Origin of the sequence: Williamsia sterculiae, assembly GCF_900156495.1 — a bacterium.
GTDB classification, from domain to species: Bacteria; Actinomycetota; Actinomycetes; order Mycobacteriales; family Mycobacteriaceae; genus Williamsia_B; species Williamsia_B sterculiae.
Genome location: NZ_FTNT01000001.1, coordinates 400777 through 457676, shown reverse-complemented (window position 1 = coordinate 457676; position 56900 = coordinate 400777). Strand labels below are relative to the sequence as shown.

Sequence of the window (56900 nt, the reverse complement as noted above, 5' to 3'; positions counted from 1 at the left end):
TGGCCCGGAGCCGACGAACAGGATGCGGCCCGGGTGTGTCTTCTTCGTTCGGCTCATGCGTTCGCACTCTCCTGCCCCGAAAGGCTGTGTCGTCTCACCCCGGAGGGCGAGCTCGCCGCCTCGAGTCGGTCGTTCGGGGTACCACCCCGACGGTCGTCTCTGCGGCGTCGTTACCCTCTGACTGGCTGTCAGAGGACAAGGTCTGAAGTTGTCACCGGGTCCCGATGAGTTCTGCGGCACCGAGTTCCAGCAACTCCGCGGCGATCTCCTTGCCGAGTTCGACGGCTCGGTCGGTCGACCCCACCACCGAGGCACGAACCGTGTCCGATCCGTCCTCGGCCACCACGCAGGCGCGTAGCGACAGCTCGGTGAAGATGCGTCCGTCCTCGTCGATCGACTCGACCACCTCGGCGATGGCCCCGACCGGAGCGGTGCAACCGGCTTCGAGCGCGGCCAGCACCGAACGTTCGGCGTCGATCGCCGTCCTGGTGGAGGCGTCGTCCAACTCGGCGAGAATGCTCACCAGCCGGGCATCGTCGTCGCGACATTCGACCGCCAGTGCGCCCTGCGCGGGCGCCGGGAGCAGCACGACCGGATCGAATGCCTCGGAGACCTCCTCGGCGCGACCGATCCGTACCAGCCCGGCGCGGGCGACGACCACTGCGTCGAGTTCGCCGTCGGCGACTTTGCCCAACCGAGAATCTAGGTTGCCTCGAAGGGGGCGGATTTCCAAACCGAGACCCGATGCCCTAAGCTGCGCCGCGCGTCGCGGGGCCGAGGTGCCCACAGTGGAGCCCGGCGGCAGCTCGCCGAGCACCCTGTTACCCCGACTGACCAGCGCATCCCGCGGATCCTCGCGTGGGGGCACCGCGGCGATCACCAAGCCGGGATCGGGTGCGGTGGGGAGGTCCTTGTACGAGTGCACGGCGACGTCCACCTCACCGGCGTGCAGGGCGTTGCGGATGGCGGTGGTGAACACCCCGACGCCGATCTCGGCCACCGGCGCCTGCGACTTGTCGCCCGCGGTCTTGATGATCACCAGCTCGGCGGGATGTCCGGCGGCGATGAGTGCATCGCGGACGGTCCCCGCCTGGGTGGTCGCCAGCTGTGAACCCCTGGTTCCGATACGAATGGGGGTTTCCACGGGGATGGGGGTGTGGGCGTCGCGCCCTGCCGGACCACCGGCTGCGGGCGTCGTCACTGACACTGAACTGATGACTCCGAATCGCACGAGAGTGAACATGACCTGCATATTCACGGTACCGGGCAGGTCTTCGAATGCCCAATCGCGCGATCGCGACCGCTCCCTCGGTCAGTCGAAATTGGTCTCGGGAGCCGACACCGACTCCGCCGCACCGGGCTTCAGCTCGAACAGCTCGCGCAGCGCCTCGGCGTAGTGATCGCCGTTGGGCGTCGAGGCCAGCTGCTTCACCCGCACCGTGGGGGCGTGCAGCAGCTTGTCCACCACGCGTCGCACGGTCTTGGCGACCTCGTCGCGTTGCGGGTCGTCGAGATTCGGTAACCGCGTCTCCAACCGCATCATCTCGGCCTCGACCACCTCGGCGGCACGCCTGCGCAGGGCGGTGACGGTGGGGGTGACCTCGGCCTGCCGCTGACTGGTCAGGTAGTCGGCCAATTCGCCCGCGACGATGGCGCGGGCGGCAACCGTGTCGTCGGCGGCGGCCTGGGTACCCGCATCACCACGCAGCGACTCGATGTCGACGATGTGCACACCCGGCAGCCGGCCGGCGACGGGGTCCACGTTGCGGGGCAGACCGAGGTCGCAGATGACCAGCGGGGTCTCGGTGGTGCGCGCGGTCAGCGCCGAGTGCACGTCGGCGACCTGCACAACGGTGCCGACGGTGCCCGTACAGGTGATCAGCACGTCCGCCCCGGCGACGGCGGCGATCAGGTCATCGATGGGCACGGCGCGCACGTCCACCACCCCGGCGTCGGTGCCGTAGGTCTTCTCCACGTTGGCGTGCCGGTCGATGTCGGTGGCGAGCTGCACGGCCTTGGCGTAGGTGCGGTTGGCGACGGTGATGTCGCTCACGCCGTCGCGAACCAGATTCGCCACCGCCAGACCACCCATCGCCCCGGCGCCCAGCACCACGGCCGAGGTGATGTCCCGACCCAGGAGCAGTCGCGCACGGTCGAGGGCCACCGACACCACCGATGCACCCGCACGGTCGATACCGGTCTCGTTGTGGACGCGCTTACCGACGCGCAGCGCCTGCTGGGCCAACTCGTGCAGCACTCGACCGACCGACGAGTTCGCGTCGGCGCTGGTGTAGGCGTTGCGGATCTGGCCGAGGATCTGCTGCTCCCCCACGACCAGCGAGTCCAGACCCGCGGCGACCGAGAACAGGTGCTCGACGGCGGCCTCGGAATACCGGACATAGGCGTAACGGGTCATCTCGTTGAGCGTCATACCCGACGTGGTGCCGATGGCCGCACCGACCGCCTCCAGGGCCGGGTGGAAGGCGTCGACCACCGCGTAGATCTCCACCCGGTTACAGGTGGAGACGACCATCGCCTCGGAGATCTGCGGCGTCTGCAGCAGATCCTCGACGACCTTGACGCGCTCGTCCTCGGTGAGCGCCAGTCGTTCGAGCACCGAGACCGGGGCGCTGGTGTGGGAGACACCGAACAGGAAGACGCTCATGCGGTCACCGACCGGCGGTCGGCGGCGGCGTGCGCACGGCCCTGGGCCGCCTTGAACGCCAGAACCTGCAGCTCGAGCGCCAGGTCGACCGGACGCACGAACACGTCCGCAGGCGTGCGCAGCGTCACCGACGTGACGTTGAGGATCTGCTTCACCCCCGCGTCGACGAATGCGTCGCTGACGCGCTGTGCGTCGTGATCGAGGGTCGCGATGACGGCCACGTCGACGTCCAACTCCCTACATCGGTCGGTGATCTCGCTCATCGGATCGACCGTGAGGCCGGGTCCGCGCAGTCCGGAGGCGTCGTCCTGCGGTCCATCGAGGGCGGTGCCGATGAGTTCGGGCTCATCATCGAACAACGCCACCACGGTGAAGCCTCTTCCCATCCCGGTGTGCGCGAGGAGTGTGTTCCCCAACATCCGGGCACCGGCCAGGGCCACGTTGTGATTGTTCGCCGTGTGCAGTGCCATCGCGATCTTGGCGATCAACCTACCCACGTCGTAGCCGACGCCGCGGACGCCGTTGGCGCCGATGTAGGAGAGGTCCTTGCGCAGATTCGCGGAGTTGACCCCCGCCGCCACGGCCAGTTGTCCACTGGAGGTGATCATCACCCCAGAACTGCTCATCACCCGCAGAACGTGCAGGTAACCGGCCAGACGGGCGACGGCCGCGGGTGGGATCACCGGGGTCGTGGGCGCGGGGTCCGCGAACGCACCCCCGTCGTCGCCGGCATCCGCGCCCTCGACGACCAGGGTGTGCGATGTCCGTACCGACTTCGACAACCCACTGCTCCCGATGTGACCTTCAGACCTGGCCCGCGGAGGTCGCGGACCATGTGGGTTCTGAGGATATACCGCTTGTGAATGTGTTCACAAAAAAGGTGGGATCAGCCGTTGCGGGTCAGATCCGCGCGCAAACGGTCCACGTCGACGTCCCAGTAGCTGTGTTCGCGGCCGTCGAGCAGGACCACCGGCAGCCGGTCGCCGAACTCGGCCCGCAGTTCCGGATCGTCGGTGGCGGCCGCGTCCACGTCGGTCACCGTCAGTACCACGTCGAAATCCGCGCAGATCGGTCGCAGGGTCGCCAGCGCGCGTGTGCAGTTGCTGCATCCCGCCCGGGTCAACAGGGTGATCTCCATCCATCCAGTGTGCTCGCCCACACCTGCGCGCCCCGCATCTGTGGGGTCGCTTCGGGCCCACCGACGCAGTCGGTGCGGACGACTAAGCTGAGCGCAGACGTCGCGGGCCGGACGTCGAGGATGCGCGGCAGCGGAGGTGAGCGGTGACAGTCGGTTCGAACGATGGGGGTTCGAACGATGGGGACTCGATCGATGAGGGCCTGGCCGGGTCGGACGCGGACGGGTCGGGATCAGCCGATCCGGGTACGGCCGAGGTGCGCGATCCCGTCGCCGACGAGAACCTCGACGAGGTGCAGATCGACGACCTGGTCGACGATCTGCCGCCGCCCGCGGACGACCGCGAGTCGACCGGCACCGTCAGCAACTGGATCTCCTCACGCGCCCGCCGGGGTGCCGGCGCCGGGGCCATCGGACCGGTGGGCCGATTCCGACAGTCGGCCGCGGAGTTGCGTCACTCGCTGGCCGGTGAGGCGAGCGCACAGGCCGCGTGGGACAAGCTCGTCGAACGCGCCGGTGACGGTGACGACGAACCCGGGGAGCCCACCCACGTTCCTCCCGACCTCACTGCGGCGGCCTTCTTCGACGTCGACAACACGCTGGTACAGGGCGCCTCGATAGTGCACTTCGCGCGCGGGCTGGCCGCCAAGAACTACTTCTCCTACGGCGACATCATGGAGTTCGCCTGGGTGCAGGCGAAGTTCCGGCTGACCGGCCGGGAGAACGCCGACGACGTCGCGTCGGGCCGGGACAAGGCGCTGTCGTTCATCGCAGGCCGTTCGACCTCCGAGTTGGCCGAACTCGGCGAGGAGATCTACGACGAGTACATCGCCGACAAGATCTGGCCGGGCACCCGGGCGCTTGCACAGATGCATCTCGACGCCGGACAGCAGGTGTGGTTGGTGACGGCCACCCCGGTGGAACTCGCGCAGACCATCGCCGTGCGACTCGGCCTGACCGGCGCTTTGGGTACCGTCGCCGAGAGCGTGGACGGGGTGTTCACCGGACGGTTGGTCGGCGACATCCTGCACGGACTGGGCAAGGCGCACGCGGTGCGCACACTGGCGGTCCGCGAGGGCTTGAACCTGAAGCGATGTACCGCCTACTCCGACTCGCACAACGACGTTCCCATGCTGTCGCTGGTGGGCACCGCCGTCGCCATCAACCCCGACGCCGACCTGCGTGAGGTCGCCAAGGTGCGCGGCTGGGAGGTCCGGGACTACCGCACCGCCCGCAAGGCGGCCAAGATCGGCGTCCCGACCGCGGTGGTGCTGGGTGCCGCGGGCGGCAGCGCGGCCGTCGCACTCAGACACATCAAACGCTGAACGGCCTTCCCGCGACGGTTCTCGACTCCCGCGACGCGTGAATCCTGCCGCGGGTGCGCAGGGCTGTCGCGGGAGACCTGGGTCAGCCGAAGTAGATGCTGTCGCGCCGGGAGAGCATCCGGTAGAGCGTCTGCTGGATGTCCTCGCGCACCTGGTCGGTGAGGTCGAAGACCACCATCGGGTCCTCTGCGGCCTGTTCGTCGTAGCGGCTGGTCTCGATGGGTTTGCCGAAGTGGATGTGCCACTTGGACGGCAGCGGGACCAGGCCCAGCGGACCGAGCCACGGGAACGTCGGGGTGATCGGCAGGTACGGCAGGCCCAGCACCTTGGCCAGGGGTTTCAGGTCGCTGATCATCGGGTAGATCTCCTCCGACCCGACGATGGACACCGGGACGATGGGCACTCCGGCCCGCAGCGCGGTGGTCACGAACCCGCCCCGCCCGAATCGCTGCAGTTTGTAGCGATCGCGGTAGAGCTTGCCGACGCCCTTGAAACCCTCGGGCCACACCGCGGTCAACTCGCCGGACCGCAGCAACCGTTCCGCATCGGCCGTACAGGCCAGCGTGGAGCCCGTGCTGCGGGCCAACTCCCCGATGAACGGTGTCTCGAAAGCGAGGTCGGCGGCGAGCACCCGCAGATGCCGGTGCGCCGGATGGTGGTCGTGGACGGCGACGGTGGTCATCAACGCGTCCACCGGGACCGTGCCCGCGTGGTTGCCCACCAGCAGCGCACCCGCTTCGGCGGGGATGTTCTCCACCCCGGTGACCTCGACGCGGAACCACTTCTCGAACAACACCCGTAGCGTCGGCAGCCACACCGACTCGGTGAAGTGCTGATCGAAACCGAAGTCATCGATGTGGTAATCACCGGTCAACCGCTCCCGCAGGAACGCCGCGGCGCCGACCACCGAGTCGGCGATGGTCTCGCGCACCCCACCGAGGCTGAACAGCGGGCTGCCCGCGCTGTACCGCTCGGTCTGCGATTCGATCCGCAGCCGCACGTCCTCGCTGATCGGGTGAACCGCCGCCTCTTCGAAGTCGTCGGTGTTCGGGTGCCGCAGCTGCGGGTCGGGGATCGGGCGAGTGAGGGTCGGCGGCCGTGGGCGATTGCGTCCGGACCCACCACGGTGCGGTCCCGGGCTGGCACCGGTGGGGTCGGCGTGCTGCGAAGGGTGTCGACTCCGACCCTGGTCACGGCTCGCGGGATCGGCAGGTGTCGCGTACAACTGGATCACCTTCGCAGTCCGTGAATCGGACGCGCCATTCCCTTTCGCCACGCTCTTCGCCACTCTCTGATCTGGTAGTTCGTGTCCGCCGTCGCGGTCACCTCTGGAGTCTAATTCGGTTTCAGTGTGCCGTCGGCCACGCTCTCATCAAGCTGTGCCACCGCCCACCCTCACACCAAGCTGCGCCACCGCCCACCCTCACACCAACCCTCGGGTAGCTTCGTCGATGCGTTTCTCCAGCCGCACCCAGGTCTCCGGTGGCAGCACCGGATCCAGCGATCGACGGGCGATGAAGTCGTCGAGGGTGCCGATGCTGGAGTAACGCGGCGCGAACCCGAGTTCGCTGCGCATCCGCGCGGTGTCGAGAACCCGCCCATAGGTCAGGTACCGCGACTGGTCGCCGTACATGTTGGCCACCCGCAGGTTGCGGAACACCCCTGCCACCGGGGTGAGCAACGGTGACGGCACCGGCAACGGGATCCCACCGCACCGCCGGACCGCCTGGGTGAGGGTCACCACGCCGTCCCCCGCGATGTTGAAAGTGCCTGCTCGCCCCGCGAAGGTGGCGTGTTCCATCGCGGCGAGCGCGTCCTCCTCGTGCAGGAACTGCAGTCGCGGTTCGTAGCCGAGTGACATCGGGACCACCGGCGAGGACAGATAGGTGCTCATCCGGGTGGAGATCCGCGGGCCCAGCAGTGATGTCGGCCGCAGGATGGTCACCGTCATGTCGGTGCGCCGTCGCGCCATACCCCGCGCATACCCCTCGATGTCGAGCAGATCGCGGCCGTATCCCGACCGGGGCTCGTTCCGGGGCCGGTAGTCCTCGGAGAAGTGCGCGGGACTGTCGGCGCTCGCCCCGTAGACCATCCCGGTGGATCGCAACACGAATCGTCGCACCGACGGTGCGCGTTGGGCCGCGGCGCAGACCTGCATGCCACCGATGACGTCGAACTCCTTGATGGCAGGCGAATGCCCCACCGAATCCATCACCGACGTGGCGGCGTGCACCACGGTGTCGACCTGCGACTGTTCGATGATGCTGGCGACGACCGGCCTGCGGATGTCGGCGCGGACGAACTCTGCGCGACCCATCCGGCGCAGCATGTCCTTGGACGGCGGTCGGGAGTCGACGGCGAGCACCCGCCGGATCCGTGCGTCCTGGGCCAACCGGGTGACCAGATAACCGCCGAGAAAGGTGGAAGCGCCGGTGACGAGGACCACCTCGGGCGGCTCACCGGTGTTCGTCATGGCCCAACCCTAGTCATACGGGCAGATCGCCACATCGCGAGAACCGGACATATCGGCTGTGGACTCGCTGAGAAGGCGACACACTGCACGACACTCCGAAACCACGGGCGCAGACCGGCGCAACCGGCCCGGGACAGCGAGCTACAGACGACACGACGAGGCCCGTCACCGTAAACGCGGTGACGGGCCCGACGAGAATTCCGAGCGGCGACGTCAGGACGCCGCGCGCATCACTTGCCCAATTTTCTGCGCTGCACCCGGGTGCGACGCAGCAGCTTGCGGTGCTTCTTCTTCGACATGCGCTTACGGCGCTTCTTGATCACTGAACCCATCTGGGCACCTCACCTCTGAACCATCTGATCGCACCGTGGAGATATCGCACGGTCGCGGTTGCTCGTACCGGGATCACTCCCGGCGCTTCGCCGACGCGGCACCGGAGGACCGGTCGCGATCGGTGATGACGGTGCATGCGAGGGCGCACGCACGACGATGATCGAGCCTACCGGTAACCCACGCGACACACGAAATCGCCGACCAACCCGTGGTCGGTCGTCACCCACGCGACGCCGTCCTCGGCGTCGGGACCGCTATCCGGCGTCGAAGTACGACGTTTCCAGGTAGTCGTGTACGGCCTTGGCGTGGACGCGGAACGACCGTCCGACGCGCACCGCGGGGAGCTCACCGTTGTGCACCAGCCGGTAGACCGTCATCTTCGAGACTCGCATCAGCGAGGCCACCTCGGCGACGGTGAGGAACTGCGTACCTCCAGCGTCCGAGTTCCGGTCACCAGGCTTGTTTGCAGGCGCCATGAAATTCACATACCTCCGGTGCACGCGTCGCGGCCGCCGGCTTCCCCTCCGGCGGACACCAGACACGCACGTGCTCCAGGGAGCTTAGCGTGGCGGATGGGGTCAATGCGACGTGAGTGGGTCACGAATACCCGGCGTGTCCTGCGGTTTGTGCCGACTTCCTGCGGTATTACGCCCCGGCGGCGACCAAATCAGTCGGATGCGGACGAGATGTCGGTCTCGACGCCAGGTCCAGACTCGACCGATCCGGACCGGGCGCTGGCCCGGGCCGCGGCGTGTGCGGCCTCGTAGAACCCTGTCCGCAGATTGATCCGTTCGAGTTCGCGGACGGCCGCCGCGGTGGTCCCGCCGGGTGAGGTGACCGCCGCACGCAGGTCGGCAGGCGACACTCCCGAGTCGGTGAGCAGGATCCCGGCCCCTCGCACGGTCTGGGTGACCAGCTGAGTGGACATCTTGCGGCTCAACCCCAGCGACACCCCGGCGTCGATGAGCGCCTCGGCCACCAGGAAGGCGTACGCCGGACCGCTGCCGGACACCGCGGTGACCGCATCCATCTGCCGTTCCGGTACCACCACCACCTTGCCGACCGCCGAGAGCAGTTCGACGACCGTGGCGACGTGCTCGTCGTCGGCGTAGCGACCGGGCGAGACCGCCGACATCGCCTCGTTGACCAGCATCGGGGTGTTCGGCATCACGCGCACGACCGGTGACCCCGCGGGTAGAGCGCGCTCGTAGCGCTCGGTGGGTACCCCCGCGACCAGGCTCACGGTCAGCCGTTCGGTCTCCCCCTCGTCGACCACGCCGGCAATCGTGGCGGTCACCTCGTCCACGTCGGTTGGTTTGATCGCCAGCACCACCACGGCCGCGTGTTCGACGGCCCCGGGCAGGTCGGTCACCAGTACGCCGTATTCCTCCGCGATCTCGTCTGCGCGCTCCTTCGACCGCTCGGCGACCACGAGATCCCTCGTCGGCTTACCCGAGGAGATGAGCCCCGCGAGAAGGGCTTCGCCGATCTTGCCACCACCGATGATCGCGATCCTGTTTGCCATGGAGCACAGCTTCGCAGAAAGCCACCACCGACGCCCACGTAGGGCGGGCCCGACGAACCGGTGGCTAACCCTGCGGGATCAGGGCGAGCTGACGCGACTGCGCGACCACGGCACCGGTCGAGTCGATGACCACGTGGTCCTCCTCGAACCATCCCGACTGGATCTCCGAACTCGACGCCGACACCCGCAGCCAGCCCGGGGCGGGGTTGCGGCGTACGTAGGTGCTCAGCTGCACGGTCGGGGCCCAGCCGAACATCCCCCGGTTCATCACCACCGGCATCGAGATGTCGGCGCAGAGGATGGTGAACCCGGCATCGGGTTCCTCCCCCTTGGGTTTCAGCCACAGCAGTGTGCGCGGTTCGCCCTGCCCACCCTCCAGGAACGGCAGCGACGACCCGACGGCAGCGAAGTCGAGCAGGGCCGTCAGATGGTTGATCTGTGCCACCGGGGTGTCGGCCAGCGCCAACGCGTCCGCGGGCGGTTCCACCGGCAGCGCCAGCAGTGGATGGTCGGCGGAGTAGGTGCTCGCGGTGTCGTCGAGCCTGCCCAGGGTGACACTCGAATGGATGGTGGTGCGACCGTTCTGTTGTAGGTCCACCTCGACCACCGACACCTGCCTGCCACGTTTGCGCACCCACACCCGCACCTGCACCGCCCCCGGGTCGGGCGCGTGCAGGAAGTCGCTGGAGATGGCCACCGGAGACGGGGGGTCGACGGGACCGGCACCCGACGCCTCGGCGGTGTCGACGAACCCGGTCTGGGCGGCCAGCGCGGACAGCATCTGCGCGGATCCCCCGTGCACCTTGGGGCCGATGGTGAACACCGGGTCGATCTCGCCGTCGTAGACCGCCGTCGCATCGGCCGGTCGGTCGACCAGGGTCAGGGCGCGCAGCCCGGCCAGATATCCCGACTCACGAGACATGCAGTTCCCTCTCCAGATGTGTCCGGGCGAAGGCCAACGCCCGCTCCAGTATCCGACTGCGCTCCGGCTTGGTCCGCGCCGACCCGGTGCTCACCTCCAGCACCACCGCCCCGGCGAAGTCGCTCGCGGCCAGTCGTCTGCAGATCAGCTCACACGGCTGGTTGCCCTCACCCGGCACGAGATGCTCGTCGACGGAGGCACCGGTGCCGTCGGTGAGGTGCAGATGGTTCAGCCCGCTGCCCATCCGTTCGAACATCGCCACCGCGTCGGCACCCGCGGTCGCGGTGTGCGAGAGGTCGAGGGTGTAGTTGTCGTACCCGTCGTCGGTGGGGTCGATCGAGGTGCCGAACGCCGAATACCCGATACCCGGGGTGCCCCCGCGTTTCTCCATCCGCCGCACCGAGCTGGCCGTCTTGCCGAACAACCGGTCGGCGCGGACCGGGAACATGTTCTCCACCGCGACGGCGACGTCGGAATCGGCCTCCAGAGCGCCCACCACGTCACCGAAGGCGCGCACGTACCGCCGCTGCCAGCGGAACGGCGGGTGGACGACCACGGTGGCGGCCCCGAGATCCTCGGCCGCGCGCACCGACCTGGCCAACTTGGCGACCGGGTCGCGCCCCCACACCCGTTGCGAGATGAGCAGACACGGTGCGTGGATCGACAGCACCGGCATCTGATAGCGATCGGACAGGTACTGCACGTGCCGGACGTCCTGGCTGACCGGGTCACCCCACACCATCAGTTCCACGCCGTCGAAACCGAGTTCGGACGCGTATTGGAACGCGGCCTCGGTGTTCTGCGGATACACCGACGCGGTGGACAGGCCGATGGGGATCTCCCCACGCAGGGCGGGGAGGTCGGAGCGGGTCATCGCCTAGTCGCCCGAGGCGAGCAACACCAGCGGTCCGATGGTGACGATCAGTCCGACGCCCAGGGCCAGCAGTGTGCTCACCAGATCCTGTTTGCGGCGCACCACGTGCACCAGCGTGACCAGGCCGAAGATGACCACCACGGCCAGCACCAGGGCGAAGTACACGTTCCATCTCCACAGCTCGGTGAAGCCCCAGAACAGGCCCACACCGATCGCCAGTCCGACGATCACCTGCGCGATGAGCGCCAGCCACTGGACGGCCGGGGACCGTTCCCCGGTCGGCTGCGCACCCCTCGGGCCGGCCACATGCGCGGAGGCGTCTGCGTGCGGATCGCCGTGCCGGGTCGGATCGGACGCGCCGTCGTCGATCCTGTTCGGTTCGGTCGTGTCCACACCGGTCGTGCCCGCACCGACGTGTCCGGTGGGGGCGTGCGGGTCGAGACCCGTCGGCGAGTCCGCCTGCGCGTCGGGATCGTGCGTGTGGTTGTCGTCTGCGTCGGGGTCGTCATCCGTGTCGCGACGGGCGGCCGCGGTGCCCGCGGCCACCGCACCGACCCCGCCCGCGGCAGCCGCGGCGGGGAACACGGTGGTGGGGTCGGCGTCGTGCACGGATCCACGGTCGTCACCCTCGTCGACGTCCGGGGTGGGCCGTTGGTAGACCGACAGTCCCTGCACCGGCGCGTCCGCGTGCGGCGCGTCGAACGGGGCGGTCTCGGTGGGCGCGAGCGCGTCACCCCCACCGTGATCCGAACCGTCGTGTTCGGTTCTGTCGATGCCGGGTTCGGCGTGTTCGCGGGCCATCTGCCGCTTCACCGACCGTCGCGCCAGCCATCCGCGCAGCCCGCCGACCTTGCGCTCCTGCGGTACCGGGTCGGCGGCGACGTCGTCGAAGTTGCGGTAGCTGTCGAAGCTCTGCTCACCGCCGGCGGCCACGGCACCGGGATCGTCCACCCGCGGGATGACGCCGGTCTCGGCATCGGAGTCCGCACGACGGCGCATGCGCTCCGACACCCGGTCGGCGCTGAAGTCCCGCGTCCCCGGCGGGGTGTCCAGATTGCGTAGCGGGCGGTCGGGCCCGTCGGCCACCGGAAACCGGTCATCGGTCTCGGTCGGCGCAACCGGCTCGTCGGATCTCGGGAACACGGCGGTCGCCCGGGTGTCGACCGGCGCGGTGTCCTCGCGGGCATCGGGTATCGCATCGAGACGGGTCGATTCGGTGTCGGCCTGCCGCGTGGGGTCCGTCTCGTGATCGGCATGTTCCTCGCCGACCGCGGGCACGGCCCGCTCGACCTCGGCGGGAGTCTGCCCGGCGACGCGAGGCTGTGAGCTGCCCGGGGGTTCGGGGTCGAGTTCGCCGCGGTCCGACTCGGTCCCCGAGTCGGGGGCCGGATCGTCGGGCCGCACCCGGGGGATCTCGCCGGTCAGCTCGGCGACGGAGAACGAGCCGCTGCGACCGCGGCGACGACGGTGTGGCGATGCGGCCTCGGTGTCACCGTCGTCCGAGGCCGCGGCATCATCCTCGCGGGCGCGACGCAACAGTTCGGCGACGGAGATCGGCCGCGAATCGGGGTCGGGATCTCTGACCATGGTCTCGCCTCTCCATTCTTCTCGTCTCGCCATTCTTCACTTCAACGTCTCGGCGGCCGGCACCCCACTGATCCGCGGAGACCGCGCGCCGTCAGGTCCGCATGCCGCCGACCCGGACGTCACCGGTGTCGATGATGTCGCCGGCGTCGTTGAGCTCGCTGTCCAGCCGCCGCAGGATCACACCCTCACGCAGCGCCCACGGACAGATCTCCAAGGTGTCCACCGACAGCGCCCGCATCGCCGCCTCGGCGACCAGGGCGCCGGCCACCAGTTGCCCCGCGCGATCCTCGCTCACACCCTCGAGTTCAGCACGGTCGGCGGTCGTCATCCGGGATATGAAGGCGATCAATTGCCGCAGTCCCCCGCTGGTCAGCGTCCGACGCACCCGCGGACCCGCGCTCGACGGCGCCGCTCCGGTGAGCCGCGCGAGACTGCGGAAGGTCTTCGACGTGCCGACGGCGAGGTCCGGTTCGCCTGCGGCCAACAGCTCACGCGTCGGTGCGGCCAGCTCGGCGTCCAACCAGTCGCGCAGTACCGACACCCGGCGACGACCGGGCGGGTCCTCGGCCAACCACTCGCGGGTGAGCCGACCCGCGCCGAGCGGCACCGACAACGCGACGTCGGGTTCCTCGTCCACCCCGTTGGACATCTCCAGCGACCCACCGCCGATGTCCAGGGCCAGGATCCGGCCCGCGCTCCAGCCGTACCAGCGGCGCACCGCCAGCGAGGTCAACCGGGCCTCGTCGCGACCACTGAGCACCTGCACCGACACCCCGGTGCGGGAGCGCACCTCACCGAGCACCTCGTCACAGTTGGCGGCGTCCCGCACCGCCGACGTCGCGAAGGCCATCACCTGTTCGCAGCCCGAGGTGGTCGCGATGTCGGTGAACTCCGAGACCGCGCCGATCAGCTTGTCCGCTCCCCGCGCCGACAATTCCCCGGACTCGTCGATCTGCTCGGCGAGTCGCAGCGTCGACTTGGTGGAGCTCATCGGGGTGGGGTGACCACCGCGATGCGCATCCACCACCAGCAGGTGGACGGTGTTGCTGCCCACGTCGAGGACTCCCAATCGCACGACCCCAACTTAACGGGTGCGACCCCGGCCGCGAGGAGGCACTACCGTTGGACACCGTGCGCCACATCAAGCCCGCCCCCGAGGTGCCGCTCGATTTCACCCGCGAATGGGTGGAATTCGAGGACCCCGCCGACGCCGAACACTGGATCCGCGCCGACCTCACCTGGCTGCTCTCCCACTGGACCTGCGTCTTCGGCACCCCTGCCTGCCAGGGGATCGTGGAGGGTCGCCCCGACGACGGCTGCTGTACCCACGGGGCCTATCTGTCGGACGACGACGACCGCGAACGCCTGGCCCACGGCATGTCGATGCTCACCGCCGACGACTGGCAGTTCTTCTCGGAGGGCACCGGTAAGAAGCCGCTGGGTAAGCGCGGTTACCTCGAGGAGGACGAACTCGACGACGAACCCGCTCTGAAGACCCGTCGGTACAAGGGCGCATGCATCTTCCTCAACCGTCCCGGTTTCGCGGGCGGGGTCGGCTGCTCCCTGCACTCGATGGCTCTGCGCAAAGGGTTGGAGCCGCTGACGGTGAAACCGGACGTCTGCTGGCAGTTGCCGATGCGTCGAGAACAGGACTGGGTGGAGCGTCCCGACGGCACCCAGATCCTGCGGACCACGCTGACCGAATACGACCGGCGCGGCTGGGGTTCCGGTGGTCACGACCTGAAGTGGTACTGCTCGGGGTCGCCGGATGCCCACGTGGGCGCCCAGCAGGTGTTCCAGTCCTACCGACCGGAGCTCATCGAGCTCATCGGTGAACCCGCCTACACCGAACTGGCGAAGCTGTGCGAACGCCGCCGCGGTCTGGGCATCGTCGCGGTACACCCGGCGACCGAGCAGGCCACCGGACGCCGGATCGCGGACATCAAGTACGAACTGAAACCGGAGGAATGAGTCCGCGAGACGTCAGCGACGCTCAGGGCTCCAGTTTGTAACCCAGCCCACGCACGGTGACCAGGTGTTTCGGATTGCCGGGGTCGCTTTCGATCTTCGAGCGCAGCCGCTTGACGTGCACGTCGAGGGTCTTGGTGTCCCCGACGTAGTCGGCACCCCAGACCCGATCGATGAGCTGTCCGCGGGTCAGTACCCGGCCCGCATTGCGCAGCAGGTACTCCAGCAGGTCGAACTCCTTGAGCGGCAGGGTGATGGCCTGCCCGTTGGCCGTGACGGTGTGGCGTTCCACATCCATCGCCACCGGGCCGGCCTCGAGCAGGCCGTCGTCGAAGGCCTCGGCGTCGGTGGTGTCCACCCCGCGCCGCAACACCGCCCGGATCCTGGCGATCAACTCGCGGGCCGAGTAGGGCTTGGTGACGTAGTCGTCGGCACCCAATTCGAGCCCGACCACCTTGTCGATCTCGCTGTCGCGGGCCGTCACCATGATCACCGGCACCTGCGACCGTGACCGCAGGGCCTTGCACACCTCGGTGCCGGACACCCCTGGCAGCATCAGGTCGAGCAACACGATGTCGGCACCGGTGCGTTCGAACTCGGGAAGGGCCTCCGCACCGTCGGTCACGACCGTCGTCTCGAAGCCCTCCTTGCGCAGCAGGAATGCCAACGGATCGGCAAGCGACTCCTCGTCTTCCACGATGAGAACGTGTGTCACCGACTCACTTCCTTCTTTCTGTGAACGTGCGAACGGCCGTGCGAGCCGGGTGACTGCGCGGGTTGGCGAACCTGCTCGGGAGCGATCTGGTCATCGGGGTTGCGCAGAGCGGGAACCGCCCGGGGGATGCTGAGGGTGAAGGTCGATCCGGTACCCGGTTTGCTCCACAGCCGGATGCTGCCGTCGTGGTTGGCCGCCACGTGTTTGACGATGGCCAGGCCCAGCCCCGTGCCACCGGTGTCGCGAGACCGGGCCTTGTCCACGCGGAAGAACCGCTCGAACACTCGCTGTTGGTCGCGGGCGGCGATCCCGATACCCCTGTCGGTGACGGCGATGGCCACCAGTTCCCGGTCCCCCTCGCGGATGACGCGCCTGCTGACCGAGACGATCGTGTCCGCCGACGAATAGGCGATCGCATTGGCCACCAGATTGTCCAACGCCATCAGCAGCAGACTACGGTCGCCGGTGACACACAACCCGGACGGCTCGTCGCCACGCAGGTCGATCCCCGCCGCCTCGGCCGACACCTGACCGTGCTGCAGCGCGTCGTCGACCAGGCTGTCGACGTCCACCACCTCCATCTCGGCCAGTTTCTCCGCCCCCTGTAGCCGAGACAGCGCGATCAGCTCGGACACCATCCGGCTCATCCGGCCCACCTCGACGAGCACCCGCTCACCGAAGTAGTCCACCGACTCCTGATCGTCGGCGGACTGCAGCAGCGCCTCGGTGAGCAGTCCGATCGCGCCGACGGGGGTCTTCAGCTCGTGGGAGACGTTGGCGACGAAGTCGCGACGGGTGGCCTCGAGGCGGACGTTGTCGGTGTCGTCGGAACCGTAGAGGACCGCGTAGCGCTCCACATTGTCCTGATTCCCGATGCCGAGGTCGTCGCTGCCGACCAGCCGGGTCACACACCGCACCGCCGCCGCGGGACGACTGGTGGCGCGGGCGGTGGAGATGAAGCCACCGGTGGTGTGCGGTGGGGTGAACTCGAATTCGTGAGTGTGCGCCTCGGAGTGTTTGTCGGTCGCTTCCGGCCGACTGAAGATGGGCTGCACCGCGGCCCAGATCGCCTCATCGACGATGTGGTCGCGGATCATGCCCAGCTCCAACGCACGCTCGTTGAAGAGCACCACGTCCTGCAGGTGGTCCACGACGACGATCGCGGTCTCGCCCTGCGACACGATCAATCCCAGCAGCGCGGCCTTCGACATCCGCCCGTCGGCGGTCTCGGTCCCGGATTCGACGAGAACCGCGGCGTCGGAGCGCACCGCCGCGGACACGTCGCTCATCGCGATCTCCCCGGGCGCACGCCGCGGGGTGGCCAGACGTCGCCCGACGAGAACACCGATCCCCCCGGCCACCACGGTCAGCAGCACGACGCCGACAGCGATGAACAACCCGGTCACGCCACGAGCTTACGACCGGGGAAACTCCACACCCCTGCAGAATGCTGGGTGGGTCACGAAAGAGACAAGTCGAGGTGCAAGTGTTCCGCGCGCGTTCACCCCGATGTAAGCCGAGGTGGCGCGGCACAGGTCACACTGTGCGGCCGCTGCGTCCTCGACCACCGGCGGAGCTCATCTCACCCCGAGAGCGGCACGGTGAGGTCCGCGTACTCGGGATTCTCGGCCACGAAATGCTGAACGTAGGAACAGAGGGGGACCACCTTCTTACCGGTGGAAGCGATGTCGTCGAGCACATACCGAACCAGCTGAGCCGCGTAACCGCGGCCGCTGAATCGGTCCCCGATCACCGTGTGGGTGATCAACACCTGCTCGGGTTCGCTGACGTAATCGAGGTATCCGACGTACACGTCGCCGACCGTCGCCTCGTAGCGTTCCTGCGAGGTGGAGTGGGTGACGACCACGACGTCGGGATCGGATGCCGACATGTCCCTCAGGATAGTCCTCCGAGGGCGGTCGGTCAGCCGACTACTTCTGGCCCTGCGCCGCGACGGCCGCCGCACCTGCCGCGGCCGCCTCAGGGTCCAGGTACGTACCCCCGGGGTTGATCGGCTTCAGGTTCTCGTCGAGGTCGTACCGCAACGGGTTACCGGTGGGGATGTTCAGCGCGGCGATGTCCTCGTCGGAGATGCCGTCGAGATGTTTGACCAGAGCCCGCAACGAGTTGCCGTGCGCGGCCACCAGTACCGTCCTGCCCGCCTGGATCTCCGGGGCGATGGTCTCGGTGAAGTACGGGATCATCCGCGCGACCACGTCTTTCAGGCATTCGGTGAGCGGCACCTGCTCCAGGTCGGCGTACCGGGGGTCGCCCACCTGGCTGTACCGCGCGTCGGGATCGATCGGCGGCGGCGGCGTGTCGTAGCTGCGGCGCCACAGCATGAACTGTTCGTCGCCGAACTCCTCCTTGATCTCCGCCTTGTTCAGGCCCTGCAACTTTCCGTAGTGCCGCTCGTTCAGTCGCCAGTCGCGGACCACCGGGATCCACAACCGGTCGGCCCGGTCCAGGGCGATCTGCGCGGTGACGATGGCCCGGCGCAACAGCGAGGTGTACAGAACGTCTGGGAGCAGGTCGTGTTCCACCAGCAGTTCGCCTGCGTGCTCCGCCTCACCGATCCCCTTGTCGGTGAGTGCCACGTCGACCCAACCGGTGAACTGGTTGGAGGCGTTCCACTCGCTCTCGCCGTGCCGCATCAAGATCAGGGTGCCGTTGGTCATGGGAAGGAGTTTCCCACACCGGTGGCGCCGGGACCCCGCGTCGGCGACACACCGCGTGACGGTGTCGACCGTTCATCTGGTGTCGACGACGGCGGCGTACGTTGGCGCCCATGACCCCTGCGGACGACCCCGGTGACCGGCCGGACGGCGACCAACACGAGAACCTGGACATCAGCCCGATGTTCGTCCGCCCCGGTGGGGTGACCGAGATCCCCAAATTCTCCCTGCCGGACAAGCAGACCCTGCCGGATACGGCGTATCAGGTCGTACACGACGAGGCCATGCTCGACGGCAATGCGCGGCTGAACCTGGCGACCTTCGTCAGCACCTGGATGGACGACCACGCGCGGCGGATCTATCTGGAATCGGCCGACAAGAACATGATCGACAAGGACGAATACCCGGCCACCGCGGCGATCGAGGAACGGTGCTGGCGGATCCTCGCCGACCTGTGGCACGCACCCGACCCGAAGTCGGCCGTCGGGACCTCCACCATCGGGTCGTCGGAGGCCTGCATGCTGGGCGGGCTGGCCCTGAAGCGCGCCTGGCAGCACCGACGGCGGGCAGCGGGACAGTCCACCGAACGGCCGAACGTGGTGATGTCGTCGGCGGTGCAGGTCTGCTGGGAGAAGTTCTGCAACTACTTCGAGGTGGAGGCCCGGTATGTCCCCATCTCCGAGGATCATCCGGTCCTCGACGGTCACCGCCTCGCCGAGTACGTGGACGAGAACACGATCGGCGTGATCGCCATCCTGGGGGTCACCTACACGGGGATGTATGAGCCGGTGACGCAGATCTCGGCGGCACTCGACGACATCGAACGCGACACCGGTCTCGATGTGGCGATCCACGTGGACGGAGCGTCCGGGGCGATGGTCGCGCCGTTCGCCCAGCCCGACCTGGTCTGGGACTTCACCCTGCCCCGGGTGCACTCCATCAACACCTCGGGGCACAAATACGGTCTGGTCTACCCCGGTGTCGGCTGGGTGGTGTGGCGTGACAAGGCCGCACTGCCCGACGACCTGGTCTTCACGGTCAGCTACCTCGGTGGAGACATGCCCACCTTCGCGCTGAACTTCTCACGCCCTGGCGCACAGGTGCTGATGCAGTACTACCTGTTCCTGCGCCTGGGTCGCGAGGGTTTCACCGCGGTGCAGCGGGCGTCGCTGGACGTGGCGCAGTACCTGGCGGACGGTATCGCGGAACTGCCGGCATTCGAGTTGTTCAACCACCCGACCGACATCCCCGTGTTCGCCTGGAAGCTGCGGGCCGGCTACACCGACAACTGGGACCTCTACCACCTGTCGGACATGTTGCGGGAGAGCGGTTGGCTGGTGCCTGCGTATCCGATGCCCGACGACCTCACCGACGTCACCGTGCAACGCATCGTGGTCCGCAACGGGCTGAGCATGGACCTCGCAGGCGTACTGCTCGGCCACATCCGGGACGCCGTCGACCACCTCGATCAGTTGACCGGCCCCATCCCCGACTCCCGACGGGGCGAGTCCTTCCACCACTGACCCGCCCACGTCTGTCCCGCGACCCCGTCGAGCGGGCCGTCATCCACGGCGGGCGGGCGCTGGCCCTAGACCGACAGCGCCCGGAGATCCTTGCGCAGGATCTTGCCCGCGGTCGACTTCGGGATGGCGTCGATGAACTCCACCTGACGCACCTTCTTGTAGGGCGCGACCTGCCCGGCGACGAAATCGATGACCTCGGCCTCGGTGAGCTCGGCCCCGTGTTGCACCACCACGAACGCCTTGGGGATCTCCTCACCCTCGTCGTCGTTCACGCCGATCACCGCGGTGTCGGCGATTTTCGGGTGGGTGAGCAGCAGCGCCTCGAGTTCGGCGGGCGGTACCTGATAGCCCTTGTACTTGATCAGTTCCTTGAGCCGATCGACGATGAACACCCGACCGGCGGCGTCGACCCGCGCCATGTCACCGGTGTGCAGGAACCCGTCGGCGTCGATCGTCGACGCGGTCGCCTCCTCGTTGCCGAGGTAACCGGGCATCACGTTCGGTCCCTGCACCCACAGCTCCCCCGGTTCACTGAGGCCCTCGGCCGGGATATCGATCTCGTCGCCGCTGCCGGGATCGACGATCTTGTTGACCGAGTTGGGCACCGGCCATCCGCAGGAACTCAACGGGGCCTGCTCACCGAATGCGGCGAGTCCACCGTCCGCGGGCATGCAATGACTCACCGGACTGAGCTCGCTCATCCCGTAACCCTGGATCATCTGCAGATTCAACCGAGCGGCAACCGCGTTGCCCAGCTCCGAGTCCAGCGGGGCGGCACCGGACATGATCGTGTGCAACGACGAGAGATCGTACTCGTCGATCAGCGGGTGCTTGGCCAGCGCCACCGCGACCGGCGGGGCGATGAAACCGTAAGTGACGCCGTACTTCTGGATGCTGCCGAGGAATTCGGCCAGGTCGAAACGCGGCATGATGACCAGCGACGCCCGCGCGTGCAGCGCCGCGTTGAGCAGCACGGTCATCCCGTAGATGTGGAAGAACGGCAGGATCGCGATGATCTTGTCGTCGGCAACCATCCCCTGCAGCGGACGGATCTGCGCCACATTGGCCACCAGGTTGCGATGGGTCAGCATCACGCCCTTGGGGTTGCCGGTGGTGCCGGAGCTGTACGGCAACACGGCCAGATGAGTGGTCGGATCGAACTCCACGTCGGGTGCGGGATCACCGCTCTCCAGGAGGTCGGCGGCGTTCGGGTGACCGGTGGCCGCCTGGCCCTCACCGTCGAGCACCACCACGTCGGCATCCGGCAGACCCACCTCACGGGCCGCCTCCAGCGCCTGCGGTAACAGCGGCGTCACCGTGATGAGCATCTTGGCGTGCGAGTCGGTGAGCTGTTTGACGATGTCCTTGGCGGTGAACAGCGCGTTGATCGTGGTCGCCGTGGCACCGGCCCGCAGGATGGCGTGGAACGCCACGGCGAAGACCGACGAGTTGGGCGCCAACAGACCCACCACGTCACCGACACCGACACCGCGGGCGGCCAACGCGCCGGCACCCGCTTCGATGCGAGAGATCAACTCTCGGTAGGTGACCTGCACGTCACCCAGGACGTCGATGAGCGCGACCCGATCCAGATCGGCGGCGTCGATGTCACCGAACAGCGACTCGAAGACGCTCACGTTCGGGATCTCGACGTCGGGAAAAGGACTGGCAAAACTCATGACAACCTCCATTGCAACGGTTTTGCCCAGCCTAACAAGCACCGCACCCGCACTAGTCCGATTCGTCGTTATCGGCGGGTCCCGTGCCCGGGATGCCGGGATCCGGGGTCGCGATGTCCTGCAGTCGCTGGTCGGGACGCGAGAGCGGTTCTCCCGGAGCGGGCAGCGACTCCTTGTCGATGAGATGCTCGAAGGCCAGCAGGTTGTTCAGCGACTCGCGCCGCGACACCCGCCATGCCCATTCGCGTCGGATCGAGGTGGCGAAACCCAGTTCCAGCAACGTGTTGAAGTCACCGTCGGCCGCCTCCAGCACCTGGCCGAGAATGCGATCGAGTTCGTCGGGGGTGACCGACTCCGCGGAGATCCGTCCGACGAGGTAGATGTCGCCGATGTTGTCGATCGTGTACGCCACGCCGTAGAGCCTGCGGTTGCGCTTGAGCAGGTAGCGGAACACGTTCTCGGTGTTCTCGTCGGGATGACGGCAGACGAACGCCTCCACCCGCACACCGGGTTTGCCGACGGTCAGCAGCACCGTGGTCTTCAGTTTCCGTTCGCCGGGCAACTCCACGACGACGTGTTCGGTGTCGGCGCCACCGGAGGCCCGGACGCTGAACTCCACACCGCGTTCACGCAACACGGACTGGATCCGGTCGGACTGTTCGACGATGGCCGGAGGGCGTCCGTCCGGCCCACTCCGGCTGTGCCCGTTGATGATCGGCTCACCACTGGTCATCCGCGTCTCCTCCTCGTAGGGGTGTTCAGGCCCGGACCTCGCTGCGTCGCCTGCGCAGCCGCCGGGTACGGCGACCGGAACCGGATCGATCAGGGTCGACGGTTCCGCGGAAGCCCTGGATGGCCTTGGCGTAGCTGTCGAGCAGGTCCTCGGCGGTCTGCTCCCAGGAGAACTGCTGCGCATGCGCCGCCGCGGCGCGGCCCATCGCGGCACGCCGGTCGGGGTCGGCGATGAGTCCACCGATGGCCGCGGTCCAGTTCCCGATGTCGTGCCCGGGGACCAGGAGACCGCTGCGGCCGTCGTCCACGGCCACCCCGAGTCCGCCGACGTCGGCGGCGACCACTGGCACCCCCGCGGCCTGCGCCTCGACGGCCACCAGGCCGAAGCTCTCCGAATAACTGGGCACCGCAACCAGATCCGAGGCGCGATAGATGTTCACCAGATCGGCGGGCGGGCGCGGCGGCAAAAAGGTCACCGCGTGATCGATGCCCAACTCGGCCGCGAGATCCATCAGCGCGACCGGCCGATCCATACCCGACCCCGACGGACCGCCGACGATCAGCACCTTCACCTTCGGGTTCGCCGCGATGAGCGGTGCCGCTGCGCGCAACAGGACATCGGGCGCCTTGAGGGGTTGGATCCGCCCGACGAAGGTCACCACCACGTCGTCGGACGCCAGACCCAGCGTCGCGCGTACGCGGCCCCCGGGACCCGGCGAGTAGGTGTCCAGATCGGCTCCGGGGGTGACGATGTCCACCCGGTCGCGGTCGGCGTGATGAATCGACACGAGCTGATCAGCCTCGGTGCGGGTGTTCACCACCAGCCGGTCCGCCTCGTCCACCACCTGCTGTTCACCGATCTGCCGCAGCAACGGTTCGGGGGTGTCCCCGGCGGCCACCGACTGGTTCTTCACCGCGGCCAGGGTGTGAGCGGTGTGCACCAGCGGCACTCCCCAGCGGTCGCGGGCCAACCACCCCACCTGCCCGGACAACCAGTAGTGCGAGTGCACCACGTCGTAATACCCGCGTGGTTGGGTGGCCTCGGCCCGCAACACTCCCGCCGCGAACGCGCACAACTGGGTGGGCAGATCCCGCTTGTCGAGCCCCTCGAACGGTCCGGCGACCACGTTTCGCACCAGCACCCCCGGCACCGTCTCCACCACCGGGGCGTCCGACGACGACGTGGCCCTGGTGAAGATCTCCACCTCGATGCCGCGCGCGGCCATCCGCTGCGCGGTCTGCCAGACGTAGACGTTCATCCCACCGGCGTCCCCCGTCCCCGGCTGCGCCAGTGGTGAGGTGTGCACCGAGATCAGTGCCACCCGCGACGGCAGCGGACGGTCGACCGCGCGGCTCATGCCGGGACCACCGCCTCGGCGGCGTAGGCCTCGAATTCGCCCGCGAAACGGTCGGGGTCGGTCAGGAACGGCGCATGTCCCTCACCCGACCAGTAGTGGGCGGTCACCGTGGGCAGGAGCGACTCGGCGTGTCTGCCCGCTGCGACGTCGACGACGGTGTCGTCCTCACCGTGCACGATCAGCACGGGCACCGGCAGCGACGACAACACCGCGTCGTGGTCGACGGTGCGGGCGAAGACCCCCGCGCGGACCGCGGGCGGGGTGGCCAGCGACGTGCCGAAGAGCAGCTGTCGGGTGGCGCCGAGACCCTCCGCGTGCGCGGGGACGAGGGCGGTGCCGAAGGAACCGAGGGCGCGCACCGCGGTGCGCGGGTCGTCGGAGAGCGCGTCGGGCAGTGCCGCTCTCATGGCCGAACCGATGGTGCCGCCACGCAGACCGCGACCCAGCGAGGTGATTGCGCCGATGAGGACCAGTCCGGCGATGCCGTCGGTGCCGTGGACCGCGAGATGGTCACAGGCGACGAGCCCGCCGTAGGACCAGCCGGCGAGGATCGCACCCGCCGGACCCGCCTCGGCGTCGAGTACGGCGCGGACGTCACTCGCGAAGGCGGCCTCGTCGAATCCCTCCCCACGGGCCGTGTCCCCCGGGGGCGCCGACGACGCGCCGTGCCCGCGCATGTCCATGGCGATGACGGTGCGGTCGGCGGCCAGCCGGTCGAGCAGCGCGTCACCCCAGCACCGCTGCGATTGCGCCCATCCGTGGATGAGCAGCAGCGCGGGTCGATCGGCCGGACCGGAACTCACCCGATAGGCGATGCCCACACCGGTCGGCCCGGTGACCGAACCCAGACGGAATGCACCCATGCACCCCACCCTATCCGCGCCGGTCCGGGCAACCGTCCCGACGTCTCTCGCGCCTCAGGTGAGGCGGTCACCGGGGATCCCGATCGCCGGCTGTATCTCAGCGGTGAACACACCGGCCGCCACGGCCGGGTCGCCGCCGATCAGCTCGGCGGTCTCGGCGGGGTCGAGCGCGAAGAAGCCGACCCCGCACACGTCGGAGTCACCGGCCACCCGGAGCGCCATACACAGTCGCCCCTCGGCGCGCAGCCGGAAATCACGACGACTGTGCTCCCACGCGTGGTGCGGTGAATCCGAACACTCCCAGGCGGGACCGCGTCGCAGCACGACCATCGTGTACGCCTGCGCGGTCTCCAGTTTCTCCCGCATCCAGTCGTCGTCGAACTCCGTCATGACCCGCTCCCGTCGCCGATCGTCTGATGTCATCCTCCTCGCCGGACGACGGCCGAGGCGCGGGTCGCGGAAATCCGTGCGGACGACCGAAAGCGTCCAATCGGACAAATCAGCGGAACCACGCGAATCGGGATAATCTCTGCGCAGCGGAAGGGTGCCGGCGCTGCCGGCCCTCGCGAGTCCTGGGGGGGACATCATGATGAAGCATGCGATCAAGCCGATCTCGGTGATCGTCACCGCGCTGGTCGGGGCGGTGGCCCTGGTGGTGATGTCCGTGACGACCGGCGGTGTGGCGTTGGCCGCCAGCACGCTGTTGGTCCTGGGCGGCAACAGCAATCCCAACGGAGTCCGGATGGAGGACGAACTCAACGGACTCATCTCCACCAGACCGGGAACGCCTTATGCCGGTTACACCTTCACCGTGGTGCCGTGGCCCGCGCAGTTCCCGTTCACCACGGGTTCCGACGGCACCACCGCCGAGGCCTCGCAGCAACAGGGCGTCGCCAATCTCGACGCCGCCATCCGGAAGACGGCGGCCCAGTTGGGTCCCGGCGAGAAGATCGTCGTGGTCGGCTACTCGACCAGTGCCGACGTGGTCATCCGCGAACTCCGTACGGTGGTCGCCGATCCCGGCGGCGTGGCGTCACCGGACCAGTTGAGCTTCATCGTGTTCGGCAACCCTGATCGTCCCAACGGCGGAATCTTCGCCCGCTTCCCGGGTTTCAGCATCCCAGCGCCGGTGGGTGTGGTGTTCGACGGTGCCAATCCATCCGACACCAAGGGCTATCAGCTGCTCGACATCAGTTGGGAGTACGACGGTTTCTCCGACTTCCCCACCTATCCGACACACGTGCTGTCGGTCGTCAACGCGGTGATGGGGATGTTCCTACTGCATTCGAGCTATTTCGACGCTGACCTGAGCAATGCCATCCCCGACCGCACCTACACCAGCGACGGTGTCACCTACGTGACCCTGCACAGTCGGCTGCCCCTGCTCATCCCGTTCGCAGGCATCGTGCCCTCCCAAGTTCTCGATGCGATCGAACCCGCCCTGCGAGTTCTCGTCGATCTCGGGTACGACCGCACCACCCCGTCGGGCGTGGCGACGCCCGCCGGGACGGGCTCGCTCGATCCCTTCACGGTGGCCGCGAAGTTCTCCTCGGCGCTGCTGGCCGGCCTCGGAGGACTGGTGGGAATCACCTCCCCGACCACCAGCAGCACCCCGCTCACCACCGCGACCCTGGCCGCTTCGGCGACCGCGGTCGACACCGAGTCGACGCCCACGGAATCGACACCGTCGCCCGCGCCCGAGGCAACGGATCCGGCGCCCTCGACCACCGGATCGGTGGCCACAGCGACTCCGGCAACCACCACATCCGCAGCGGCAGCCGACACATCGACGTCGACTCCGACTCCGTCGGGTGAGACCGACGCCCCGGCTGATTCCGCACCCGTCGGAGATGCTGCGTCCACGGCGGTCCAGAGCACGCCACCTGTGGTGTCCGCGCCCTCGACAGCGACCCCCGCTGGTGGGGGTCCGACCACCGATTCCGCAACCGCTCCGTCCACTGATATGAGCACTGCCACCGAGACCGGTGATACCGCCACCGTCGCGGCGTCGGCGGACGACGAGACCACCGGCGGAAAGCACGCCGCCGCGGACGGTGGCAGCGGAACGGTCGGCGTCGCCAGCACGTCGATCCCGAAGCACGCCGCGGACCCATCGCAGACCGCGGCGTGAGGGAGAGCTCGATGTCCTCAAGCGATGGCGCGATGGGCGGGGTACATGATTTGTCGAGATCGGTGATGCCACAACGGTGATGCTGTTCCAGCATTCCACCTCTGCGCCTTCACCCTCCGACCAGCGATGCCATCTCGACCTGCGGCCGGCTGCCGGCGATCAGGACCGGGAAGTCGCGCACCTGCTGTCGGCAGGCGCGCGACTGGTCGGCGACGATGCGGACCTGCCCTGGGTGGTGTTGGCCGATCCCGACGGAGACCGGTTCTGCGTCTTGCCCGTCGATGATGACGATCACACACCACAGCAATAGCACGAGCGAACGCGCATGTGAGACGAGAACTCAGGCGGGTGGTCGCTTCGAGCGATGTTCACGGCTCCGAACTCGCCACGCCACGACTTCGGCTCGGGAAGCAGTATCGTGAAGCGATGGCCGGAACACAACGCACAGAAGCGGTATCCCTCTCAGATCTCACAGATGGGGACACGATCGTCCTCGACGACGGGACGAACCTACGGGTGGGCGATTACATCACCTGGGAGCCAGACGGCGCTCATCTCGAAGGAATCACCAACGACGGTGCGGTGGGCACCTTCATCCTCCCCAAGGACAAGGACGTTCAACGCATCATCGACCGCGAGTGAGTCCGGTGATCCGACAGTCGCTGTGACTCGGGGGGCGGTGATCGGTGCCGGTGCGGCGTGCAGCGCACACCAACACCCACCCACACCACAGCGAATATCCCGATCATCGCGAACCCTGCATACTCCAGATTGATTCCCGCGACGCAGCGACTGAACCTGTCATCGAGTCCCCACACCGTACGTAGCAGGGACACCACTATGATGCCGCCGATCGTGAATGCCGACAGAACCGACATCGCCGTTATCGCGATGTTCAGATCTCCACGGCGCGTCGAGTCGGCGGACGCCGACGCGTAGAGACGCATCATCGCCATACCGTTCACCGTGTCACCCAACGTCATGCCGGCGGCGAAACACACCGGCAGGGCCAAGACCGTCACCACCGCGATCCCGGATGTGGCGGCGCTGGTGGCCGCCAGGACGAGTAGACCCACCAGACTGGCCGTATCGAACCCGAGCCCGAACATCAAGCCCAGAGCGAACAGGTGGCAGGGATGCTTCATCCGGCGTAGCGGAACGGTCAACATTCGCCCGACCGCGGTCGGCGCGACAGCTCCGTCTCGGTGACACGAGCGTTTGCGCACCAGGGTCAGCAGAGAAACAGCGTTGACGGTACCGACGAGGATGAGGAAGCCGCCCGCGACCGCGGATCCGACACTTCCCAACGCCCCGGATATGTTGTTGTCGCCGTTGAATGTGGCACTCATACCTCGTGCACCGAAGACAACGACCAGGGATGCGATGAACACGATTGTGGAGTGCCCGAGACTGAATGCCAGTCCGACGCTCACAGGCCGCCGTCCATCAGCAACGAACTTGCGGGTGGCATTGTCGATCGCGCTTATGTGATCTGCGTCGGCCTGGTGTTTCAGGCCCGCCAGGTAGGCCAGGGCAACGGTGCCCAGCGTGAGCCCGTTCGACTGGCCGGACAGTACCGGAACGGCCACCAGACCGAACCCGACGACGTGCAGGGCCACCACCACACCCAGCGTGGTGCCCACCCGTACGGCACATGACGCTTCGGCACGCCGCGTGGAGGTGGCATACGCCGAGAAGTCCGGACATCGCATCACCCTGCCTCCCGCGAACGTGCGGTGCCACCCGAGGCGGACCCCTGCATTGCAGGAGCGATCGTCATACGTCGCTCAGATCGACCTCGGTGACCCGCCCGCCGACAATCTCCACGCGGGCTAGTGCGACCGTGTCGTACGGGTGCCAGAGCTGGTACTTCCCAGCGGGAAGGCTGGGGAACAGCGCGATCTGGCGGTCGCGACCATGGTAGGCACGCGGGTGTACGCCGGTGTGCACATCATGGGAGTTGGGGGGCTTGTCGGAGTGGCCATGTCCCAATGTGATGTCGATCTCACTGGTCGCGAACCGGTCGGGTACGACTGCCAACAGGGCGCCGACATCGTCACCGATGTCGAGGACCGCACTTCCGGACCCCGCGGCATGGTATGCACCGAGCGACGCGCCGTGGTGGCGATGCTGATGTGGCAGCGAGGGTGACATGTCACCCCGCGAACGGCTTGGGCACGGCGGAGGTGCCACTGATCGGAGTCCCGAGATAGGGAAAGTGCGGCAGGAATGCCGGATTGGTATAGATGTCCAGATCGGCGAGGACTGCGACCGCCACATCGGGGACGTAACCCTTGTCGAAAGACGGCAGTATGGCACCAGCGATCGCGCGTAGTTCGATGCTGGTGACGTCGTCGATCACGCGACGCCCGTTGGGGAATCCACCCATGTCGCCACCCAGGATGCCGAACGGGTTGGGATGCGGTGTCGGGGGCACAGCCATGTTGAGCCTCATGAGGTCGGCAAGCGGTCCACCGGTGACGTTCTGGAAGTTGGGGACTATCCCGGGCTCGAAGCCGGTCAGGAACGTGGCCGTGAGATCGGTACGCGCCTTGCGGTAGCGGGCGAGATTGGTGAACACCCCCGGGTACATCGTCGGCAGCAGTGTGCCCAACTCCGGATGGGCGACGCGATCGACGAATCGACCGTCGTTCGCGGGCGCGCTGGCGTTCCATTCGTCTTTTCGCGTGATCGGGATCAGCAGCTCGTTGAACAGCGGATTGGCAAGACGGGAGACCTGCATGAACGGACCAGATGTGAGGCGTCTGCCAGGCTGGTTGCGATCGAGGATCGTGCTGGTCTGCCGACTGGCAGAGGCGTACACGCCGATCACCGAACTCGGTGAACGCCAGTCGCGCGGCGCGGTATGGTCCGGCGTCAGCTGACTCTTGGGAATCTGAAGGGCCAATGTGTGCACATTGAGGCCTTGGAACGAGTCCACTGACAGCCCTGGGGACAGCGGGCCGGAATGCAGGATCTGCAAGGGACGAATGGACAGACCATCGAAGATGGCGCCGAGATCGATGTAGAACCCCTCGGCTCGTTGCCCTGCGAATACCCTTATGCCCGAATCGAGGTCGTGCACCGCCGGAGACGCCAGCGCCGCCTGGTAGTTCGGTGTGGACCGTAGGCCCACGTTGCACGGCGGCGTCGCCAGCCCACTGCCCAGGACGTGGGAGCCCGATGCGTCCTTGCGAGTCAACGTATAGCTCTGTCGACGGTTGAAGTGAGGATCGTCGAGGGATCGGATCGGGCCGGTGTTGTAGAGGAAAGTGCTGGGATCTTGGATGTGCTCGGTGAAGCGGAACTGGTAGCTGATCGCGGGCTCGCTCGATCCCGGATGCGTGACATGGATTTCGTAAAGCACCGCGTCACCGAACGCGTAGAAGTTCGGTCCGCCCTCCGGCGTCTGAAACGGGATGAAGTTTGCCAACAACGTCACCGTGTCCGGTCGGTCGGGGCTGACAAAGGCGTAAACGTCGGTGTTGTCTGCTACCGGGTCCTTCGACGACTCGGGTGCCTCGCGATGTGACGACATGAGATTCCTCTGCAGGGTGGGGTGATGGTCAGACGACGTCGTCAGCGGAGACCGCGCGGGCGAACGTGGCGGCAAGTCTCTTGTCGACCACCACCACTTCACGTTCGCCCGCCAACACCGCGAACTCTCCCGTGCCGGCATCTCGCAGTACGGCCACGATGGGCTCGCCACCGTTCAGCCGACCGTCCGTCCCGGTCGGGGCCTGCCGCGTCACCGGGTCGCGATCGTCGCGGAACGACGAGGATGCGCCCACGGCCACGGCCCCGGCCGACAACGCACCGATGCCCGTTCCGTACAGAAATTGACGGCGCGTCGGCAACGAGTCGGAACCGGAATGCCCCGGATCATCCGCACGGGTGTTCGATCGCGATCCAGTAAGTCGTGCGAAAAGCATCATCATCTGAAGTCCCATCCAAAGTGACCGAGCCGGCGCGGTACACACTGACCGCTGACATCCACCTGTCGACTCAACTTGGATGACCCAAGAAGTGACGATAGCGAACGCGGGCCGCTCACATGAGGAGAACGGGCTGTTATCGCGCGAAATGGTGACGGCACAGTGGTGCGCGACGTCGTTGTCGCACTTGTCGCGCGTGCGTGCCGGAGCATGACCATCGGCACCGCCGCATCGTGTGAACGCCCACGAAAGTCAGGCCGCGGGTACTGAGGCTCGGCCCGCTCACACCGGATATGGGTTGCGGTACGCACCTGCCGGCGCACAGAAAGAAGCTCGCACCCGCAACGCCGCGAGCGATTCATCGAACGGCTCGACGACTACGTGCAAGACCCCCAGCCCGGGACTCTGGCGGCTGCGATCAGCCAGGTCGCGACCACACCCACGGTTGATCCCATAGGCCAAATGCTGCACTGGCTGTTGGCATTCGACGCCGCCGGAATGGCGCTCAGTCGGGCCTTTGCACTGCTGAGCACCCATCCCGACCAACTGCGGCAGGCTCTGGCGGACGTCGGCTCCGGCACCCTCGCCTCCCCCGAGTCGGTGCTGCACGACGTCACCACCGACACACGCTGGCCCGCCTTCGCCGCGGCCGTGCACGACCGCACCCCCATCCGCTCGACCATGTCGATCCGGCTCTACACCAGCGACCTCGAACTCGGAACATCGAACCTGCACTTCCGACACCACCAAAGCGTTCGTCGACCGCGACAGCCAGGATCAGGGCGTCGTCCTGGCCACCCACGCAGCCATCGCACTGAACACCACCCGTCGCGGCGAACAATTCCGAGCCAGAGGTAGGCCGCGCTACAGCTGACTGCTCGAACCACCGCCGAACTTCGACGTCGCCCGATTTGTGCGGTTTGACTGTAGGCTGCATCTCTTTTGGCGTAGATGGCTATTTCTTTACTGCACGTTTACTCTTCTGGCGGTAGCTTCGTTCCCATGAATCTGCCCGCAGCGCTCCCCCGGATCGACGCTCGAGCCGTCCTCCGCTACGACGTACCCGCCTCGCTCGTCGTGTTCCTCGTCGCCCTACCTCTGTCCCTCGGCATCGCCATCGCCTCCGGCGCACCGGTGATGGCGGGCCTGATCGCCGCGGTGGTCGGCGGCATAGTCGTCGGTTTCGTCGGTGGCAGCCCGCTCCAGGTGAGCGGTCCTGCCGCCGGGCTGACGGTGATCGTCGCCGACCTGGTGGCCAACTTCGGGTGGAAGGTCACCTGTCTCATCACCGTCGGCGCGGGCATCCTGCAGATCCTCTTCGGCCTCAGCCGGATCGCGCAGACCGCGCTGGCCATCGCTCCGGTGGTGGTGCACGCGATGCTCGCGGGTATCGGCATCACCATCGCGCTGCAGCAGATCCACGTCTTGCTCGGTGGTACCTCGGCCAGCAACGCCTGGTCGAACATCGTCAACCTGCCCGGCCAGATCGCCGATCTGAATCCGCCCGACCTCATCGTCGGTGGCATCGTGATCGCGCTGTTGCTGAGCTGGCCGATGATGCCCGCCGCCATGCGCAAGGTCCCGGGCCCGTTGGTGGCCATCGTCGCGGCCACTGCCGTCGCCCTCGTCTTCGGCCTGGACGCCGAGAAGATCGCACTGAACGGCAACTTCTTCGACGCGCTGGCTCTTCCCGACCTGCCCGACGGCAGGTGGGGTGCGGTCGCCCTCGGCGTCCTCACCGTCGCGCTGATCGCCAGCGTGGAGTCACTGCTCTCGGCGGTCGCGGTGGACAAGATGCACACCGGTCCGCGGACGAACTTCAACCGGGAGCTGATCGGTCAGGGTACGGCCAACATGACCTCCGGGCTGATCGGCGGTCTCCCGGTCACCGGTGTCATCGTCCGCAGTACCGCCAACGTCGCCGCGGGTGCCCGCACGCGCTGGTCGGCGATCCTGCACGGCGTGTGGGTACTGCTGTTCGCGGTGGTGTTGACCGGTCTGGTGCAGCAGATCCCCAAGGCTGCGCTGGCCGGTCTACTGGTGGTCATCGGTACCCAGCTGGTCAAGCTGGCCCACATGCGGCTGGCGCACCGCACCGGCGACCTCTGGGTGTATGCGATCACCGTGGTCAGCGTGGTGTTCCTCAACCTGCTCGAAGGGGTCGGCATCGGGCTGGCCGTCGCCATCGGGCTGGTCGTCTGGCGGGTGGTGCGCGCCGAGATCACTTCCGAGCCCATCGGGACCGAGGCAACCCACCAGTGGATGGTGCACGTCAAGGGTTCGCTGAGCTTCCTGTCGCTGCCCCGACTGACCAAGGCGCTCAACGCTGTTCCGTCGGGGGCGCGGGTCACCCTGGATCTCGACCTCGATTTCCTCGACCATGCGGCGGGCGAGATGATCGCCGACTGGCGCCGCGCCCACGAGGCCGGCGGCGGCACCGTGGCCGTCGACGAACACGGCAAACCGACGCTGACCGACACCGACACGGCACCCCCGCAGCGTCATCACGCCAGCAACAAGGTCGTCGGGATGCTGCCGTGGAAACGCACCCGGCACCGTTCTGAGGACACCACCACCCCGGCGAGTCTGCGGTCGGTCATGGGCGGCATCGACGAGTACCACCGCAGCCATGCCGACCGGTTCCGTGAGCACACCGCCGAGCTGGCGGGTGGACAGAACCCCGACGCGTTGTTCCTGACCTGCGCCGACAGCCGCATCGTGCCGAACGTGATCACCGCGAGCGGTCCCGGTGACCTGTTCACCATCCGCAACGTCGGCAACCTGGTGCCCGCCGAGTCGTCGGGCGACACCTCGGTCGCCGCCGGTCTGCAGTTCGCCATCGACGAACTGGGGGTCAGCTCGATCGTCGTCTGCGGTCACTCCGGCTGCGGTGCGATGAACGCCCTGCTCGACGACTCCGCGCCCGGCGACACCCCCGTCGACCACTGGTTGGCCAACGCATTGCCGAGTCTGACCGCGTTCCGCAACGGCCACCCGGCCGGACGCAGCGCCGACGAGGCCGGTCTGTCGCCCACCGATCAACTCGCGGTGGTCAACGTGGCCAAGCAGCTCGAGACCCTGCAGCGCCACCCGCTGGTCGGGCGGGCCATCGCCGGCGGGCGGCTGCGGGTGGTCGGGATGTTCTTCGACATCGCGACCGCGCGGGTGATCGAGGTGACCACGACCGGCGTCGCGGTCAGCGCCGATCCGGTACGGTAATGACAACCATAGTCATTACACGCGCTCCGAGGTGATCCATGAAGGTCCGTAGCTCGATCCGCTCACTGAAGAACCAGGCCGGCTCGCAGGTGGTGAAGCGCAAGGGGCGGATCTACGTCATCAACAAGGACAACCCCCGATTCAAGGCCCGGCAGGGTTGAGCGGCCAGAACCCGGACCCGAGCCGAACCGTGAGAACAGACACGCCGTCGCGAACGAAAGGATCGTCATGCCCGTACACGCAGTGATCGTGAAAGCCGCGACCACGCTCGCCACCGGGGTCGCCGGTGCCGCGGGGTACGACCTGCTCAAGCGCTCGGCGTCCCGGATCCAGTTGCGTGAGGCCGCGGTGACCACCACGGCCTGGGGACTGCGCGGCAGCCGCCGCGCGGAAGCCGCCGCGGAGTCCGCCCGTCTGCAGGTGGCCGACGTGGTGGCCGAGGCCAGGTCCCGGATCGGCGAGGAGGCCACCCCGCCGACCGCGGGTCGACCACACGACCACGAGCACTGATCGCGTGTCGGGTCCAGCCTCGGACACCGGCACCCGACCGCTGACCCACGCGACCTTCGCCGACGACGCCGACATCCGGTTCTGTTCGGACGCCGCGGGTCGGCTGCGGCTGGTCGTCGACTGGGTCCGCAACGACCCCGTGCGGGCGATCGCCGCCGAGGACGCGCTCGCCGACGTCCCCGGGGTGCGCACGGTCCACGCCTACCCGCGCACCGGTTCGGTGGTGGTGTGGTTCTCCCCCGTTGGCACCGACCGCGCGCAGCTCGTCGCGGGGCTGACCCGGGCCGCGGCCACCGCCCGCGAGGACGTCCCGGCGCGCAGGCCGAATTCGGCCGACGTGTCCGGCCGCGACGTGTTGCGGATGACGGTGGGCGGCGGGGCGCTGGTGTTGCTCGGCGTCCGACGATACGGCCTGCGCCGACCGCCGCCGCTCGGTCCGACCAGCCGGTTGTTCGCCGCTGGCGTCACCATCTTCACCGGATATCCGTTCCTGCGGGGCGCGCTGCGCACGCTACGTGGCGACCGGGCCGCGGGTACCGACGCCCTCGTCTCGGCGGCCACGGTCGCCAGCCTGTTGCTCCGCGAGAACGTGGTCGCGCTGACCGTGCTCTGGTTGCTCAACATCGGCGAATACCTGCAGGACCTCACCCTGCGTCGCACCCGACGGGCGATCTCCGACCTGCTGCACGGCGCCCAGGACACGGCCTGGACGCGACTCCCCGACGGCACCGAGGTCCGGGTTCCCACCACCACGCTGACCGTCGGGATGGACGTGGTGGTGCACGAGCACGTCGCGGTCGCCGTCGACGGGGTGATCGCGGAGGGTGCGGCGGTGGTCGACCAGTCGGCCATCACCGGCGAGAACCTCCCGGTCAGCCTCCGCGCCGGTGATCCCGTCTACGCCGGATCGGTGGTGATGGCCGGGAGTCTGGTCGTGACCGCCACCGCGGTGGGACCGGCCACCGCCATCGGCCGCATCATCAGCCGGGTCGAAGAGGCGCAGCAGGACCGCGCCCCGATGCAGACCGTGGGCGAGAACTTCTCCCGCCGCTTCGTGCCCGCGTCCTTCCTGCTGTCGGCGGCGGTGCTCGTGACCACCCGCGACATCCGCCGTGCGATGACGATGTTGCTGGTCGCCTGCCCGTGCGCGGTGGGCCTGGCCACCCCGACCGCGATCAGCGCGGCCATCGGCAACGGCGCCCGCCGCGGCATCCTCGTCAAGGGGGGCTCACACCTCGAGGCCGCGGGCCGGATCGACGCCGTGGTCTTCGACAAGACCGGCACCCTGACCCAGGGGCGTCCGGTGGTCACCAACGTGATGTCCTTCGCCGACGACTGGGAGCCGGAGACGGTGCTCGCCTATGCGGCGAGTTCGGAGATCCATTCCCGGCACCCACTGGCCGCCGCGGTCATCCGGTCCACCGAGGAGCGTCGCATCGAGATCCCGCCGCACGAGGAGTGCGAGGTGCTGGTGGGCCGGGGCATGCGGATCCGCGCCGACGGCCGAATCCTGCTCCTGGGCAGCCCCACCCTGTTGCGTTCGGAGGGGGTCGACGTCAGCGTCGACGCCCAGCACTGGGTGGAGGAACTGCGCAACCGCGCGGAGACGCCGTTGTTGTTGGCCGTCGACGGCCGTCTGGTGGGACTGATCAGCCTGCGCGACGAGGCACGCCCCGAGGCGACGGCGGTGATCGCGGCACTGCGCGCCCAGGGCGTGCGGCGCATCGTGATGCTCACCGGCGATCACCCGGCGACGGCCGCGGCCGTCGCCGACGAACTCGGTATCGACGAATGGCGCGCCGAGGTGATGCCCGACGACAAACTGGCCGTGGTGCGCGACCTGCAGGAGCACGGGTACACCGTCGCCGTGGTCGGCGACGGTGTCAACGACGCACCCGCGCTGGCCGCCGCGGACGTGGGGATCGCGATGGGCCTCGCGGGCACCGACGTGGCCGTCGAGACCGCCGACATAGCGCTGGCGGGTGACGATCTGAACCGACTGCAGGACATCGGCGAACTCGGCCGGGCGACCGTCGCCGTGGTCAAGCAGAACTACGGGATGTCCATCGCGGTGAACGCGGTGGGCCTGGCCATCGGTGCCGGCGGCGCGTTGTCGCCGGTACTCGCCGCGATCCTGCACAACGCGTCGTCTGTCGCGGTGGTGGCCAACAGCTCTCGACTGATCCGGCACCGGCTCTGACCGCCCGGACCCGGCCGGATCCCCGCCGGCGCACGGCCGAGCGGGGAGCCCTGTGAGGGGATCGACCCACCCACGAATCGCCGACCCGGGGTGCGCTGCGCTAAGCTCTTTCCGATAACGGTTGTCGTTTGCATTCGAGAGTGGGGTTCCATGTCACACCGGTTGGGCCGTGGTCGTCTGGTCGCCGTCACCTCCGTCGCCGCGGTCGCGGCCATCGGTCTCGCGGCCTGTGGCAGCGACGACAGCGGTGGCAGTGGTGCCGCGGGTGGCTCGAAGCCGACCCTGGTCACCTCGACCGACGTGTGGGGTTCGGTCGCGAAGACCGTCGCGGGCGACAATGCCACCGTGACGGCGCTGTTCACGTCTCCCGACGGTGACCCGCACGAGTTCACGCCGAGTGCCAAGGACACCGCCACCATCGCCGATGCCGACGTGGTGTTGCTCAACGGCGGTCACTACGACCAGTACATGGAGGACGCCCCCAAGGGGTCGGCGAACGTCATCGACGCGTTCGATCTGCTCGGTGCGAACGGCCGTCCCGGCCAGGTCAACGAGCATGTCTTCTACGACCTCGAGCTGGTCGGCGGGGTTGCCCAGAAGGTCGCCGACGCGCTGTCGCAGAAGGATTCGGCGCACGCGGCGGCCTACAAGGCCAACGCGGCGGCCTTCGAGACGAAGATCGACGGTCTGCGCACGGCCGTCGCGAAGATCAAGGCGGCGCACGACGGGGCCAAGGTCGCCCAGACCGAGCCGCTGGCGTACTACCTGCTCGACGAGGCCGGATTGAAGGACGCCACCCCCTCCGGATTCGAGGACGCCGTCGAGGGTGACCAGACACCGTCCGCCGCCGACATCGCCGCCACCGAGGACCTCATCGGCCGCAAGCAGGTCCGTGCGTTGCTCTACAACGCACAGGCTGTCGACGACACCACCGAGCAGTTGTTGTCCCGCGCCGATACGGTGAAGCTGCCGGTGGTCCAGTTGACCGAGACCCTGCCGCGGGGTGTCACCGACTACATCGCCTGGCAACAGACCAACATCGACGCGATCGGTAAGGCGGTGGCCAGCTGACCATGTCGTCCGGATCCGTCGTCGACCCCGACACCGCCCAGGAACAGACCCCACTGCCCGCCATCGCCATCTCCGACGCGCGGCTGTCCTTCGGTGCGCGTGTGCTCTGGGAGCACTTCGACCTCGACGTGAGCCCCGGTGAGTTCGTGGCAATACTCGGACCGAACGGATCGGGTAAGTCATCGCTGCTCAAGGCGCTTCTCGGCGAACACCGGGTGTCGGCCGGGTCCATCACCATCGACGGGATCCCGCCGCGGCGCGGCAGCGATCGGGTCGGATACATCCCCCAGCAGCAGATGCACGGTCTCGACACCCCGCTGCGGGGACGGGATCTGGTCGGCCTGGGTGTCGACGGGCACCGTTGGGGATGGGGTCTGCGCGATCGTGGACTCCGCTCGGCGGCGGTGCGCGACGCTCTGGCCCAGGTGGACGCCGAGCACTACGCCGACCAACCGGTCGGGCTGCTCTCCGGTGGCGAACAGCAACGCCTTCGCGTGGCGCAGGCGTTGGCCGGAGACCCCGGCGTCCTGTTATGCGACGAACCGCTGCTCAGCCTCGATCCGGCCGCGCAGTCGCGGATCGCGTCCCTGATCGACCGACGACGTCGCGAACACGGCACCGCGGTGTTGTTCGTGACCCACGAGATCAACCCGATCCTGCAATTCGTCGACCGAGTGGTCTATCTCGTCGACGGCCGGTTCCGTATCGGCACCCCCGACGAGGTGATGACCAGCGAGACGCTCAGCGAGTTGTACGGCACCGGAGTGGACGTGGTGCGGGTGCACGGACGGATCCTGGTCGTGGGCGCCGACGCCGTGGTCGGGGACGTCGCGAGCACCCACCATCATCACGACCGGGTGGTCCGATGAGCGCCTCGCTGTCCTCGTTCTTCGACTTCGCCACCACCGATTCGTTGCTGCAGCGTGACTTCGTGCAGTCCGCGTTGCTGGCCTGCGGGTTGCTGGGACTGCTCGGCGGGGTGCTGGGACCCATGGTCGTCAGTCGGCAGATGTCGTTCGCGGTGCACGGCTCGAGCGAGCTGTCGTTCACCGGTGCCGCGGCCGCCCTGCTCCTCGGGGTGAGCGTCAACGTCGGCGGCATCGTCGGGTCCGTGGTCGCGGCGTTGATCTTCGGCCTGCTGGGTAACCGTCTGCGTGAACGGGATTCGGTGATCGGGGTGGTGATGGCCTTCGGCTTGGGCCTGGCCACGCTGTTCATCGCCCTGTACGGACGCACCGGCACCGGTTTCGCGCTGCTCACCGGACAGGTGGTCAGCATCCAGTCGAGCGGGTTGACCATGGTCGTCGTCACCACGGTGGTCGTGCTGGTGGGTATGGCCATCATCTATCGTCCGCTGTTGTTCGCCTCCACCGACCCGGTGGTCGCAGAAGCGCGCGGTGTCCCGATGCGGTTGTTGTCGGTGGTGTTCGCGGTGTTGCTCGGTGCCGCCGTGGCCCAGGGCGTGCAGATCATCGGCGCGCTCCTGGTCATCTCACTCATGATCACCCCGGCCGCCGCGGCATCCCGGGTCAGCGCCAACCCGACTGTGGTGCTGATCCTGTCGGTGGTGTTCGCCGAGCTCGCCGCGCTCGGCGGGGTGGTCTTGTCGCTGGCCCCCGGCCTGCCGGTGTCGGTGTTCATCACCACCATCGCGTTCGTGATCTACGTGGTGTGTCGGGTGCTCGGCCACCGTCGCATCCGGGGCCGAGGTCGGTCGTCCACCGAGCCCGAGCCGCAGGTCGTCGCGGCGCACTGAGCGGTCACTCCTCGGGTCCGCCCGGATTGCAGTTCGCCGCGAACATCTGTTGCGGGGTGACCACCGGTCGGTCGGGCTCCAGGTTCCAGCTGGTCTTGTCCGGGGCGAACACCCGCGCGTACTGCCAGTGACAGTCGAACTGGGCCCGCATCCCAGCGGTGTAGGCGTCGGTGTGCTGCGCCCGCGCGTCGGCGACCACCTCCGACCAGGCGGCGTCGGCATCGGTGGTCGGCGCCCGACGTCCCGACGGGGTGGGGAACACCTGCAGACTGGGTCCCACCGAGGTCTGCACCCAGGCGACGTGGTCGACGAACGGCGGCAGGGCCGGTGGCGGCGACGAGACCGCGGGCGACGGCGACGGTGAGGTCGCCGACGAGGATGGTGTCGACTCCGCGGCTTGGTCGCCGGAGGAGGAGCAGCCGGCGACCACCATCGACATCGACATCGCGATCGCGAGACCGACCGCTCCGACGGAACGCATGCCGCCGATCAGGCCGGTTCGGTGCGCGGACCGATCGGCAGCGAGCCTTCGGAGTAACCGACGAACTTCGACCAGGCTTCGCGCCGATCCCCGTGCGGATCGCGTTCCACATACGAACGGCGATCGAAGACTCGCACCGCACGTTCGGGCACCCGATAGGCGGGCCAGTCCGGACCCGCCCCCGCCCCGCGGGCGAAACGCACCCAGCGACCCGCGACATCCGCGACGACCCGGTTGCTGGATCTGCGATCCAGCCCCGCGGTGAGCAACCGTCCGAACGCCCCGCGGTAGACGTCGAACACCGCGAACAGCTCGCTACCGTGAGTGGCCCCGAATCCGGTCCACGCGAAGGCGTGTGGTGCGTAGTCGAAGCGGTAGACGTAAGTGGGCGCGACGGCACTGTGACCGTCGGCGAACTGCATGGACTGCGCCCAGAACACCAGGTCGCCACTGAAGTCGATACAGGCTTCTCGCGACGGGTAGCCGTCGTAGGTGGCCAGGATGTCGGGTTTGGCGGCGTCGTCGGTCACCGAGAACATCCGCTCGATCCGCTGCTCGTTGGTGGGCAGGATGTCCCACGCCTTGGCGAACAGCGTGCCCTCGTCCCGATTGGTGCCGATGATCAGCGGGACCGGCAGGGTCGCGCCCTCGCGCGCCGCGGTCAGCGGATCGATCGGCAGGTAGTCGCCGTCCACCACCGGACCGAAGGGTTGGATACCCGGCGTGCGACGGCCGATGTTCTCCGACAGCGCCGTACTCGCCGCCCCGATCTGGCGAACGGTCGCCGTGCGCAGAGCCTCACCCGCGTCGGAACCCCCGGTCTCCGCGAGCAACAGCTCGACGTACTCGTAGGCGAACGCCTTCGCCTGAGCGCGGGCCAGCGTCAGCGCTGGGGCGGAGCTCTCCGCGATGGCCTGATGGAAGAGCCCGGCCGCAGCCGGGGTGGCCAACAGGGTGGTCACCGCGTTGCCGCCTGCGCTCTCGCCGAAGACGGTGACGTTGTCGGGATCCCCGCCGAAAGCCGCGATGTTCGCGCGCACCCACTCGAGGGCCGCGACCTGGTCACGCAGACCCAGGTTGCTGTCCAACGGGCGGCCCTCGGTGGCGTGATCGGTGGTGTCGAGGTAGCCCAGAGCCCCGAGCCGATAGTTGATGGACACGTAGACCACTCCCCGGCGGGCCAGACGGTGGCCCCAGTACAGCGGCGTCGCCGAGCTGCCCAGGATGTAGGCGCCCCCGTGGATGAACACCATGACCGGTCGCGGGGCCACGCTCGGGGTGTCGGGGGCGACAACGTTCAGCGTGAGACAGTCCTCGCTGGTGGGCTGGTACCTGCCTGGCGCCACCATCGTGTACTGCTTGCGCTGCGGCGCCGCGTTGCGGAAGTCGTCGGCGGCACGGATACCGGTCCACGGCCGCACCGGTTGTGGGGCGCGGAAGCGGAGGTCACCGACCGGCGGCGCCGCATACGGAATCCCTCGCCAGGTGAGCAGGTCGCCACGACGGACACCCTCGATCACACCATCGGACAGTTTCACCCGGGTCTGCACAGACTGCATCCGTCGAATCTAGCGCGCGGTGTCCGGTGGTCGCCGCACCGGTAAACTGGGACGGATGCAGTCGAGGTCGACGCCCTCGCGGCAGATCTGGTCGGTCACCGCCGTGCTGGCGGCATTCCTGCTGGTCGCCGGGTGCACCAGCACCGAGCCCACCCACCGTCCGACCGGGCCTGCGGTCACCACATCGGGCACCGGGCTGTTGCTCGACGGCAAGCCCTGGTGGCCGACGGGTTTCGACGCCTACCAACTCGGCACCGATTGGTCGGTGAACGCCGGGTGCGGCGCCGCGGTCGACCTCGACGCCTACTTCGGGGCGTTGCCGCCGCACTCACTGACCCGATTCGACGCGTTCGCAACCTTCGCCGTGGACAAGAGGACGGGGCTGCTGTCCTTCGGTCCTCTCGATGCGGTGTTCGCGGCGGCGGCGCGGCACCGGCAGATGGTGCTGCCGGTGCTGGCCGCAGGCGACGGGGCCTGCGAGAACACCGGTTTCCGGCAACGGGACTGGTATGCCGACGGTTGGCGAGACCGACCTGCCGCGGCGAACCTGACCTTCGCGGACTGGATCACCACCGCGGTCACCCGGTGGCGCGATCGAGGGGTGGTCGCCGGATGGGAGTTGGTCGGCGAACCCGAACCCGCGATCTGCGGCGACACCGGCTGCACGGCGGAGAACCGTCGTTGTCCCGGCGACGCCGCCGAGGGGTTGCGAACATTCTATGACCGCGCAGGCGCGGTGGTACGCGAGCTCGACCCCCACCGGTTGATCTTCTCCGGGCTCACCGGCGGCGGTCAGTGCGGCACCCAGGGCGAGGAGTACCGTGCCGTGGCCGCGGCGACGAATGTCGACGTGCTCGACTACCACGACTACAGCGGCGGCACCGCCGCGCTCCCCGGGGATGTGTGGAATGGGTTGGGTCGGCGCATCACGCAAGCGCGCGGAGTGGGTAAGCCCTTGATGGTGGCCGAGATCGGCTCGAACGCCGGGTCGTGCCGCACCACTGCCGAGCGTGCGGACGACACCCGGACCAAGGTCCGTGGCCAACGACGTGCCGGGACCGCCGGTGCCCTGTTGTGGGCCTTCGTTCCGGACGCCCGCCCGAACGCGTGCTCGTTCGACGTCGGTTTCGGCGACCCGCTGTGGACGGTGATCGCCGACAGCGGCGGACCCTCCTGACCGGTTCATCGCATCCGGTACACGCGCCAATTCGGCAGATCTGCACCCACATTGGGTACGTCGAGCACCCGAACGGCCAGCTCGGCGCCGGTCGCGTACATGGTCGGGTACCGCAGGTTGATGGCGTCGGACGCGCCCCGCCCGGTGGGTGGCACCGTCAGCAGATACCGCACGCCGAACCTCACCGGATCGTTGAGCACCTCGGTGAAATCGCGGTCCGACGGCAGCACGAACTGTCTGGGTCTCGTGGAGCGTGCCACCACCGCGAACCCGAACACGGTGTCGGTCAACACTGTTCCGTCGGACAGGTCGAGACCGTCGAGATATTCGGCCAGTCGACGTTCGGTGCTGAACGACCTGTCCACCCTCAGTTCGTCGAGATGCTGCGGATCGGTCGATGACGGTTCCGGACGCAGCACCGCGGCCAGTGCGAATTCCTGCGGAGCGTATTTCGGTGAGCGCATCCCCCACACGGTCACCGGTATCGCGGCCGCCAGCACCACCACCGAGAGCACCGCGGTGGCAACCTGATGATGCCGACGCGGTGCGCGCATCGGCCGAGGCTGCGCTCCCAGCCTGCCGATCCGCCGGGCCGGCAGATGTCCATGACCGGGTACGGCCAGCATCGCGATCACCGCGGTCAAGGGTATGACGACGATGTAGAACCGCAGGAATCCGAACGTCGAACCGCGTGCGTACGACAACACCTGGAACGCCAGCACCGCGCCGCACACCGCGAGCGGCGGCAACACGGGGATCACCCGCCCGCGGCGCCATCGCTGGGCGACGATGGTGGCCATGAGCACCGGCAACAACGGTGCCAGCAACAACATCTCGACCACGGAGAACCCCAGGGCGACTCCCGGCGTCGACGATCCACTGCCACCGGACTGGCTGATGATCGCGGCGTTGCCGTACTCGGAGGTGAACTGCGCGAACGCATCGCCGGTGATCAACCAGCTGGTGACGGCCCACACCACGAAGGCGACCGTCCCCGGGGATGCCGTCAACGTGACGTCGAGAAGTGCCCGGGCCAGCCGCCTGGTGTGGGGGCCGCGCCACCAGGTGACCGACCCCACCAGGAGCGCCGCGGCCGCGATCGCCGCGACCGAGTCGTATCGGGTGAGGTAGGCCAACCCCAATGCGACCGCCGCACACACCAGATCGTGGACGTCATCGGTGTCGACCCACCGGATCAGTCGGCGTACCGCCCAGGTGAGAAAGAACAGGAACGGCGCCTCGCTCATCCCGTTGGCCCCGTAGAACAGGATCATCGGGTCGACCGCGTACAGGACGGTGACCACGGCGGCCAGCCAACCCCAGACCCGGCGATCTCGTGCCACCCCCGCCAGTTGCACCACCGACCCGGCCATGAACGCCGATGACATCACCGCCGCCGACACCGCGTCGGCGGTCACGGCGGGCCAGTACGGTGTCAGCGCCGTCAGCGGTAGTTGGATCAGCGCGGTCAACGGGGTGAAGACGAATCCGATCGCGGCCGCGTGCGGGTCACGACTGAACAGCACACTCTGTGCGGCGGCCACCCGTGACAACGAGTCGCCGACGAAGAACTGCTGATGCACGGACAGGTACAGCCCCGCGACGAGGTAGACCGCCCAGGCGGCCACGAAGACGATCGGCATCGGCGATCGCAGCCGGGTCATGGCGATTCCGCTTCCCCATTCGCGGTCGCGGAAACCGCCGGCTCATCCTTCGGGACCGCGAGGCCGTGAAATGTCTTCTCCCAGTATGACGGATTGCGCACCATCTGATACATGCCCTTGAGTGCCGCGACACTCATCATCACCCAGTACGCCGGCACCACCAGAGCGGGCAAGAACAGATCGCTGCGGTCGTCTTCGCGTAAGGCGATCAGGTTCATGTAGACCGTGGCGGAGTTCCCGAACACGAGAGACAGCAACGCGAAATAGTAGACCGGAGGCGGGAACATGTCGGCGATCAACGGGATCTGGCCGGCGAACCAGATGACCATGATCAGCCAGAACACCATGTTCATACACGCGATCAGCGGGGTGCCCGCCAACAATGTGGTGAAACGGAACATCCCCATCGGCCCCAGCGCTCGGCTCAACCGCACGGGCCTGCGCATGTGCACCAACCAGGTCTGCATGTAGCCCTTGTACCAACGCGACCGTTGCCGGACCCAGTTGATCGGATCGATGTTGGCCTCCTCCATGGTGACCGAATCGATCACCGCGGTCCGGAAACCGTTCTCCGCGATACGAACCCCGAGATCGGCGTCCTCGGTGACGTTGAACGGATCCCACGCCCCGATCTCGTCGAGCACCGACCGCCGCAGATGGTTGGACGTGCCACCGAGCGGGATGGGCGACCGGCTGACCATCAGACCGGGCAGCAGGTAGCCGAACCAGATGGCGTAGTCGGCGGTGAACCACGCGGTGAGCACGTTGTCGGTGCCGTTGTGGAAGCTCAGTTTGCTCTGCACACAGGCCACGTCGTCGCCGAGATCGGCGAAGGCGGCCGCGGATCGGCGCAACTGCAGAGGATCCGGCAGATCTTCCGCGTCGTAGATGGTGACGATCTCACCCGTGGCGAAGTGCAACCCGTAGTTGCATGCCTTCGGTTTGGTCCGCGGATCGGCCGCGGGCACCAACACCACGGTGACCAGACCACCTGCGTCCATCCCGCTGGCCGCGGTGATCGTCGCGTCGTCGTCGGCCTCGAGCAGTAACAGCACCTGTAGCCGCTCCGGCGGATACTCCAGCGACTCCATCGCCGCGATCAGGTCGCCCACCACCTCGGGTTCGTTGTAAGCGGGGACGAGCACCGTGTAGGTGGGCAACTCCTCGTCGGGGATGGCGCGTGCTCGGTCGTCGGTCACCCTGAGTGGTCCTTCGGCGAGCCCCCGACGAAAGATCACCAATCGATCCAGCATCGTGGCCGCGTAAGCCGCCGTAGCGAGCGCGACCAAGGTGACGGTCGTGCCCACCGGTGCGAACACCGCGGCCACGACCACCACCGACACCGACACCGCGATGACGACCTTGTGCCAGCGCACAAAGGCCACCGACGCCGACGCCAGCGGCTCGCGCTGCCGCAGACCGTCGACGGCGTCCGCGAGCGCGGCCTCCCGAAACCCGGGATCGGCCAGCCGGCCGGCGACCTGACGGGTGGTGCGCGGGTGCGGGACGGTCATCCGGTCGTGCCCCGGCCGCTCACGGCCAGTTGTCGGTCGATGAGCTGATTGGCCGTCTCCACCAGCAACTGCCGGTCCTTGTAAACCGGCTGATCGTCCTGCACCACCGCGTTGCCGCGGATCAAGACGGTCAGCAGTGAGTTGACGTTGCCCATGATCGTCAGCGCTGGGGTTGGGAACACCGCACCGGGCGAATGGTCGTCGACAGCCAACAGCGAGACGAACTGGGTCCGCCGGCCGTCGGTCCACCACCAACTGAGGCGGTTGTAGGTCAACAAGCGCTCGTCGTCGACGATCGACAGCAACCATCCGTTGAGGCCGTGGTGCAGAGCGATGTCCTGTGTCGGGCTGAACCGGTCCTTGACCAGGTTGTAGACCACGACCACCGGATACACGTCCAGCGACACGGGCACCGAGGTGACGATCGTGTCGGCGACGATCTTGCGCGGTCGCGCCGACTTGTCGAACCGCGCGTCGCCCTCCTGCTGCATCAACTCCTGTCTGGTCAGCCGCGCGCCGGGGCCATACAACCGGGTGACCCACCGGTACACCGTCTGATCGGTCTGGCGCAGCCCGGCCGGGATCGCCAACGGCTCCCCCACCGCGAGACCGTTTACGGCGACCTCCGGACCTCGGTCGAAGTACGGCACGGGGACGAAATGCAGTCCGGCGGCCAACACCGCCAACATCGTTCCCGACCGCACCACGTTGACCGCGACGAGTGGCAGCACACGACGTCCCAGCGGATTCCATGTCCTGGTCTCGCGTCGCCGGTTGAGATACATGACCGCACCGACCACCACTGACGCGACCAGGGACGGGATCAGCTGGTAGGTCATCCGGGTACCGGCCGGGTCGACGACCAGCAGCACACCGATCGTCACACCGCCGATCGCGGCGCACAGCAGCGATCCCAGCATCGCGAGGCGTCGGGTGCGGCCCACCGCGATCGCGGTGGCGACCACAGCGATGGCCAGGGTCACCACCGCACTCGCCAGGGTGGATGTCCCCATGCTGAGCACCACCATGCGGTACGGCAACGGGAAGATCGCCAACGCCAGCACCCACACCCAGCGGTAGCGGGCGGTCGGACGGAGACCGAACACCAGGATCGAACACCCCAGGACGAACAGCCACACGGACAGCAGATCCATGTGCAGTGTCAGATATACCGCGGCGTACCGAGGGTTGAGCATCAGCTGGAAGAAGACCGCGAGCACCACCACCACCGTTCCCACGATGACGTCGGTCTGACTGTCATGGATCGGTAGCTCGTTCCCACGGCGCCAGGTCACGCCCACCGCGGCGATCACGATCAACACCAGGACCACCGGCAGATAGGTGATCAGGGTGCGTGCCCGGAACTCGTCCACCACCGCCGAGAAGGTCGACCAGTAGGCCACCACGGTCAACGCGGCGATCAGCCCGACCCGGATTCCCACCCGCAACCCGGGGTGGACGGAGCGGTCCTGGGCCACGGATGGCCGAGTGGGTTCCGCGGGTGCCGCGGTACTGCTCACGGCCGGTCCGGTCGAGCACGGCGACCACGTCGTCGTGACCACAGCAGTCCACCGACCACCATTCCGACCAACACCACCACCCCGACCACCAGCCCGGCGATCTGCGCCGCGGACCATGAGCCGTCGGCAGCTCCGGACGATTGATCGGTCGTGGCGCTGACGAACACCGGGTCGCGGTCACCGGTCTGGATCATCGCGTTGCCGGTCATCGCCGACCAACGCGTGGGATCGGCCTCCAGCCAGTTCAACGCTGCGTCGAGACCTGCGGGGTCACCGGTCGACGAACCCACCAGCAACGTCCGCCCACCGGTACGCAACACCTGCAGCGAGCCGTATCGCTGGGCGGGCGACAGGGTCAGCGTCGTCGGTCCGGTGCCGCCGTCGAGAACTTTCAGGTTGCCACCGGTCTGGGATCGCACCGGTAGCGGTACATCACCGAGACCGTCGCCGTCGGCGGCGATCACGATGGCCGAGTCCGACGACGACATGGCCTGATCGAACGGCACCACGTCGATGCCGAGCGGGACCGTCGTCATCCGCTGCATCCCGACGGCAAGGGTGACCGCACGGGTCACGTCTGCGACATCAGCTCTCCGCCAGGCGAGTTGGGTACGCGGCATCAGCCCCTGGGGTAAGGAGCCGAAGTCGACCGAGGACGAGCCGGATGCCGGCGCCGAGGTCACCTGCCCGGATGCGGAGAGGTTCAGCGATGTCCGGCCGATGGATCCGCAGTCGCCACCGGTGTCACCTCGTTCCACGGTGACGGTCAGTTCGGTGTAGCGACGCAACATCGAGTCCGGGATGCTCACCCACCGGTCGATCCGACCGTCCGGTTGGGTCGACCAGGAGTCGATCACGGTCTCACCGATGCGGACGACGACCCTACCTCCCGCCGCCATCGGCACCGGGGTGTACGTGCCGACCAGTTGCACCCGCACATTCGACGACGGCCGACCGAGCCGGGTCTGATCGACACCGATCGCCACACTGGGCCACGCCGCGGGTCCGGCGGCCTGGTCGGCGACCCCGAGGGCCGACAACGTCGTCACGTCCGGAGCCAGTTGCGGCGCTCCACGCAGCGGTCCCGCAACCGCCGCCGACGCCTGGGCCAGCGGCGCGAGGTCGGAGGTCAGCAGCATCGTCTGTGCGACGAGTTGATCGTCGGTGCCACCGATCAACAGATATGGACCCCCCGGCCCGGCGCGCAGGCTCGCGCCCGCCACCGCGCCGCGTTTGATGACGATTTGCCGTTCCAGGGACCCGGCCGCGTCCGACGGGGCGTCCGCCCCCGGCGCCAGGGCGCGTGTCTGTACCGCCACCGATGCGGTGCCGTAGTGCGCGATCACCGACGTCGCCAGGTTCACCGCCGCGGCACCCTCGGCCGACTGCACGTCGGAGGGCACGTAGATGATCAGCTTCCGCAGCACCGGAGGAAGGAAGTCGGCGACAACCGCCGGGGCCGCATCGCCACCCGAATACAGGATCTGGGCTCGATTGAGCCGGAACTCGTTGTCGGTGTCGAAGGGGCACGGTCCCTCGGTTCTCAGCGACGACCGGATGGTGAGATCGACGGCATTGTCCGTCACCACCGCGCCCGAGAGCGGCAATTCGACAGGGGCGCCGGCAGTCGTCGGCAGGGCGGTACGCGACAACAGTCGATCACCTTGCGCAACGTCGACGGTCCCACCCGTGACGAAGGCGGGCAGATTGGTGACAGCCCGGATCGATCGTGGCGTCAGCCCCCGCGGTACCGGCAACAACACCGAGGTCGCCGACTGCTGACCCGGCAGTGTGATCGTCGACGACGATCCGATTGCATTGAGCGACAACGGTGGCGGGTTGTCACCGGGCGCCGCCCACACCGGCGCACCGACCAGCGTCGGCATCGCGAAGGCGACCACGCAGACGAGGAACATCGTCGAACACCTGCGGATGCCGCGGCGAGCACCGACGGTCGGCGAGTATGCCCTGTCCGCGCTAACCGGCATCTCGGCGACTCCGTGTGATCGGTGGCGTGTGTGCAGAACGCAGTTGAATGCCAATGAGATGAACATAACCCACATCGGCGGTTATCGGAGGCGATGACAAAGAAGCCGTACACGGCAATAGCACCATCGCATTTGCGATAATTCTCGTCATGTCCACCACTGTCGATCTGAACGCCGACCTCGGTGAGAGTTTCGGTCAATGGGCACTCGGCGATGACGAGGCGATGCTCGCCGTGGTCACCAGCGCCAACGTCGCCTGCGGGTTCCACGCGGGTGACCCCACGACCCTGCGGCGCACCTGCGAGCTGGCCACCGCGCGGGGCATCCGGATCGGAGCCCAGGTCTCCTATCCGGACCTGGTCGGGTTCGGCAGACGCTTCATCGACATGGCCGCCGACGACCTGACCGCCGCGGTGATCTACCAGATCGGTGCCCTGCAGGGACTCGCCCGGGCTGCGGGTGGCGACGTCTCCTACGTGAAACCGCATGGGGCGTTGTACAACCGCATCGTCGACGACGAGGTGCAAGCTGCCGCGGTGGCGGCGGCGGTGGTCGCGATCGACCCGACGTTGCCACTGCTCGGCCCCGCCGGCTCCGCGTCGGCCCGGGCGGCCTCGGCGGCCGGGTTACGGGTGGTCACCGAGGCCTTCGCCGACCGCGCCTACCTACCGGACGGTTCACTGGTGTCCCGCCGAGAGCCGGGGGCGGTCCTCACCGACACCTCGATCATCGTGGAACGGGTACTGCGAATGGTGCGCGACCACACAGTGGTCGCGGTGGACGGATCCGCGGTGCCCGTCGACCCGGAATCCATCTGCCTACACGGCGACACCCCCAGTGCCGTCGCACACGCGCACGCGGTGCGGACCGCACTGGCGGACGCGGACGTGCAGGTCGCCGCATTCGTGGGCGACCGGGCAGGTCGTCAGTAGTAGACGCGGGTGACGGTGTCGGCCACCAGCGCGGGTTTCGCCCCTTCGCGCACCTCGATCGTCTGGCGCACGATCAACGACAACGCGTCATCGGACAGCTGTTCGGCTGCGATCACCGCCGAGACCAGTCTGATCTCACCACCCACCGGGACCGGCGCCGGGAACCGCACCTTGTCGGACCCGTAGTTGACCAGCAGCCGCGCACCCGTGATGCGGTAGATCTCGGTGGTCAGCACCGGTACCAGCGACAACGTCAGATAACCGTGGGCGACGGGACCGCCGAAGGGACTGTCGCGCTTCGCCCGTTCCACGTCGACATGGATCCATTGGTGATCCCCGGTTGCCTCGGCGAACTGGTCGACCCGCTCCTGGGTGATGGTCAGCCACCCGGAGGTACCGAGGGTCTCCCCCACCGCCGCCGCGATCTCCGACGCAGAACTCAACTCCCGCACTCCGGTCACGCCGCTCAGCTTAGGTGGTCGAGCCGACGCTGGCGGGCGAATTCGGCGAGCACCACACCGGCGGCGACCGACGCGTTCAGGCTCTCCACCGGGCCCGACATCGGAATCGACAGGATCGTGTCGCAGGTCTCGCCGACCAGACGCGAGAGTCCTTTGCCCTCCGAACCGACCACCACCACGGTGGGACCGGTGCCGTCGTAATCGTCGAGACCGACGTCACCGTCGGCGTCGAGACCGACGATCTGCGCGCCCTCCTTGGCCCATTCCTTGAGGGTGCGGGTCAGGTTGGGGGCCTGAGCGATCGGCAACCGGGCCGCCGCCCCGGCACTGGTCCGCCAGGCCACCGCGGTGACGCCGGCGCTACGCCGCTGCGGGATGACCACCCCGTGGCCACCGAAGGCCGCGGTGGACCGCACCACCGCGCCGAGGTTGCGCGGGTCGGTGATGTTGTCCAGGGCCACCAGTAGTGGCGGTTCGCCACTGTCGATCGCGGCGCGCATCAGGTCACCGGGATGGGCGTAGGAGAACGGCGGTACCTGCAGTGCCACACCCTGATGCAGCCCGTTGGCGCTCATCCGGTCCAGTTCGGGCTTGCCCACCTCGAGAATGGTGATACCCGCGTCGGCGGCGAGTTGCACACTCTCGGCGAGCCGGTCGTCGGCGTCGGCACCGGTGGCCACGTACAGCGCGGTGGCGGGCACCCCGGCGCGCAGACACTCGACCACGGGGTTGCGCCCGAGGACGTGTTCGGGACCGTCGGCCCCCTTGGTCGGGCGCCGCCGATTCTGTTGCGAACCAGCGACTTTGGCGGCAGCCTTGGCGCGCTTGTGTGCCGGGTGGTACGGCCGGTCCACGGCCTTGGGGGTGGCGCCGCGCCCTTCCAGCGCACGTCGACGCTGGCCGCCCGAACCGACGACCTGCCCCTTCTTGCTGCCGTCCTTGCGGATCGCGCCCTTACGCCTGGAATTGCCCGCCATCACGCACTGCCCTTCAACTGCCATTGCGGTCCGTCCGGGGTGTCGGTGACCTCCACCCCGGCCTCGGCGAGGCGGTCGCGCACCGCATCCGCGACCGCCCAGTCCTTCTCCGCACGGGCGGTGGCCCGGCGGCCGAGTTCCGCGCGGACCAACACGTCCAGCGCCGAGATTGCCGCGGAATCGTCGTCACCGTTGCACCAGTGCGGATCCAGGGGATCCACCCCGAGCACCCCCATCATCGCCCGGACCTGCGCCGCGAGCTCCCGCGCGTGATCCAGATCCCCGGATTCCAGTGCGGTGTTGCCCGCGCGGACCACACCGTGGATCTCGGCGAGCGCCGCGGGCACCGCCAGGTCGTCGTCGAGGGCGCTCGCGAACACCGGACTCACCACACCGGTGTCCACCGAACCCGCACGCGATTCCACCCGTTGCACAAAGGATTCCACCCGGCGATAGGCCGCCGCGGCCTCGAGCAGAGCTCCCTCGGAATACTCCAGCATCGATCGATAGTGGGCGCTGCCGAGGTAGTACCGCAGCTCCACCGCACGCACCCGCTGCAGCATGGCCGGGATGGCGACCACGTTGCCGAGTGACTTCGACATCTTCTCGCCGCTCATCGTCACCCAGCCGTTGTGCAACCAATATCGCGCGAACGGGTCACCGGCCCCGTGACTCTGGGCGATCTCGTTCTCGTGATGCGGGAATATCAGATCCATGCCACCGCAGTGGATGTCGAACTCGGAGCCGAGCAGGCTGGTGGCCATGGCCGAACACTCCAGATGCCATCCCGGCCGTCCGTCGCCCCACGGCGTCGGCCACGACGGCTCACCTGGTTTCGCCGCCTTCCACAGGGTGAAATCGCGAGGGTCTCGTTTGCCGGTGCCCGCGCTCTCACCCTGGTGCACGTCATCGAGACGATGGCCCGACAACTCGCCGTAGTCCCGCTGACTCCGTACGTCGAAGTAGACGTTGCCGTCGGCGGCGTACGCATGTCCCCGGTCGATCAGCCGGGCGATATAGGCGGTCATCTGGGTGATGAATCCGGTCGCGCGCGGTTCGCTCGACGGCGGGAGCACACCGAGAGACCGGTATGCGTCGTCGAAAGACCGCTCGTGGGTGGCTGCCCACTCCCACCACGGCCTGCCCGCCTCGTCGGCCTTGCGCAGGATCTTGTCGTCGATGTCGGTGACGTTGCGCACGAAGAGGACGTCGTACCCCTCGTGCAGCAGCCACCGACGCAACACGTCGAAGGCGATACCGCTGCGGACGTGTCCGATGTGGGGGATTCCCTGCACGGTGGCCCCACACAGGTAGACAGACGCATGCCCGGGTCGCAGAGGCGTGAAGTCGCGCACCTCTCTCGCGGCGGTGTCGTGCAGGCGTAGGGTCACGACCTGCGATCCTACTGGTCGAGGACCAACGCGGTGGCGATGGCCGCCACCCCTTCGCCGCGGCCGGTCAGGCCCAGTCCGTCGGTGGTGGTGGCCGACACCGACACCGGGGCACCGACCAGGTCGCTCAGCAACTGCTGGGCCGCCGTTCGACGCGGCCCGATCCTCGGCCGGTTACCGATCACCTGGACCGCGGCGTTGCCGACCCGGAAGCCGGCGTCGGTCAGCATCCCGCGAACATGGGTGAGCATGGCGGCTCCGTCGACACCGTCCCACTCGGGACGGTCGGTCCCGAACACCGCACCGAGGTCACCGAGCCCGGCCGCCGACAGCAACGCGTCGCACAGCGCGTGGATGCCGACGTCACCGTCGGAATGCCCCTCGCACCCGTCGTCGTCGGCAAAATGCAGACCCACCATCCAGCACGGCTTACCCGATTGGACGGGATGGACGTCGCTACCGATTCCCACTCGCACGGGCGTCATCCCCCATTCGTCGGCAGTGTGCCGGTCATGGCGCCGAGCAGTAACTCGGCCAGGCGCAGGTCGAAGGCCGTGGTGATCTTGAAAGCCAGGGCGTCACCGGCCACGACCTGCACCGGGTATCCCGCCAACTCGGCCAGACCCGCGTCGTCGGTCGCGACCGTGCTGCCCCGGTAAGCGGCGCGCAACGCCTCGACGGCGAAACCCTGCGGCGTCTGCACCGCCCGCAGCGGGCCGCGGTCGACCGTGCTGATCACCCGGCCACCGTCGTCGACGCGCTTGAGGGTGTCGGCGACCGGCAGGGCGGGCACCACCGCGGGCGCTCCGGCACGGACAGCGTCGACGACCCGGCCGAAGACGGCGGGCGGCGTCAGCGTCCGCGCCGCGTCGTGGACCAGCACCACGTCGGCGTCACCGATCTCCGTCAACGCGGCGCGAACCGAATGACTGCGTTCGGCGCCGCCCACCACCACCCGGACGTCGGGAAGCAGCGCGGCAGTGTGATCGACCAGTTCCTCGGGCACGGCGACCACCACGACGTCGACGAGCCCGGCGGCACCCACACCCTCGACGCACCGCTCGAGGATCGTGCGACCTCCGAGCTCGACGAAAGCTTTCGGGGTGCCGGCGCCGAGTCGGGTTCCGCTACCGGCGGCGGGGATCACCGCCGCGACGGAGGACGACAACAGACGTCGATCAGGAGGCGGCGGCCAGGACCTCGTCCAGGATCACCGAGGCCTTCTCGTCGTCGGTGTTCTGCGCCAGCGACAGCTCGTCGACCAGCACCCGGCGAGCACGGGTCAGCATCCGCTTCTCACCCGCGGACAGACCACGATCCTGCTCGCGGCGCCAGAGGTCGCGCACGATCTCCGCGACCTTGATGATGTCGCCGGAGATCAGCTTCTCCTGGTTTGCCTTGAACCGCCGGGCCCAGTTGGTGGGCTCCTCGGTGTGCGGGGCACGCAGTACGTCGAAGACCTTGCCCAGTCCCTCTTCACCCACCACGTCGCGAACTCCGACGTATTCGAGCTTGGTGGAGGGGATCTGAACGGTCATGTCCCCGTCCGCCACCTTGAGGACGAGATACTCGATCTGCTCGCCCTTGATGGTGCGGGTCACAATGTCTTCGACTTTGGCGGCACCGTGATGGGGGTAGACAACGGTGTCACCGACTTTGAAATTCAATGTTCCTGGCCCCTTTCCATACACCCAGTCTAGCACGGCGCCCTTCGACCCGTTCGACAACAGTGCAGGTCAGGGCCTTACCAGCGGGTACCGGGGGATTTGACTCGGCCACGCACCCCTGATCGGCGACTCGGCGAACCCGCGACGCACCCCGGTAATTCCCCACCCCGGCGGGTGACGAGAGCATGCGCCCACTACGCTGCGTAGTGCGCGTGCGAGAGTCGCGAGCTTCACCGCTACAGGGACCATCTGGAGGATCCGGTGTCAGTGCTGCACAGCCACACACGTGAGCAGGAGTCGAACCGCCGTGTCCACATGCGGCGCGCCTCGGGTGCGCTCGCGCTGGCGGTGATCGGCACGGGGGCCCTGCTGGGGACCACCGCCTGTGGCGCGGGCCAGATCTCGCAGACCGCCGGCCAGGCCGCCGCGGTCAACGGTGCCGCCGTCGACACCGGCAAGATCGCCATCCGCGACGCCCACATCACCTGGCCGGGCAATCGCGACGCCTTCACCTCGGGTGGCCCGCTGAAGCTCGCCTTCCTGATCTCCAACAACAGCGCCGACCAGGCCGACAAGTTGGTCAACGTGGCGCTCAAGAGCGGCACCGGGAACGTGACCATCGACGGTGACACCTCGCTCGCCCCCAACGGCGCGCTGCGCGCGGGGACGCCCGGCGGATTGCTGTCCGCCTCCGGGGTCAGCGCCGTCGACGAGGAGAAGCCCGTCACGGTGACGCTGAACAACGCGCCGAACCAGGCCAGCCCCGGATTGACCCTCCCGATGGTGTTCTCCTTCGAACACGCGGCCGCGATCACGGTGCCGGTGCCCGTGGACGCCGGACCCGATCTGCCGCGTCAGGACCAGCCCCGCGGGCAGACCGGCGAGGAGTGACCCGCTCGGGTCATCTGCCCTCGGGCCCCGGAGGCCCCGAGACGTCCTGCGGGCCGCGATGTCCCGACGGCCGGAGATCTGCTGATGGCCGGGTCTTTCTGATGGTCGAGACCCGCTGATGCCCAAAACCAGGACGGCCTATCGCTGCGCCGTCTGCGGTAATCAACTCGCGAAGTGGGTGGGCCGCTGTCCCGAATGCGGTGAGTGGGGGTCGGTCGACGAGGTCGCCGTCCCGTCCGCCGCGAAAGCCGGTTCGCCCGCGGTGGTACCCACCAGCGCCGCGCGGCCGATCACCGAGTTCGATCCGAACACGTCGGTGGCCAGCTCCACGGGTATCGGTGAACTCGACCGTGTGCTGGGTTCCGGGGTGGTGCCCGGATCGGTGATCCTGCTGGCCGGTGAACCCGGTGTCGGGAAGTCCACCCTGCTGCTGGAGACCGCGCGGCGCTGGGCCGAACAGGGCCGCACCGCGCTGTACATCACCGGCGAGGAGTCCGCCGGACAGGTACGGCTGCGCGCCGAACGCACCGGCGCCGTGAACGAGAACATCTATCTCGCCGCCGAATCCGATCTCGCCACGGTGCTCGGTCACGCCGAGCAGGTGTCCCCCACCCTGATGATCGTCGACTCGGTGCAGACGATGGTCGCCTCGCACGCCGACGGGGTCACCGGAGGTGTCACCCAGATCCGCTCGGTCACCACGGCGTTGGTGTCGTTGGCGAAGAACTCCGGCATCGCCATCGTGCTGGTCGGACACGTCACCAAGGACGGTGCGGTGGCGGGACCGCGGTCGCTGGAACACCTCGTCGACGTGGTGTTGTCGTTCGAGGGTGACAAGCACTCGTCGTTACGGATGGTGCGCGGGATCAAGAACCGCTTCGGTGCCGCCGACGAGGTGGGTTGCTTCGAGCAGCGCGGTGACGGCATCCACGAGGTCCCCGATCCGTCAGGACTTTTCTTGTACCACAAGGATTCCGGGGTCGCGGGCAGTGCGATCACGGTGACCATGGACGGTCGTCGGGCGCTGGTCGGCGAGATCCAGGCGTTGGTGAACGAGACCACGATCCCCTCGCCGCGACGCGCGGTCAGCGGCCTCGACTCGGCCCGGGTGGCGATGATCCTGGCCGTTCTGGAGAGCCGACTGGGGGTGAAGGTCGGCAAGGCCGACGTCTACGTGGCCACGGTGGGTGGCATGAAGATCACCGAACCCGCCATCGATCTGGCCGTCGCGTTGGCGGTCGGGTCCATGGTGCGCAACCGGCCGCTGCCGCGTTCCACCATCGCCATCGGCGAGGTGGGACTGGCCGGTGAGGTACGGCGGGTGTCGGGGGCCGGACGGCGGGTCGCCGAGGCGCGCAGGTTGGGTTTCCGGCACGCCATCGTGCCCGCCGGATCGGACGAGAAGATGCCCTCGGGTATCCGGGTCACCGAGGTGGGTGATCTGGACGCCGCGGTGCGGGCGGCCTTGTCCAACGCCGGTACCTACGACTTCTGAGCTCCCGAC

Annotated in this window: 58 protein-coding genes (2 of these 58 only partly in view); 18 read left to right on the top strand and 40 right to left on the bottom strand. The window is 68.0% G+C overall.

From position 1 onward, the window contains the following. From BW971_RS02005 to BW971_RS01985, 5 genes are all read right to left on the bottom strand, one after another. A protein-coding gene (locus BW971_RS02005) for a bifunctional uroporphyrinogen-III C-methyltransferase/uroporphyrinogen-III synthase (RefSeq protein WP_076475991.1) crosses the window boundary here: on the bottom strand, nt 1-57 show its start. Its footprint begins 1578 nt before the window's first position; only the first 57 of its 1635 coding nucleotides appear in the window; its start codon is at nt 55-57; its stop codon lies beyond the left edge, outside the window. 154 nt (nt 58-211) lie between these two features. Continuing rightward, nucleotides 212-1201, bottom strand: a complete 990-nt coding sequence (gene hemC, locus BW971_RS02000; protein WP_407701180.1) for a hydroxymethylbilane synthase — start codon at nt 1199-1201, stop codon at nt 212-214. 111 nt (nt 1202-1312) lie between these two features. Next, nucleotides 1313-2665, bottom strand: a complete 1353-nt coding sequence (locus tag BW971_RS01995) for a glutamyl-tRNA reductase (RefSeq protein ID WP_076475989.1) — start codon at nt 2663-2665, stop codon at nt 1313-1315. Next, nucleotides 2662-3447 (bottom strand): redox-sensing transcriptional repressor Rex, encoded by a 786-nt coding sequence (locus BW971_RS01990; protein ID WP_268811110.1) that lies wholly within the window; start codon nt 3445-3447, stop codon nt 2662-2664. Before BW971_RS01990 ends, BW971_RS01995 begins: the two co-directional genes overlap by 4 nt. 104 nt (nt 3448-3551) lie before the next feature. Beyond that, entirely contained in the window at nt 3552-3803 is a 252-nt protein-coding gene (locus BW971_RS01985) for a glutaredoxin family protein (protein ID WP_076475987.1), read from the bottom strand. A 143-nt stretch (nt 3804-3946) separates the two neighbouring features. Between BW971_RS01985 and BW971_RS01980 the strand changes: the two genes are divergently transcribed. Continuing rightward, nucleotides 3947-5125, top strand: a complete 1179-nt coding sequence (locus BW971_RS01980; RefSeq protein WP_143690160.1) for an HAD family hydrolase — start codon at nt 3947-3949, stop codon at nt 5123-5125. An 82-nt stretch (nt 5126-5207) separates the two neighbouring features. Here the strand turns inward: BW971_RS01980 and BW971_RS01975 are convergent, their stop codons facing one another. From BW971_RS01975 to BW971_RS01935, 9 genes are all read right to left on the bottom strand, one after another. Continuing rightward, the gene (locus tag BW971_RS01975; protein ID WP_083709212.1) at nt 5208-6359 is read right to left on the bottom strand and encodes a lysophospholipid acyltransferase family protein; all 1152 of its coding nucleotides are present in this window, start codon (nt 6357-6359) and stop codon (nt 5208-5210) included. Nucleotides 6360-6548: 189 nt separating this feature from the next. Continuing rightward, entirely contained in the window at nt 6549-7598 is a 1050-nt protein-coding gene (locus tag BW971_RS01970) for an NAD-dependent epimerase/dehydratase family protein (protein WP_076475985.1), read from the bottom strand. Nucleotides 7599-7828: 230 nt separating this feature from the next. Further along, nucleotides 7829-7930, bottom strand: coding sequence for a 30S ribosomal protein bS22 (locus tag BW971_RS01965; protein WP_003402602.1), 102 nt, complete (start codon nt 7928-7930; stop codon nt 7829-7831). A 255-nt stretch (nt 7931-8185) separates the two neighbouring features. Beyond that, nucleotides 8186-8407, bottom strand: coding sequence for a helix-turn-helix domain-containing protein (locus tag BW971_RS01960; RefSeq protein ID WP_076475983.1), 222 nt, complete (start codon nt 8405-8407; stop codon nt 8186-8188). Nucleotides 8408-8598: 191 nt separating this feature from the next. Further along, the gene (proC, locus tag BW971_RS01955) at nt 8599-9456 is read right to left on the bottom strand and encodes a pyrroline-5-carboxylate reductase (RefSeq protein ID WP_076475981.1); all 858 of its coding nucleotides are present in this window, start codon (nt 9454-9456) and stop codon (nt 8599-8601) included. Between the two features lie 64 nt (nt 9457-9520). Next, a complete protein-coding gene (locus BW971_RS01950) occupies nt 9521-10378 on the bottom strand; it encodes a thioesterase family protein (protein WP_076475980.1) in 858 nt (285 codons plus the stop codon). Then, on the bottom strand, nt 10368-11252 hold the full coding sequence (locus BW971_RS01945; RefSeq protein WP_076475978.1) for a sugar phosphate isomerase/epimerase family protein: 885 nt from the start codon (nt 11250-11252) through the stop codon (nt 10368-10370). Before BW971_RS01945 ends, BW971_RS01950 begins: the two co-directional genes overlap by 11 nt. A gap of 3 nt (nt 11253-11255) precedes the next feature. Next, entirely contained in the window at nt 11256-12839 is a 1584-nt protein-coding gene (locus tag BW971_RS01940; RefSeq protein WP_076475976.1) for a hypothetical protein, read from the bottom strand. Nucleotides 12840-12930: 91 nt separating this feature from the next. After that, nucleotides 12931-13914: a Ppx/GppA family phosphatase gene (locus tag BW971_RS01935; RefSeq protein WP_200799335.1), complete on the bottom strand. Its 984-nt coding sequence runs from the start codon at nt 13912-13914 to the stop codon at nt 12931-12933. Nucleotides 13915-13979: 65 nt separating this feature from the next. Here BW971_RS01935 and BW971_RS01930 point away from each other — a divergent pair, with 65 nt between their 5' ends. After that, nucleotides 13980-14810, top strand: coding sequence for a DUF3109 family protein (locus BW971_RS01930; RefSeq protein ID WP_076476367.1), 831 nt, complete (start codon nt 13980-13982; stop codon nt 14808-14810). Nucleotides 14811-14832: 22 nt separating this feature from the next. Here BW971_RS01930 and BW971_RS01925 read toward each other — a convergent pair whose 3' ends face one another. The 4 genes from BW971_RS01925 to BW971_RS01910 all read right to left on the bottom strand — a co-directional run bounded on the left by BW971_RS01925 (nt 14833) and on the right by BW971_RS01910 (nt 18200). Next, complete coding sequence (locus BW971_RS01925) at nt 14833-15522, bottom strand: response regulator transcription factor (RefSeq protein WP_076475974.1); 690 nt, start codon at nt 15520-15522, stop codon at nt 14833-14835. Then, entirely contained in the window at nt 15519-16811 is a 1293-nt protein-coding gene (locus BW971_RS01920) for a sensor histidine kinase (RefSeq protein WP_083709211.1), read from the bottom strand. Before BW971_RS01920 ends, BW971_RS01925 begins: the two co-directional genes overlap by 4 nt. Before the next feature lie 293 nt (nt 16812-17104). Beyond that, complete coding sequence (locus BW971_RS01915; RefSeq protein WP_076475970.1) at nt 17105-17413, bottom strand: GNAT family N-acetyltransferase; 309 nt, start codon at nt 17411-17413, stop codon at nt 17105-17107. A gap of 40 nt (nt 17414-17453) precedes the next feature. Further along, nucleotides 17454-18200, bottom strand: coding sequence for a phosphoglyceromutase (locus tag BW971_RS01910; protein ID WP_076475968.1), 747 nt, complete (start codon nt 18198-18200; stop codon nt 17454-17456). A 110-nt stretch (nt 18201-18310) separates the two neighbouring features. Between BW971_RS01910 and BW971_RS01905 the strand changes: the two genes are divergently transcribed. After that, nucleotides 18311-19720 (top strand): glutamate decarboxylase, encoded by a 1410-nt coding sequence (locus BW971_RS01905; RefSeq protein ID WP_076475967.1) that lies wholly within the window; start codon nt 18311-18313, stop codon nt 19718-19720. A 65-nt stretch (nt 19721-19785) separates the two neighbouring features. Here BW971_RS01905 and BW971_RS01900 read toward each other — a convergent pair whose 3' ends face one another. From BW971_RS01900 to BW971_RS01880, 5 genes are read right to left on the bottom strand one after another with little or no spacing between them, the layout of a single operon-like run. Then, nucleotides 19786-21399, bottom strand: a complete 1614-nt coding sequence (locus BW971_RS01900; RefSeq protein ID WP_076475965.1) for an AMP-binding protein — start codon at nt 21397-21399, stop codon at nt 19786-19788. A gap of 52 nt (nt 21400-21451) precedes the next feature. Beyond that, entirely contained in the window at nt 21452-22132 is a 681-nt protein-coding gene (locus BW971_RS01895) for a type III secretion system chaperone family protein (protein ID WP_083709172.1), read from the bottom strand. Nucleotides 22133-22157: 25 nt separating this feature from the next. Next, nucleotides 22158-23489, bottom strand: a complete 1332-nt coding sequence (gene mshA, locus BW971_RS01890; RefSeq protein ID WP_076475963.1) for a D-inositol-3-phosphate glycosyltransferase — start codon at nt 23487-23489, stop codon at nt 22158-22160. Next, nucleotides 23486-24352 (bottom strand): alpha/beta fold hydrolase, encoded by an 867-nt coding sequence (locus tag BW971_RS01885; protein ID WP_076475961.1) that lies wholly within the window; start codon nt 24350-24352, stop codon nt 23486-23488. The genes mshA and BW971_RS01885 overlap by 4 nt, the downstream gene beginning before the upstream one ends. Nucleotides 24353-24406: 54 nt before the next feature. After that, nucleotides 24407-24742, bottom strand: a complete 336-nt coding sequence (locus BW971_RS01880; RefSeq protein ID WP_076475960.1) for a hypothetical protein — start codon at nt 24740-24742, stop codon at nt 24407-24409. Between the two features lie 199 nt (nt 24743-24941). Here BW971_RS01880 and BW971_RS01875 point away from each other — a divergent pair, with 199 nt between their 5' ends. The 3 genes from BW971_RS01875 to BW971_RS21030 all read left to right on the top strand — a co-directional run bounded on the left by BW971_RS01875 (nt 24942) and on the right by BW971_RS21030 (nt 27125). Next, nucleotides 24942-26483 carry a PE-PPE domain-containing protein gene (locus BW971_RS01875; protein WP_076475958.1) on the top strand — a complete coding sequence of 514 codons (1542 nt, stop codon included), beginning with the start codon at nt 24942-24944 and terminating at the stop codon, nt 26481-26483. Between the two features lie 79 nt (nt 26484-26562). Beyond that, the gene (locus BW971_RS21425) at nt 26563-26793 is read left to right on the top strand and encodes a VOC family protein (protein ID WP_159441817.1); all 231 of its coding nucleotides are present in this window, start codon (nt 26563-26565) and stop codon (nt 26791-26793) included. A 38-nt stretch (nt 26794-26831) separates the two neighbouring features. After that, nucleotides 26832-27125: a hypothetical protein gene (locus BW971_RS21030; protein WP_143690158.1), complete on the top strand. Its 294-nt coding sequence runs from the start codon at nt 26832-26834 to the stop codon at nt 27123-27125. On the opposite strand, the gene BW971_RS01865 is transcribed toward BW971_RS21030, so the two are convergent. The 4 genes from BW971_RS01865 to BW971_RS01850 form a co-directional block, all read right to left on the bottom strand. Then, nucleotides 27101-28126: a HoxN/HupN/NixA family nickel/cobalt transporter gene (locus BW971_RS01865; protein WP_076475955.1), complete on the bottom strand. Its 1026-nt coding sequence runs from the start codon at nt 28124-28126 to the stop codon at nt 27101-27103. The genes BW971_RS21030 and BW971_RS01865 overlap by 25 nt on opposite strands. Nucleotides 28127-28259: 133 nt before the next feature. After that, nucleotides 28260-28637 (bottom strand): hypothetical protein, encoded by a 378-nt coding sequence (locus BW971_RS01860; RefSeq protein ID WP_076475954.1) that lies wholly within the window; start codon nt 28635-28637, stop codon nt 28260-28262. Nucleotide 28638: 1 nt separating this feature from the next. Further along, nucleotides 28639-30021 (bottom strand): DUF4331 domain-containing protein, encoded by a 1383-nt coding sequence (locus BW971_RS01855; protein WP_076475952.1) that lies wholly within the window; start codon nt 30019-30021, stop codon nt 28639-28641. A gap of 28 nt (nt 30022-30049) precedes the next feature. Continuing rightward, complete coding sequence (locus tag BW971_RS01850; protein WP_159441815.1) at nt 30050-30340, bottom strand: twin-arginine translocation signal domain-containing protein; 291 nt, start codon at nt 30338-30340, stop codon at nt 30050-30052. Between the two features lie 540 nt (nt 30341-30880). Here BW971_RS01850 and BW971_RS01845 point away from each other — a divergent pair. From BW971_RS01845 to BW971_RS01810, 8 genes are all read left to right on the top strand, one after another. Next, nucleotides 30881-31276, top strand: coding sequence for a hypothetical protein (locus tag BW971_RS01845; RefSeq protein ID WP_076475948.1), 396 nt, complete (start codon nt 30881-30883; stop codon nt 31274-31276). A gap of 144 nt (nt 31277-31420) precedes the next feature. Beyond that, complete coding sequence (locus BW971_RS01840; protein ID WP_076475946.1) at nt 31421-33637, top strand: SulP family inorganic anion transporter; 2217 nt, start codon at nt 31421-31423, stop codon at nt 33635-33637. 38 nt (nt 33638-33675) lie between these two features. Further along, on the top strand, nt 33676-33798 hold the full coding sequence (gene ykgO, locus BW971_RS01835) for a type B 50S ribosomal protein L36 (RefSeq protein WP_076475944.1): 123 nt from the start codon (nt 33676-33678) through the stop codon (nt 33796-33798). Nucleotides 33799-33865: 67 nt separating this feature from the next. Then, nucleotides 33866-34147 carry a DUF1490 family protein gene (locus tag BW971_RS01830; RefSeq protein ID WP_076475942.1) on the top strand — a complete coding sequence of 94 codons (282 nt, stop codon included), beginning with the start codon at nt 33866-33868 and terminating at the stop codon, nt 34145-34147. A gap of 40 nt (nt 34148-34187) precedes the next feature. Then, nucleotides 34188-36347 (top strand): heavy metal translocating P-type ATPase, encoded by a 2160-nt coding sequence (locus BW971_RS01825; protein ID WP_076476363.1) that lies wholly within the window; start codon nt 34188-34190, stop codon nt 36345-36347. Between the two features lie 150 nt (nt 36348-36497). Further along, entirely contained in the window at nt 36498-37418 is a 921-nt protein-coding gene (locus BW971_RS01820; protein ID WP_076475940.1) for a metal ABC transporter solute-binding protein, Zn/Mn family, read from the top strand. A gap of 2 nt (nt 37419-37420) precedes the next feature. After that, complete coding sequence (locus BW971_RS01815; protein WP_076475938.1) at nt 37421-38287, top strand: metal ABC transporter ATP-binding protein; 867 nt, start codon at nt 37421-37423, stop codon at nt 38285-38287. Next, entirely contained in the window at nt 38284-39174 is an 891-nt protein-coding gene (locus BW971_RS01810) for a metal ABC transporter permease (protein ID WP_076475936.1), read from the top strand. The genes BW971_RS01815 and BW971_RS01810 overlap by 4 nt, the downstream gene beginning before the upstream one ends. 4 nt (nt 39175-39178) lie before the next feature. On the opposite strand, the gene BW971_RS01805 is transcribed toward BW971_RS01810, so the two are convergent. Both BW971_RS01805 and BW971_RS01800 read right to left on the bottom strand, forming a co-directional pair. Then, nucleotides 39179-39655: a DUF2599 domain-containing protein gene (locus BW971_RS01805; RefSeq protein ID WP_076475934.1), complete on the bottom strand. Its 477-nt coding sequence runs from the start codon at nt 39653-39655 to the stop codon at nt 39179-39181. Nucleotides 39656-39663: 8 nt separating this feature from the next. After that, nucleotides 39664-41214, bottom strand: a complete 1551-nt coding sequence (locus tag BW971_RS01800) for a carboxylesterase/lipase family protein (protein ID WP_076475932.1) — start codon at nt 41212-41214, stop codon at nt 39664-39666. A gap of 55 nt (nt 41215-41269) precedes the next feature. On the opposite strand from BW971_RS01800, the gene BW971_RS01795 reads away from it, so the two are divergent. Then, a complete protein-coding gene (locus BW971_RS01795) occupies nt 41270-42391 on the top strand; it encodes a beta-mannosidase (protein ID WP_076476361.1) in 1122 nt (373 codons plus the stop codon). A gap of 5 nt (nt 42392-42396) precedes the next feature. Here the strand turns inward: BW971_RS01795 and BW971_RS01790 are convergent, their stop codons facing one another. From BW971_RS01790 to BW971_RS01775, 4 genes are read right to left on the bottom strand one after another with little or no spacing between them, the layout of a single operon-like run. Further along, nucleotides 42397-44055, bottom strand: coding sequence for an ArnT family glycosyltransferase (locus BW971_RS01790; RefSeq protein ID WP_076475931.1), 1659 nt, complete (start codon nt 44053-44055; stop codon nt 42397-42399). Then, a complete protein-coding gene (locus tag BW971_RS01785) occupies nt 44052-45569 on the bottom strand; it encodes a glycosyltransferase (protein ID WP_076475929.1) in 1518 nt (505 codons plus the stop codon). The genes BW971_RS01790 and BW971_RS01785 overlap by 4 nt, the downstream gene beginning before the upstream one ends. After that, entirely contained in the window at nt 45566-47089 is a 1524-nt protein-coding gene (locus BW971_RS01780; RefSeq protein ID WP_076476359.1) for a hypothetical protein, read from the bottom strand. The genes BW971_RS01785 and BW971_RS01780 overlap by 4 nt, the downstream gene beginning before the upstream one ends. Beyond that, entirely contained in the window at nt 47086-49005 is a 1920-nt protein-coding gene (locus tag BW971_RS01775; protein WP_076476357.1) for a hypothetical protein, read from the bottom strand. Before BW971_RS01775 ends, BW971_RS01780 begins: the two co-directional genes overlap by 4 nt. Before the next feature lie 221 nt (nt 49006-49226). On the opposite strand from BW971_RS01775, the gene BW971_RS01770 reads away from it, so the two are divergent. After that, on the top strand, nt 49227-50009 hold the full coding sequence (locus BW971_RS01770; RefSeq protein ID WP_076475928.1) for a LamB/YcsF family protein: 783 nt from the start codon (nt 49227-49229) through the stop codon (nt 50007-50009). Here BW971_RS01770 and BW971_RS01765 read toward each other — a convergent pair. Genes BW971_RS01765 through BW971_RS01740 form a run of 6 tightly spaced genes read right to left on the bottom strand, consistent with a single transcriptional unit; the run spans nt 50003 to nt 54505 of the window. After that, nucleotides 50003-50461 carry a MaoC family dehydratase gene (locus tag BW971_RS01765; protein ID WP_200799344.1) on the bottom strand — a complete coding sequence of 153 codons (459 nt, stop codon included), beginning with the start codon at nt 50459-50461 and terminating at the stop codon, nt 50003-50005. The two genes, BW971_RS01770 and BW971_RS01765, sit on opposite strands and share 7 nt — an antisense overlap. A 14-nt stretch (nt 50462-50475) precedes the next feature. Continuing rightward, nucleotides 50476-51447, bottom strand: coding sequence for a 23S rRNA (guanosine(2251)-2'-O)-methyltransferase RlmB (rlmB, locus tag BW971_RS01760; RefSeq protein ID WP_076475926.1), 972 nt, complete (start codon nt 51445-51447; stop codon nt 50476-50478). Beyond that, complete coding sequence (gene cysS, locus BW971_RS01755; RefSeq protein ID WP_076475925.1) at nt 51447-52838, bottom strand: cysteine--tRNA ligase; 1392 nt, start codon at nt 52836-52838, stop codon at nt 51447-51449. Before cysS ends, rlmB begins: the two co-directional genes overlap by 1 nt. A gap of 11 nt (nt 52839-52849) precedes the next feature. Beyond that, nucleotides 52850-53323, bottom strand: coding sequence for a 2-C-methyl-D-erythritol 2,4-cyclodiphosphate synthase (gene ispF, locus BW971_RS01750; protein WP_076475923.1), 474 nt, complete (start codon nt 53321-53323; stop codon nt 52850-52852). Next, on the bottom strand, nt 53320-54009 hold the full coding sequence (gene ispD / locus BW971_RS01745) for a 2-C-methyl-D-erythritol 4-phosphate cytidylyltransferase (RefSeq protein ID WP_076475921.1): 690 nt from the start codon (nt 54007-54009) through the stop codon (nt 53320-53322). The genes ispF and ispD overlap by 4 nt, the downstream gene beginning before the upstream one ends. A 7-nt stretch (nt 54010-54016) precedes the next feature. Beyond that, the gene (locus BW971_RS01740) at nt 54017-54505 is read right to left on the bottom strand and encodes a CarD family transcriptional regulator (protein ID WP_076475919.1); all 489 of its coding nucleotides are present in this window, start codon (nt 54503-54505) and stop codon (nt 54017-54019) included. Nucleotides 54506-54766: 261 nt separating this feature from the next. Here BW971_RS01740 and BW971_RS01735 point away from each other — a divergent pair, with 261 nt between their 5' ends. Both BW971_RS01735 and radA read left to right on the top strand, forming a co-directional pair. After that, nucleotides 54767-55396 carry a copper chaperone PCu(A)C domain-containing protein gene (locus BW971_RS01735; RefSeq protein ID WP_143690155.1) on the top strand — a complete coding sequence of 210 codons (630 nt, stop codon included), beginning with the start codon at nt 54767-54769 and terminating at the stop codon, nt 55394-55396. A gap of 118 nt (nt 55397-55514) precedes the next feature. Further along, a complete protein-coding gene (gene radA / locus BW971_RS01730; protein WP_076475917.1) occupies nt 55515-56891 on the top strand; it encodes a DNA repair protein RadA in 1377 nt (458 codons plus the stop codon). Here radA and BW971_RS01725 read toward each other — a convergent pair. Continuing rightward, nucleotides 56879-56900: the final stretch of a PaaI family thioesterase gene (locus BW971_RS01725; RefSeq protein WP_234974177.1), read on the bottom strand. 545 nt of this gene lie beyond the right edge of the window; only the last 22 of its 567 coding nucleotides appear in the window; the start codon falls outside the window, past its right edge; its stop codon occupies nt 56879-56881. The genes radA and BW971_RS01725 overlap by 13 nt on opposite strands.

What these genes read in the sequence shown, in the direction of transcription:
- BW971_RS01840 (WP_076475946.1), top strand. Translation starts at nt 31,421, where the DNA reads ATGAATCTGCCCGCAGCGCTCCCCCGGATCGACGCTCGAGCCGTCCTC.
- BW971_RS01885 (WP_076475961.1), bottom strand. Translation starts at nt 24,352, where the DNA reads ATGGGTGCATTCCGTCTGGGTTCGGTCACCGGGCCGACCGGTGTGGGC.
- BW971_RS01820 (WP_076475940.1), top strand. Translation starts at nt 36,498, where the DNA reads ATGTCACACCGGTTGGGCCGTGGTCGTCTGGTCGCCGTCACCTCCGTC.
- BW971_RS01915 (WP_076475970.1), bottom strand. Translation starts at nt 17,413, where the DNA reads ATGTCGGCATCCGATCCCGACGTCGTGGTCGTCACCCACTCCACCTCG.
- BW971_RS01985 (WP_076475987.1), bottom strand. Translation starts at nt 3,803, where the DNA reads ATGGAGATCACCCTGTTGACCCGGGCGGGATGCAGCAACTGCACACGC.
- mshA (WP_076475963.1), bottom strand. Translation starts at nt 23,489, where the DNA reads ATGAGCCGCGCGGTCGACCGTCCGCTGCCGTCGCGGGTGGCACTGATC.
- BW971_RS01940 (WP_076475976.1), bottom strand. Translation starts at nt 12,839, where the DNA reads ATGGTCAGAGATCCCGACCCCGATTCGCGGCCGATCTCCGTCGCCGAA.
- BW971_RS01860 (WP_076475954.1), bottom strand. Translation starts at nt 28,637, where the DNA reads ATGTCACCCTCGCTGCCACATCAGCATCGCCACCACGGCGCGTCGCTC.
- BW971_RS01950 (WP_076475980.1), bottom strand. Translation starts at nt 10,378, where the DNA reads ATGTCTCGTGAGTCGGGATATCTGGCCGGGCTGCGCGCCCTGACCCTG.
- BW971_RS01970 (WP_076475985.1), bottom strand. Translation starts at nt 7,598, where the DNA reads ATGACGAACACCGGTGAGCCGCCCGAGGTGGTCCTCGTCACCGGCGCT.
- rlmB (WP_076475926.1), bottom strand. Translation starts at nt 51,447, where the DNA reads ATGGCGGGCAATTCCAGGCGTAAGGGCGCGATCCGCAAGGACGGCAGC.
- BW971_RS01770 (WP_076475928.1), top strand. Translation starts at nt 49,227, where the DNA reads ATGTCCACCACTGTCGATCTGAACGCCGACCTCGGTGAGAGTTTCGGT.
- BW971_RS01785 (WP_076475929.1), bottom strand. Translation starts at nt 45,569, where the DNA reads ATGACCGTCCCGCACCCGCGCACCACCCGTCAGGTCGCCGGCCGGCTG.
- BW971_RS01875 (WP_076475958.1), top strand. Translation starts at nt 24,942, where the DNA reads ATGAAGCATGCGATCAAGCCGATCTCGGTGATCGTCACCGCGCTGGTC.
- BW971_RS01900 (WP_076475965.1), bottom strand. Translation starts at nt 21,399, where the DNA reads ATGAGTTTTGCCAGTCCTTTTCCCGACGTCGAGATCCCGAACGTGAGC.
- BW971_RS01810 (WP_076475936.1), top strand. Translation starts at nt 38,284, where the DNA reads ATGAGCGCCTCGCTGTCCTCGTTCTTCGACTTCGCCACCACCGATTCG.
- BW971_RS01910 (WP_076475968.1), bottom strand. Translation starts at nt 18,200, where the DNA reads ATGACCAACGGCACCCTGATCTTGATGCGGCACGGCGAGAGCGAGTGG.
- BW971_RS01945 (WP_076475978.1), bottom strand. Translation starts at nt 11,252, where the DNA reads ATGACCCGCTCCGACCTCCCCGCCCTGCGTGGGGAGATCCCCATCGGC.
- BW971_RS01805 (WP_076475934.1), bottom strand. Translation starts at nt 39,655, where the DNA reads ATGCGTTCCGTCGGAGCGGTCGGTCTCGCGATCGCGATGTCGATGTCG.
- BW971_RS01895 (WP_083709172.1), bottom strand. Translation starts at nt 22,132, where the DNA reads ATGACCAGTGGTGAGCCGATCATCAACGGGCACAGCCGGAGTGGGCCG.
- BW971_RS01800 (WP_076475932.1), bottom strand. Translation starts at nt 41,214, where the DNA reads ATGCAGTCTGTGCAGACCCGGGTGAAACTGTCCGATGGTGTGATCGAG.
- BW971_RS01845 (WP_076475948.1), top strand. Translation starts at nt 30,881, where the DNA reads ATGCTGCACTGGCTGTTGGCATTCGACGCCGCCGGAATGGCGCTCAGT.
- BW971_RS01960 (WP_076475983.1), bottom strand. Translation starts at nt 8,407, where the DNA reads ATGGCGCCTGCAAACAAGCCTGGTGACCGGAACTCGGACGCTGGAGGT.
- BW971_RS01880 (WP_076475960.1), bottom strand. Translation starts at nt 24,742, where the DNA reads ATGACGGAGTTCGACGACGACTGGATGCGGGAGAAACTGGAGACCGCG.
- BW971_RS01775 (WP_076476357.1), bottom strand. Translation starts at nt 49,005, where the DNA reads ATGTTCCTCGTCTGCGTGGTCGCCTTCGCGATGCCGACGCTGGTCGGT.
- ykgO (WP_076475944.1), top strand. Translation starts at nt 33,676, where the DNA reads ATGAAGGTCCGTAGCTCGATCCGCTCACTGAAGAACCAGGCCGGCTCG.
- ispF (WP_076475923.1), bottom strand. Translation starts at nt 53,323, where the DNA reads ATGACGCCCGTGCGAGTGGGAATCGGTAGCGACGTCCATCCCGTCCAA.
- BW971_RS01830 (WP_076475942.1), top strand. Translation starts at nt 33,866, where the DNA reads ATGCCCGTACACGCAGTGATCGTGAAAGCCGCGACCACGCTCGCCACC.
- BW971_RS01995 (WP_076475989.1), bottom strand. Translation starts at nt 2,665, where the DNA reads ATGAGCGTCTTCCTGTTCGGTGTCTCCCACACCAGCGCCCCGGTCTCG.
- BW971_RS01790 (WP_076475931.1), bottom strand. Translation starts at nt 44,055, where the DNA reads ATGACCCGGCTGCGATCGCCGATGCCGATCGTCTTCGTGGCCGCCTGG.
- proC (WP_076475981.1), bottom strand. Translation starts at nt 9,456, where the DNA reads ATGGCAAACAGGATCGCGATCATCGGTGGTGGCAAGATCGGCGAAGCC.
- BW971_RS01855 (WP_076475952.1), bottom strand. Translation starts at nt 30,021, where the DNA reads ATGTCGTCACATCGCGAGGCACCCGAGTCGTCGAAGGACCCGGTAGCA.
- BW971_RS21425 (WP_159441817.1), top strand. Translation starts at nt 26,563, where the DNA reads ATGCTGTTCCAGCATTCCACCTCTGCGCCTTCACCCTCCGACCAGCGA.
- BW971_RS01905 (WP_076475967.1), top strand. Translation starts at nt 18,311, where the DNA reads ATGACCCCTGCGGACGACCCCGGTGACCGGCCGGACGGCGACCAACAC.
- BW971_RS01795 (WP_076476361.1), top strand. Translation starts at nt 41,270, where the DNA reads ATGCAGTCGAGGTCGACGCCCTCGCGGCAGATCTGGTCGGTCACCGCC.
- BW971_RS01920 (WP_083709211.1), bottom strand. Translation starts at nt 16,811, where the DNA reads ATGAGCGACGTGTCCGCGGCGGTGCGCTCCGACGCCGCGGTTCTCGTC.
- BW971_RS01815 (WP_076475938.1), top strand. Translation starts at nt 37,421, where the DNA reads ATGTCGTCCGGATCCGTCGTCGACCCCGACACCGCCCAGGAACAGACC.
- radA (WP_076475917.1), top strand. Translation starts at nt 55,515, where the DNA reads ATGCCCAAAACCAGGACGGCCTATCGCTGCGCCGTCTGCGGTAATCAA.
- BW971_RS01965 (WP_003402602.1), bottom strand. Translation starts at nt 7,930, where the DNA reads ATGGGTTCAGTGATCAAGAAGCGCCGTAAGCGCATGTCGAAGAAGAAG.